The organism is Pseudoxanthomonas sp. YR558 (assembly GCF_900116385.1).
Lineage (GTDB): Bacteria > Pseudomonadota > Gammaproteobacteria > Xanthomonadales > Xanthomonadaceae > Pseudoxanthomonas_A.
Genome location: NZ_FPCI01000001.1, coordinates 682359 through 738976 on the forward strand (window position 1 = coordinate 682359; position 56618 = coordinate 738976).

Genomic DNA, 56618 nt, shown 5'->3' on the forward strand with positions numbered 1-56618 from the left:
GCGCGCTTCTGCCAGCGTGGGCAACGCATCGGCAAGCCGCGCCCAGTCGGCGCGCACCGGTTCGAGGCGACGGCCGAGCGGATGACGCGAGCGTTGCGCGGCCCAACCGCGCAGTTCCTCGCCCCACCAGGCCAGCTTGGCATCCGCCGGCAGCGGATCGCCGGCGATGTTCAGTACGTCTTCGAATTCCTGCAGCAGCGCGAACCATGCCACCACGATGTCGCGCCGCGCAGGCGCAACGAATACTTCGGCGACCGACCATTCCGGCCATCGGGCGCGCCATTTTTCCAGGAAGCTGTCGAGGGCGGCGGAGTCGGACATGCCATCAAACCTTGTAGGAGTAGTACCGGCATGCCGGCACTGGTAAGTCGCGACCGTGATGCTGGCGCGCACGGGCGACTGGACGCAATACGTTCTCTATTCGCGGCTGAAACAATTGAACACTGAAACCGTGCGGTCGCGACTTACGTCGCTCCTACAACGGCCGGATCGAGGGCCAGGCCGACGGTGCGATGAGGGCCGCGGGCAACTCGACCATGACATCCGCCTGCCATTGCGCAGGCTCCTCATGCGCCTGCCGGTATCCCCACAGCGCCGCAATGGACGGCATGCCGGCGGCACGCGCCGACTGGATGTCGCGCTCGTCATCCCCCACGTACACGCAGTCGGCGATGGCGATGCCGATGCGTTCGGCTGCGACCTGCAGCGGCAACGGGTGCGGCTTCTTCTCGGCCAGCGTGTCGCCGCCGATCAGTACGGCGCACCGGGTCTCCCACCCCAGCTGCGGCAGGATGTCGCGCGCGAGGTACTCAGGCTTGTTGGTGACGATGCCCCAGGTGCTGCCCGCGGCTTCCAGCGCCGTCAGCATCTCGGCGATGCCATCGAACAGCACGCTGTGCCGGCCGAGTTCTTCCTGGTAGATCGCCAGGAACTCGGGAACCAACGCCTCGCGGGGGCCCTGCTCCATCTCCGGGAATGCCGCGGTGAGCATCGCGCGCGCGCCCTTGGACACGTGCGGGCGCAGCACGTCGAGTGTCATCGGTCCTGCGCCGCGCGCGGCCAGCATGCGGTTGGCCGTCGCCAGCATGTCCGGCGCGCTGTCGAGCAGGGTGCCGTCCAGGTCGAACAACGCGGCGCGCGGGAACTCCGCGACGGTCATGCCTTCACCGCGCTGGCGAGGTAGTTCACGTCGGTGCGCGACGACAGCCGTGCGCGGTGGCGCCACGGTTCGTAAGCCAGTCCGGTCACGTCCTCGACCTGGAAGCCCGCCTCGCGCAGCCAGCCGGCCAGCTCGGAAGGACGGATGAACTCCTGGTAGTGGTGCGTACCCTTGGGCAGCAGGCGCGCGATGTACTCCGCGCCGACGATCGCCAACGCGAACGCCGCAGGCGTGCGGTTGAGCGTGGACAGGAACAACCGTCCACCCGGCCTCAACAGCGTGTGGCAGGCACGGATGATCGAAGCCGGATCGGGCACGTGCTCCAGCATCTCCATGCACGTCACCACGTCGAAGCTGCCGGGACGCTCCTCGGCCAGCGATTCAACCGAACGCAGTTGGTAGTCCACCTGCACGCCGGATTCCAGCTTGTGCAAGCGCCCCACTTTCACCAGTTCCGGCGCCAGGTCGATCGCAGTGACCTGCGCACCCTCGCGCGCCAGCGCTTCGCTCAGCAGGCCGCCGCCACAGCCGACGTCCAGGGCGGCCGCACCGGCAAGACGCACCCGCTCGCGCACGTACTGCACGCGGACCGGGTTGAGCGCATGCAGCGCCTTCTGGGGACCGTCCGGGTCCCACCAGCGGTTGGCCAGCGCGCCGAACTTGTCGAGTTCGGCCTGGCTGAAGTTATCGTCGCGGGGCGCAGTCGAGGTCGTCATGGCGCCATTGTAAGACGACGCCGGCCATGACGCCGTCACACATCGCTCAGGAAAGACGGATCCCGGCGATCCGCTCGCGCCATTGGCGCGCATTCGCGATGACGCCGTCGATGTCGATATCGACCAGCGTGCGCTGCAGCAGCTTCGGCCGGCCCGCGATCCAGACGTCGCTGACCTGCTGGCGGCCCGTCGCGTAGATCAGTTGGGACACCACATGGTGCAGCGGCTGGGTCTCCAGCGCAGACAGGTCGACGCAGACCAGGTCGGCCTCCTTGCCCGGCTCGATGGAGCCGACACGATCATCGAACCCGATCGCCTTAGCGCCACCCAGCGTGGCCGCGCGCAGCGCGCTGAACGCATCCAGCGCGGCCGCATCCTGGGCCACCGCCTTGGCCAGCAGCGCAGCGGTGCGCGTTTCGCTGAACATGTCCAGGTCGTTGTTGCTGGCGCAGCCATCGGTGCCGACTGCCAGGTTCACGCCCGCCCGCTCCAGCGCGCACGCCGGGCAGAAGCCCGAGGCGAGCTTGAGGTTGGATTCCGGGCAATGCACCACGCTGACGCCGCGTTCGGCACAGAGATGGATCTCGGCGTCCGTCAGCTGGGTCATGTGGATGGCGATCAGGCGGTCGTTGACCAAGCCCAGCCGGTCCAGGCGCGCGATCGGGCGTTGGCCGTGCTTCTCGATCGACTGTTCCACTTCCTGCGCCGTCTCATGCAGGTGCAGGTGTACCGGCACGTCGAGCTGGTCGGACAGCATGCGGACGCGTTCGAAGTTGGCGTCGTTGACCGTGTACGGCGCATGCGGGGCGAACGCGGTCGCGATCAGCGCATCGTCGCGCCACTGGTCGTGGACCTCGCCGGCCTTTTCGAAGTATTCATCGTCCGATGTCGCCCACGCGGTCGGGAAATCGATCACCGGCAGGCCCACGCGCGCACGGAACCCGTATCGCTTGTAGGTGGCCGCCTGCACGTCCGGGAAGAAATAGTTCTCGTTGACGCAGGTGGTGCCGCCGCGAAGCATTTCGGCGATGGCCAGGGTGATGCCGTCGGCCACGAAGTCCGGACCGATCACCGCACCCTCGATCGGCCAGATGTGCTCCTGCAGCCAGACCTTCAGCGGCAGGTCGTCGGCGACGCCGCGCAGCAGCGTCATCGGGTTGTGCGTGTGCGCATTCACCAGGCCGGGGATCAGTGCCGCGTCCGGGCGCGACACCGTCTCCCGCGGCGCGAAACGCGTCCGCGCCTCGCGCACCGGCAGGATCGCCACGATGCGGCCGCCGGTGACGGCGACCGCGTGGTCTTCCAGCACGACCCCGTGCGGGACGACCGGCACCACGAAACCGGCTTCGATCAACAGGTCGCAGGCTTCTGGGGTGCGGTCGCTCATGGGGCCTCGGCTCAGAATCCCAGCGTGTAGCTCAGGCCGATGGCGCCGGCGCCGAACAGCAGCCAGCACAGCAGCATCAAGGCCAGGGCACGTCCATAGCCCAGCCGCGGCACGCTGGGGAACAGCCGCGGCAGGGTTGCGTTCCAGCACAGCATCACGCCCAGTCCGGCGATCAATACGCCGACGGCCCAGACGCCGAGGTAGAGCGCGAGCTGTTCCATCACTTCACGCGGCTGACGTATTCGCCGGTGCGGGTGTCGACCTTGATGATCTCTTCCTGGCCGACGAACAGCGGCACGCGCACGACGGCGCCGGTTTCCAGCGTGGCCGGCTTGCCGCCTGTACCGGCGGTATCGCCCTTCACGCCCGGGTCGGTCTCGGTGATCTGCAGCTCGACGAAGTTCGGCGGGGTCACCTGGATCGGGTTGCCGTTCCACAGGGTCACCACGCAGTCTTCCTCGCCCTTCAGCCACTTCTCGGCGCCCGCCATGCCGGCCTTGTCGGCCTGCACCTGCTCGAAGGTCTCCTGCTGCATGAAGTGCCAGTACTCGCCGTCGGAATACAGGTACTGCATGTCGGTATCCACCACGTCCGCCGCCTCGACCGAGTCGGTGCTCTTCATGGTGATTTCCTGCACGCGACCGCTCTTGATCAGGCGGTATTTCACGCGGGTGAACGCCTGGCCCTTGCCCGGCTTCACGTACTCGGTATCGCTGATGATCGCCGGCTCGTTGTTGATCAGGATCTTCATCCCGTTCTTGACATCGTTCATGCCGTAACTGGCCATGGATAAACTCCTTGGGTAAGACAAACCCGCCGCGGGACACGGCCGGCCGGATAGAATGGGGAGCCCGCCGGACCCGGCGGGCGCTTGTTTTCAGACCCGACATGATAACCGCAGCCCCCGACCCCCGACAGCCTGCCGCGCTGCAGCCCGCCCGCTGGCAGCAGGCCATGCGGGATGCCGTGCGCGACCCGCGCGAGCTGCTGGACCTGCTCGGACTCGCGTCCCTGGTCCCACGTCTGTCGGATGAAGCCGCGGCGCAGTTCCCGTTGCGCGTGCCGCGAGGCTTCGTGGCCCGCATGCGCCATGGCGACCCGCATGACCCCCTGCTGCGCCAGGTGCTGCCGCTCGACGACGAGATGAAGCCGACCCCCGGCTACGGCCTGGATGCCGTGGGCGACGCTGCGGCCCGCACCGGCACCGGCGTCCTCCAGAAATACCGCGGCCGGGCCCTGCTGGTGGCCACCGGCAGTTGCGCGATCAACTGCCGCTACTGCTTCCGCCGCCACTTCCCGTATGCCGAGGAAACCGCCGCGCGTGAAGGCTGGCGCGAGGCGGTGGACCTGATCCGGGGTGACGCGTCCGTCGAGGAAGTCCTGCTGTCCGGGGGCGATCCGCTGTCGCTGTCCAACGGCAAGCTGGCCGAACTGACGAATGCGCTGGCCGACATCCCGCACCTGCGCCGCCTGCGCATCCATAGCCGCCTGCCCATCGTGCTGCCCGAGCGCGTCGACGACGGCCTGCTGGCTTGGCTCGCGGCCCTGCCCTGGCCGGTCGTCCTGGTGGTGCATGCCAACCATGCCAACGAATTCGACCCTGCCGTGGACGCCGCGCTCGGCCGCCTGCGCGCCGCCGGCGTACAGTTGCTCAATCAAGCCGTGCTGCTCAAGGGCGTGAACGACAGCGTGGACGCCTTGGCGGCACTGAGTGAGCGCGGGTTCGCGGCGGGCGTGCTGCCGTATTACCTCCACCAGCTCGACCGCGTCGCCGGCGTCGCCCATTTCGAAGTGGATGACGAACAAGCGTGCTCACTGCATGCCACGCTTGCTTCGCGACTGTCCGGCTACCTGGTGCCGCGCCTGGTGCGCGAGGTCCCCGGCGACACCGGCAAGCGGCCGCTGTAAGCACGGAAACCTGCGACGGCGCGCCGCATCTGCGACGCCCGCATTGGACGCTCCGCGCCCCTTCGTGTATTAAACCCGCACCCCTGGCGGACCCGCTGCATGCAGATCGGCAAAGACACCACCCTTCGATTGACCCTCGTGGACGACAGCGCCGAGGACGCCGAGGCGATCGTCTCCGCGCTGCGCAATGGCGGTATCGCCGTCCGCCCGCTCCGTCCGGTGGACCCGGCAGAACTAGCGCAGATGGTCGCCTCGCAACCGATGGACCTGCTGCTGGCCTCGCGGTCGGCCAAGGGCATCCCGCTCGCCACTGTGCTGTCCCAGGTGGATGCCAGCGGCAAGGACATCCCGGTGATCGTGCTGGCCGACGGCCTGAGCGAAGCCGACCTGCTGGCCGACCAGGCCGCCGGCGCCCGCGCCAGTGCGCTGCGCGGCCGCTTCGATCATGTCCTCACCGTGCTGCGCCGCGAATGGGGCGACCTGGATGCTCGTCGTTCCCAGCGCCGACTGGAAGGCCAGCTGCGCGAAACCGAGCGTCGCTGCGATGCGCTGATCTCGTCTTCGCGCGACCCGATCGCCTACATCCACGAAGGCATGCATATCCGGGCGAACGACGCCTACCTGGAGATGTTCGGCTTCGAATCCTTCGAGGACGTCGAAGGCCTGTCGCTGCTCGACCTGGTGGGTCCGCAATACGTCAACGACTTCAAGGCCCTGCTGAAGAAGCTGAGCAAGGGCGAACCGCCGCCGCCGCGCTTCGAGCTGGAAGCCCGCAGCATCGACGGCGACAGCTTTCCAGCCACCCTGGAGTTCGCCACCGCCACTTACGAGGGCGAGCCCTGCGTGCAGGTGGTGTTCCGCCGCCGCGAGGAATTCGATCCGGAACTGGCGCGCGAGGTCGAGGATCTCCGCCAGCGCGACATGGTCACCGGCCTGATGAACCGCGCCACCTTCCTGCGCGAGCTGGAAACCGCGGTGGCCCAGGTCGCCCGTGGCGAGGACCAGTACGCCTTGCTGTTGCTGGAACCGGACCACTACCAGCGCCTGCTGCAGGACATGGGCATCGACTCCGCCGACGCGCTGGCGGCCGCCCTCGCCGCGCGCCTGTCTGAAAAACTCGACGATGCCTGCACCGCCGCCCGCTTCGGCGAACGCACGTTCGCCGTCCTGCTGCGCGGCAACCATGCGCACACGGCAGCGCTGGCCGACAAGCTGCGCGCGGCGTACGCCTCGCATGTGTTCAACGTGGGCGACCGTTCGGCTTCGGTGACGACCAGCATTGGCGGCGTGCAGATCGGCGAGAAGATCGCCAGCGTCGGCCAGGTACTCACGCGCGCCACCGATTGCCTGCAGGCCGCCACCAACCTCGGCGGCAACCGCATCGAGATCTTCGACCCCGGCGCGGTGGACCGTGCCGAGGAAGAACGTGTGCAGAACTGGGTCAAGCGCATCCAGGAAGCGCTGCAGGACGGGAGTTTCCGCCTCTACTTCCAGCCCATGGTCAGCCTGCAGGGTGAACCGGGCGAGGTCTACGAAGCACTTCTCCGGATGGAGACGAACGGCGAAGTAGTGCCGCCGCAATCCTTCATCGGCATCGCCGAAGACAACGGACTGCTGGACGATATCGATCGCTGGGTCGTGAACCGCGCCATCGAGGTCCTGGCCGAACGCAAGCGCGCGGGCCACGATACCCGCATGGTGGTCAAGGTCAGTCCGGCGTCGTTCGCCGACAACCGCCTGCTCGACATGATCGCCCGCCAGCTCGCGGCCCTCGACGTGCCCGGCGATCGCCTGTGGCTGCAGACGCCGGAGGCCAAGGTGTTCACCCATCTGCGCCAGGCGCAAGCCTTCCAGGCCGCCGCCGCGAAACTCGGCTGCCAGGTGGGCCTGGAGCACTTCGGCGCGGGCCTGGATTCGTTCCAGCTGCTTTCGCACTTCCAACCGACCTTCCTCAAGATCGACCGCGTCTTCAGCGAGGACCTGGGCAAGACAGTGGAGCACCAGCAGAAGATCCGCGAGATCGCCGAGCGCGCACAGGCGCTGGGTATCCTCACGGTTGCCGAGCACGTGCAGGACGCCGCCACGATGGCGTTCCTGTTCACCACGGGCGTCGATTACGTGGAGGGCAACTTCCTCGCCACGCCAGGCCCGGTGATGAACTACGACTTCGGCTGAAGCCGTTGCGGCTCCGGGTCGAAGAAAAAAAAACCCGCCGGAAGGCGGGTTTCTCGTTCACGACATCGGGGCAGCGGTTCAGGCGAAGGTGCCCTGCTGCGCACGCAACGCGGCGATGCGCTCTTCCAGCGGCGGATGGCTCAAGAACAGCTTCTTCATGCCCTGGCCGATGCCACCGGCGATGCCGAACGCCTCGACTTGCGCCGGCAAGGTGCTGGGACGCTGCTGCTGCGACAGGCGCTCCAGCGCGGAGATCATCTTCTGGCGGCCCGCCAGCGATGCGCCACCGTGGTCGGCGCGGAACTCGCGGCGGCGCGAGAACCACATGGCGATCATCGTCGCGAACAGGCCGAACACCACTTCCAGCACCATCACGATGATGTAGTAGCCGAAGCCGCGACCGCCGCCTTCGCGGTTACCGGACAGGAAGCTGTCGACGATGCCGCCCACTAGGCGGGCCAGCACGATGACGAAGGTGTTCAGCACGCCCTGCAGCAGCGCCATGGTGACCATGTCGCCGTTGGCGACGTGGCTGACCTCATGGCCCAACACGGCTTCGGCCTCGTCTCGACTCATCGAGCGCAGCAGGCCCGTGGACACGGCCACCAGCGCATTGTTGCGATTGGCGCCAGTGGCGAAGGCATTGATCTCGGGCGCGTCGTAGATCGCGACCTCCGGCATGCCGATGCCGGCCGCCTGCGCCTGGCGTTGCACAGTGGACACCAGCCAGCGTTCGGCATCGTTGCGCGGCTGTTCGATCACCTGCGCGCCGGTGGCACGTTTGGCCATCCACTTCGACGTCAGCAGCGAAATCAACGAGCCACCGAAACCGAACACCGCCGCCATCACCAGCAGGCCCCCCATTTGGTTGGGGTTGACGCCCAGCAGGGACATGACGACACCCGCCAGGACCAGGACAGCGAGATTGGTGGCGAGGAACAGCGCGACACGCGTGAACACGACAGGAGCTCCGGGAGAATATGCGAAGGTATACGGACGCAGAACTGCGGTTGCGGACACGTGAATTCAAGCAACTGCCTGACTACGTGGTTCAGCTTTCCTTTCTTTCCGACGAATGACCGAGACCGATCCCCACCTCACGTATCGCGGACGCTTCGCGCCCTCGCCTACCGGCCGACTGCATTTCGGCTCATTGGTGGCCGCACTGGGCAGCTGGCTGTTGGCGCGCCATCACCGTGGGGAGTGGCTCATTCGCGTGGAAGACCTCGATCCACCACGCGAGGTCCCCGGTGCTGCTCAGGCGCAGCTCGCGACGCTGGCCGCGTTCGGCATGACCTCCGACTTGCCCGTCGTCTGGCAGAACCGGCGCCATGACCGTTACGCCGACGCGCTAGGACAGCTCCTGGCTGAAGGTGCCGCCTTCGAATGCCGTTGCAGCCGCACCGACCTGGCGGCCGTCGGCGGCATCCATCGCGCCTGCGTCGCCCACGACCCGGCGCGCCCGCCCGCCATTCGCATGCGGGTAGCCGACGACAGTCGCGTGGCTTTCGTGGATGGCCTGCAGGGCTTCGTCGAACAGACCGTGGACCGGGAGGTGGGCGATGTCGTCCTGCGGCGCGCGGATGGCTTCTGGGCCTATCAGCTGGCCGTCGTGGTCGACGACGCCGACCAGACCATCACCGACGTGGTGCGCGGCGCGGACCTGCTCGATTCCACGCCCCGGCAGATCCTGCTGCAGCGCGCCCTGGGCTTGCCCACGCCGCGTTACCTGCACCTGCCGCTGATCGTCGATGTGGACGGACAAAAGCTGTCCAAGTCCATGGCTGCGCTACCGATAGACGATGACGCCCCCTTACCCGCGCTGCGGGCGGCGTGGACGGCACTGGGCCAGCCCGCCGGCGCACTAGCCGGTGCTCCGTCGGTCGCGGCGGCACTCGCGTCCGCGCAGCGGCATTTCCAAGCGGATGCGCTGCCGAAAGTGACACATATGACGTTCGCTGCAGCGCACAACAAACCTGTCGCAGGCGCTGTCTAGAATCGAAGGGCCGTCGGCTTGCGACGGTCCAAGGAGATCTCCCATATGACAGCGCGCGTCGCCCTGGTCACCGGCGGCACCGGAGGTATCGGTACCGCCATCTGCAAGAAGCTGGCCGACATGGGCCACAAGGTCGCCACCAATTACCGCAACGAAGAGAAGGCGCGTGCGTGGCAGGCGCAGATGAAGGCCGATGGCTACGACATCGCGCTGGTCAAGGGCGATGTGACGTCGCCCGACGAAGCGCAGGCGATGGTGAAGGAAGTCGAGCAGACGCTCGGCCCGGTCGAAGTGCTGGTCAACAACGCCGGCATCACCCGCGACGGCACCTTCCACAAGATGTCGGCCACGCAGTGGGGCGACGTCATCAACACCAATCTCAACTCGGTGTTCAACGTCACTCGTCCGGTGATCGATGGCATGCGTGACCGCAAGTGGGGCCGCATCATCCAGATCAGCTCGATCAACGGCCTGAAGGGCCAGTATGGGCAGGCCAACTACGCCGCGGCGAAGGCCGGCATGCACGGCTTCACCATTTCGCTGGCACGCGAGAACGCCAAGCTCGGCATCACGGTCAACACCGTCTCGCCCGGCTATGTCGCCACCGACATGGTGATGGCGGTGCCGGAGGAAGTACGCGCCAAGATTGCGGCTGACATTCCCACCGGCCGCCTGGGCAAGCCGGAGGAAATCGCCTACGCCGTGGCCTTCCTGGTGGACGAACAGGCCAGCTGGATCACCGGCTCCAACCTCGATATCAACGGTGGCCACCACATGGGCTGGTAAGCCCATCCGCCGAGCCTAGACCGTTTCCCACGACGCCCCGCTAGGGGCGTCGTCCGTTTCGATGCTGCGCAGCATTTTTCCTTTGCCTGAACAGGGAGTCCCTGCCTTGTGGCCTGTTGCAAGGGCTGTTGCGCTGCGTCATGCTGCCGCCATACGCGTTTAGAGCGAAGACTCAATGGCTGCGATCCGCATCATCAAGAAGTACCCCAACCGTCGTCTGTACGACACCGAGATCTCCAGCTACATCACCATCGAGGACGTGCGCCAGCTGATCGTCGACGGCGAGGATTTCGAAGTCCGCGACGCCAAGACCGGCAACGACCTGACCCGCACCGTGCTGCTGCAGATCATCAGCGAGCAGGAGCAGGATGGCGAGCCCGTCCTGTCCACCCAGTTGCTGAGCCAGATCATCCGTTTCTACGGCGACTCCCTGCAGGGCTTCATGGGCAACTACCTGGAGCGCAGCATGCAGCTGTTCATGGAGCAGCAGCAGCAGTTCCGCAGCCAGATGGGCAACCTGCTGGGCCAGACCCCGTGGACCATGATGAACCAGCTGACCGAGCGCAACCTCGAGCTGTGGCAGGAATTCCAGCGCAACCTTAGCGGCGGCCTGGGCCGCCCGACGACGGTCAAGCCGAAGGAACAACCGCAGCGCGAGACGCCTAAGACGCGCGCACGCTGAGACACCCTGTAGTGAAACCCGGCCCGCGCACCTTGCGCGGGCCTTTTTTTAGTCCGCGACACAGGAATTCTTCATGACACAACGCATCGCGGTAGTCACCGGTGGCTTGGGCGGCCTGGGCCTGGCCATCAGCCAGGCACTGGCACGTGCAGGACGCAAAGTGGTGGCCGCCGACCTTCCTGCCGCCCCGGAGCGCCTTGAGCGCTTCCGCGCCGAAACTGCCGGCCTCGACATCGAACACGCCGCCGTTGACGTAGCCGACTTCGACGCTTGCGCTGCTTTCGTCCAAGGCGTCGAAGCGCAGCATGGCGCGCTCGACATCCTGGTCAACAATGCCGGCATCACCCGCGACGCCACCCTGCGTAAGATGGACAGGGCGCAATGGGATGCCGTGATAGGCGTGAATCTGGACAGCGTGTTCAATCTCTGTCGCCACGTCGTGGACGGCATGCAGGCGCGCAGCTTCGGTCGCATCGTCAACATCAGTTCGGTGAGCGGCCAGACCGGCAACTTCGGCCAGGTGAACTACGCCGCGGCCAAGGCCGGCCTGCACGGTTTCTCGATGTCGCTCGCACGTGAAGTCGCACGCAAGGGCGTCACCGTCAACAGCGTCTCGCCCGGCTACGTGGAAACCCCGATGACGGCCGCCATGCCGGGCGAAGTGCGCGAGCGTACCGTCGCCGCCGTCCCGGTGGGTCGCATCGGACAGCCGGACGACATCGCGCGCGCGGTCGCCTTCCTCACCGCCGACGACGCCGGCTACATCACGGGCGCGAACCTGCCGGTCAACGGCGGCCTGTTCATGAGTTTCTGACCGGAATCCCGGTCCCACGCCGACACACTCACCGAATCCACACGAGGCTCCCGCATGAAACTCACCCCTCCCACCTTCGGCGTCTGGCTGATCGCGCTGCTGCTCGGCGGCGGCGGCATCGCTGCCAAGTTCGGCTACGTGCCGGTACTGGCGCCGCACGCGTTCTGGCTGGTGGTCGCCGGCTTCGGCTTGCTGGTCGCGGCGACGGTCTTCAGCAAGCTCTGAACACACCGGCTATGCTTCCGGCGTCGATCGTCGGGAGTTCTGCATGAACCCGTTCGCGTGGTTTCTGGGCGATGTGCTGACCAGGCCGCGCCTCGTCGTCCCGATCTTGCTGGGAATCGCGGCAGGCGCAGCCCTGTTCCACCTGACGGGCAAGGAACCTTCGTCCGCCGCCATGGCGCTCGGTTGCGCGGCGTTCGGCCTGGTTATCGGATTCGTCCTGGAGTACCTGCGCGACGCGCCGCGCGAGCCGCTGGACTGACTCCTACTCCATTTCGAAGCGCTCGAACGCGATCTCCAGCGTTTCGAACAGCGTGTCGCCCAGCGCCGCGTCCATCGGTGAAGGCGTGTACGCCGCCGGTCGCGCGCGCAGGAAGCGCCAGCGCATCACCGGGTTGCCTTGCTCGTCCAGCAGCGTGATGGCGACCGTACGCCGAGCATCGCCGCCGTTGCGGGCCTCGTCCCACCACTGGTACCACGCCAGCGAACCGATCACGCCCCGGCGCAGCACCAGGTTGTCGTAGTGGGTCAGCGTGGACAGCTTGATGGCTTCCGGCGTCTTGTCGTTGCCGTTGCGGTATTCGTTGACCTGCAGCCGCGCTTCGGGGAACAGCACCTCGGCCACACCCCCGTCGGGCCCATCCCCCAGGCCGAGGTCGACGTGGAAGTTCATTCCGGCATACGGACGATCACGCTGTACGGGCATGGCAGGGGTTCCATGTGGGAAGGGAGGTGTACCCATGTTGGGAACACTCTCTTCCAACGCGATCCTTCGCGCTGAGAGGTCAGGCCGTGTTCGCCTGCCCGATCCACAACCGATTGCCGTCCGGATCGTCGATCCGGAACTCGCGCATGCCGTAGAACGTGGTATCCAGCGCGGGCACCTCCAGGCCGTTCGCACGCGCCTGCGCGTGGAAGGCCTCGAGATCATCGGGATACAGGTACAGCACGGCCCCGCGCGGCGCGTCCGGGTTCACGTTGATCGACTGGTCCAGCATCACGCGGCACTCGCCCCAACGCAGCTTCGCCCAGCCCCAATCGTCGCGTCGGTCCTCGACCGTGAAGCCCAACTGTTCGTAGAACGCGATCGCCCGCGGCAGGTGGCGGACGGGTTGCATGGGGATGATGTGGGACATGGACGTCGCTCCTTATGGCTCGCCCTACTCCGCCGCCCACACCACGTCGACACCTTCGGACTCGCCCACCGCCGTGCGCAGCAGCGCCACGAAATCGGTGCTGGCACCCAGGCTTTCCAGCGCATCGATGGCCGTGTGTTCGACGTAGTAGTCCTGGTCCTTGGAGGATTCCTCTTCCATGTAGTCCACCAGCATCTGGAAGTCCGCTTCCGAGATGTTGCCCAGCGTGCGGCCACTGTCCTTTTCCGACAAACGAATGCTCATGCGGTCTTCCCTTCCTCGAACGTTGGAGTGATTGTCAGCGTGGGGCGCTATCGGCGCCCTTGCGCAGAAAGGCGGCCAGCCCGCCCAGTTGCAGGCCCTGCACCTTGTCCACGACGGGCGCGAACGTGCTCATGTCGTCCGGCGTGTAGCCGCCGGCGCGGTACCACAGGGTGATGCGGGTGCCGCCTTTCTCTTCGACGAAGCGCCATTCCAGCGCGCCGTCCAGGCCCATGCCCTGCAACGGGCCGAGGCCGCCGGTCATGCGCATCAGCTTGCCCGGATCGGTAAAGGTCACCGTCATGTGCCAAGCCTGCTGCGCGCCATTGATCTCACAGAAGCAGCCGCCCACTTTGTCGCTGATGGACAGCTTCGATGCATCGCCCCACCAGGTGTGATCGGCTGGCCACCAGCGGCCGACATCGTTCACCAGCGCCGCATAGGCCACCTGCGGACTGACAGGCACCCATTCGGAGTTCTCGACGGTAAACCCATTCGGCTTCGCGTCCTTGATCGCCGCCTGCGCCGGTGCGCCGACCGTCGCGACGGCCAGCAGGAATGCGCCGGCCAGCGCCTTCACTTCGCCGCTCCCTGCGGGCAGAACTTGGCGCGGTACGCCATCGCCTTGGGCATCAGCTCGGTGAGGTTCTGGATACGCGTGCCGGGATTCGGGTGGGTGGACGAGAATTCCGGCGGGGCCTGGCCGCCGCTGGCTTCGCTCATGCGCTGCCACAGCGGCACGGCTTCCTCGGGGTTGAAGCAGGCGGCCGCGGCCAGCATCAGGCCCACTTCGTCGGCCTGTGTCTCGTGCTCGCGTGCATACGGCAGCAGGTAGCCGTAGCCCATCGCCGCCATGACCATCTGCTGCTGTTGCGGATCCATGCCGCTCATCGCCCCGGCCATCTGGCCGATCTGCGTCAGCTTCTGCTGCGACATGCGCTGGGCGCCGTGACGCAGCAGCGCGTGGGCGATCTCGTGGCCCATCACCACCGCCACGGCGTCGGCATTCTTCGCCACCGGGATCAGGCCCGTATAGACGGCCATCTTGCCGCCGGGCAGGCAGAACGCGTTGGCCTGGTCGGACTGGATGACGTTGACGTCCCATTCGAAGGACTTCCAGTTGCCGCTGGGCTGGGTGCCCTTCTCCGCCGCGATGGCGGCCTCGACCTCGGGGATTTTCGCGATCAGCCGCTGGGCGATGGTGCGCACCTGCTGGGCGATCTGCGAATTGGGATCGACCGGCTGCTCCTGCTGCAGGATTTCCTCATAGGCCTGCAGGCCCAGCGCCTTCTCTTCTTCCACGCCGATCGAGTTGTCGATCAGCACCTTCTCGCCGGTGTAGGGATCGACGACGCGGTTGTTCAGGTAATAGCAGCCGCCGTAGACCAGGAACCCCAGCAGGATGATCCAGCGGAGGTTGCCCAGTCCTCCGCCCCGCCGCCCGCCGCCCTGCCCGTACTGCGAGCGCCCGTAAGGATCTTGCCTCATCACCCTCTCCCTGGCGGCTAGATGCCGCGAACGACGCGGAAGCCCACCCGCGCATTAGTCATATCCGAATCCGATGACGAACGCCATGCGGCGCGCACCTGCGCCGGTGAACTGGCCCAGGAACCGCCACGCACCACCCGCGACCGGCAGCCGGGATTGAACCACGCCGCACCGTCCGCCGGCGCGCGGCGGTAACTGGCGTGCCAGCAGTCGCCGACCCATTCGCTGGTGTTGCCTTCGAGGTCCTTCAGCCCGAAGGCATTGGCGCGGAACCGGCCCACCCGTGCCGGCCCCCAGTAGCCGTCGCCATAGGCGACGAAGGCGTTGTTCCAGTTGCGACCGCTGGGGGAGCGATCGTTGCCCCCGGTCAGGTTTGCGACGCCGCGCGGGGGCTGGCCGTTGCCCCACGGATAACGGCCTTGCTGGCCGCCGCGCAGGGCGTATTCGTACTCGGCCTCGCTCGGCAGGCGGTAGCCGTGGCCGGTCTGGCCGGCCAACCACTCGGCGTAGGCTTCGGCGTCGTACACGCTGACGTGCAGCACCGGCATGTCGTCGCTGGCGGGGTCGCCGGCATAGTCGGATTGCCAGTCCACGCCGCTGCGCCGCACGAAGTTGCCGCTGCGCTCGTCGTAGACGACGGAATGACCGCGTCGGGTGGCGCGTGGTCGGTACTGGGTGGCTTGGACGAACCGGCGGAATTCGCCGACCGTCACCGCATGCCGCGCCATCGCGAACCCGCGATCGAACCGCACGTAATGCGCAGGCTTCTCTGCGTCGGCAGCGTCTGCCTCCTCCTCGGCGGCCCCCATCAGGAAGCCCCCATGCGGCACCACCACCATCTCCGGCCCGCGGCCACCATGGTGAAGCGCGTCGGTGAAAGCCTGACCCGGACGGAACAGCCCGTAGTACGTGGCCAGGTCGATGCGCTGGCGCAGATCGGCGGCAACGCGATTGCCGGGCTCCGCAATGCGCAGCACTTCGGCGAGCTTCACACGCGCCGCCTTGATCCCCTGCGGGGTGGCGATGTCGCGCACGCCGGCATCGCGCAGCTCGATGATGCGGGCGATACGGATGGCCTCCACGCGCACGCGGGCGTCAGCCACGGTCTGCGCGTCCTCGCGTATGCGGGCGGCGGCGTCGAGCCAACGCGCGGCGTTCACGAAGTCGCTGGCCTGGGCGGCGTCCTCGGCGCGGCGGATCAGCGCACTCTCCACCGCGGCCACGCCCTGCATCGCGCGAGGTTGGCCGGGCTTCCACTTCAATACTTCGCGGAAACCCGCCAGTGCGCCACCGCCCTCCTCGCCCAAGCGCTCTTCGCGCAAGGCGCGTTCAGCCGCCACGTTCAGGCGTGTGAGCTGATCGACATCGTCCACGCGCGCCAGGTAGGCGGTGACGGCCGGGTCGGCGGGCGCCAAAGTGCGCGCTACCGCGGCGATCTGGCGGGCGCGCCGCAAGGATTCGGTGCGATCTTCCGCGTGGCGCAGCGCCTGTGCACCCTGCTCCAGCAATGCGTCCAGGCAGCGCTCCAGGCCCGCCTTGGCACGCGCACCGGTCGGCTCAAGACGCTGCAGCGCAAGGTAGAGCGGGATCGCGTCATCGGGACCGTCAAACAGACGCCCCTCCGCCAGTGCGGCCGCGGCGCGCTGGCGCGCGTCGGTCGCGTGTTCGGCTGTCAGCGCGACGGCGGGCGCTCGCCACGTCAGTTCGTCCATGCCGCTGTCATCGCCGCTGACGGTGACGCGCGGCATGCGCACGCTGTCGCCGGCAGCCTGGCCCCCTTGCGGCGCGTCGTCGTCGCGCGAGCATGCGGCCAACCACGGCAACGAAATCAACAAGGCGAGAAGGAGCGCGCGCAAACATCCTCCGTGAAGGGAGCGACCGGCTCCCGTGAGAGAATGCCGGCCAACAGACCGGCACACGATACTGTCAGAGCCGGGACCTTGGGTTATTTTCACCCGACTGAGCAGACGACGCATCACGCGGAGATTACGTTGCCCCACTGGATAGACACCCCCGCTGCGCTGGATGCGCACCTGCAGCGCCGCCCTGCACGGATCGGCCTGGATACCGAGTTCGTCCGCGAACGCACCTTCTGGCCCCAACTCGCGCTGGTGCAGATCGCCCTCGACGATGACGTGCTGCTCGTCGACCCCTTGGCGCGGGGCATGACCGAAGCCTTGCGCCCATGGCTTGCAGACCCGTCGATCACCAAGGTGATGCACAGCGCCAGCGAGGACCTCGTGGCCTTCAAAGTGGCCTGCGGTGTGCTGCCCGCACCCCTCTTCGACACCCAGATCGCCGCCGCGCTGGCGGGCGTGGCGGCCGGCATCGGTTACCAGAAGCTGGTCGAGCGCGTGACCGGCGTGGTGCTGCCGAAGGGAGAAACGCGCTCGGACTGGTTGCGCCGGCCACTCAGCGAGTCGCAGCTGCACTATGCCGCCGACGATGTGCGCTACCTCTTCGCGGTGCACGACGCGCTGCGGACCGAACTGGTGTCCGCCGACCGCCTGGGCTGGCTGGAAGAAGACTGCGCGCGCTTCGTCGAGAACGCGGCACACGATGAGGGCGAACGCTGGCCGCACCTGTCGATGCGCAGCGCGCAGTTCTTGGATGCCCACGCACAGCGCCGACTGGTGCGTCTGCTGCGCTGGCGCGAGGTGCAAGCACGCGCCAGCGACAAGCCACGCAGTTGGATCCTCGACAACGAACTGGCAGTAGGCTTGGCGCGGACGCCGCCGATCGACAAGCCGGCGTTGTTGCGCTTCTTCGACACCCAGCCCAAGGCTCCGCGCAAGCTGGCGGACGCGATCTGGCAGGCCCTGGATACCCCGTTGGACGACGAAGCCGACATGCCAGTGGCCCGCAATGCGACTGACGGCGACAAGGCGCGCCTCAAGCGGCTGCAGGACGCCGTGGCTCAGCGCAGCAGCGAACTCGGGCTGCCCGACGGCGTGCTGGCATCGCGTCGCTACCTGGAAAGCCTGCTGGACTCGGGCCAGTGGCCGTCCGCGCTGAGCGGCTGGCGCCGGCGCGAACTGGAGCCGGTCCTGGCCCCCGTGCTAGACGGCACAGACTTGGCACAGCCAACGGCTGCGGGCTAGAATGGCGCCGCTCTTGTGGGGCCATAGCTCAGCTGGGAGAGCGCGTCGTTCGCAATGACGAGGTCGGGAGTTCGATCCTCCCTGGCTCCACCAAATACAAAAAGCCCCGCTCGCGCGGGGCTTTTTTTGTTTCCAAACGTCCAACGATCTGCAATGGACGCCCTTGCAACAGAACCCACACGACGGTCGTGCCGCCCCTTACGCAAGAAATGGGTTCGGCCTGAATGACCTCACCGCGCGCCTTTCTTCTCCTGCTTGTCTGCCCGCTTTTCCTTCAGCGTCTTGGCGGGCTTCTTCTTCTGCTCTTTCTTCTTGTCCAGGCCCTTGGCCATCTCAGTATCCTTTGGTGGGTGTCGACGACGGGATGATGGCATCTGGGTCGCACCGATGCGAGCGCCGGACGCAGCGGGGCCGGCATCCGGCGCAACGACGAGGTCAGGAGTTCGATCCTCCCTGGCCCACCCCCTACTAGGAAAGGTCGGGCGAATGCTCGCCTTTTCCTTTGCGCCACCTACCTCCGTCCAAAGAAAAAGCCCGCCGGCAGGACGCCGACGGGCTGGGAGAGCAAGGTATCGCGTGGATCAGAACTTGTAGTTGACGCCCAGCAGGTAGGTACGGCCCCACTCGACGTATTCCAGCGGACGGTCCTTGGTGCCGGCGTAGGTCTGGTAGGCCTCGTCGGTCAGGTTGCTGACCTGGAACAGGAAGCTCAGACCGCCCAGGGCATGGCCCTCAGGGAAGGAGTAACTGACCTGCGCATCGGTGAGGTCTTCGCCGACCACGTAACGCAGCGTGCGGTCGCCGTCGAAGTTGCCGATCTCGCCGATGAAGTCCGAACGCTTGCGCTGGCTGACGCGGGCTTCGAAACCGTTGCGCTCGTAGTAGACGGTCAGGTTGTAGGTACGCTCGGACAGGCCAGGCAGCATGATGTTCTGGCTGCCCACGCTGTTCGTCGAACCCGGCGGCGGCGGAATGGTGATGTCGCTGTCGTTGAAGCCGGCGCTGGCGACCACGCCGAAACCTTCCAGCGTATCGGTGAACAGATCCAGCGGTAGCGATGCGGTGAGCTCCAAACCCTTCAGCGTGCCACCCTTGCCGTTGTACGGTGCCGTGAAGCGGCCGGTGCTCTGCGTCGGCGGCTCACCCGGGCCCGGCACGTAGTCCACGAGGAAATCGCTGAAGTCGAACCCGTCGCGCGATTCGGTGTAGATGTAGGTACGCAGGTCCTTGTAGAAGAACGAGGCCGCCACGTAGGCCTTGGTGCCGAAATACTTCTCATAGGACAGATCGAACGCATAGGCACGCCACGGTTCCAGCTCCGGGTTGCCGCCGCTGCCGCCGGGCTCGCCGGTGGCGGTGTTCACGCCGAACTCCAGCGAGGCGCGGAGCTCGTCCACGCGCGGACGTGCGACCTGCTCGGCCAGGCCGACGCGGATCGTCTGTTCCGCCGGCAGCGAGAACGCCAGGTTCAGGCTGGGCAACACCTCGGTGTAGGTCTTGCCGCGCTCGACGGGCTGGACGTTGCTGCCGGCCGGCTGGGTGCTGTCCCAGTAGCGCGACTTCGACGACTGGTCCACGTGCTGGACCTGCACGCCGATGTTGCCGCGTACCGGCACCGAACCCCACTCGGTATCGATGTTGGCGCGGGCGAAACCGGTGGAGATCTTTTCGTTGACATCCCACGCCTTCGGGATCAGGTAGGACAGGTTGTCCACCGGATTGAAGGTCATGTAGCGCGCGACCGCGGCCGGCACGTTCCAGGACGGGATGTAGCCGATGCCGGCGAAGCGGAGGTCGACCAGGCCGTACTGCAGGTCGGATGCGATCAAGGTGATGCCCTGCGCACCGAGGTTGATGTTGCCCTCGGGCTGGCGCTTGGTCTTCTCGCGGTCGGCGTAGTTCAGGCCCACGTCGAGGTCGGAGAACCAGCCCAGCGCTTCCGGCAGCGGGAACGACGCCATCAGCTTGACGCCCTTCAACTCGTCTTCGACCTTCGGCGTCTTGCCATAACCCGAACCGTAGATCGTGTTGGCGAGGAAGAGCTGCGAAGGATCGGAGTAGTCGAAGCCCGGATTGATCTGAGAGAAGCCGCCCGAACGGAACGTCAAGCCCACCGAGTCCAGCTGCGGCGCAGGCAGGCGCTGGGTGTTGTTCTCGAGGCTGATCTCGTCGCGCTTGGTCTTCGACCAGCTGACGTCGGCGACCACGCGGACCGAACCGGCATTGAACTCGTTGTTCCAGCCGAACGCGTTGATCTCGTCTTCGCGGTAGTTGTACATGCCGCGCACCAGCGGGTACACGTTGTTGGCGGTGCCGCCGGTGAACGTGTTGTTGCCGTTGATGATGGGGTTGTCGACGTCCAGGCGACCGTAGTTGCCGTTGTAGTCGCCGATATGCACTTCGAACTGGTTCGCGGTGCTGACCTGCTCGGCTTCCGAATGGAACACGTCGAGGGTGCTGGTCCAGGCGTTGGACGGACGGAACTGGAACGTAGCCATCACGCCGTCGCGCTTGGTCTCGCCCGTGCGACGCAGCGCCTTGATGCCGTCGGAGTAGTACGTGCCTGCCGGCACACCCGGGCGCCAGTTGTCGCCGATCGCCTGCCACGGCTCGTACAGGCCTACCTGATTCTCCTGAATCGGCGTGGTCGCATGCGAGTAGCCGATCGAGAAGCCGAACGTGCGCGCTTCGTTCTGGGTGATGTAGCTCGCGTTGATACGCTCGCCGTAGGCGGACGCATCCGCCGCGTTGCCCAGCGAATTGCGCTGGCCACGGATGCCGACGGCGCCGACCGGCGCATCGAAACTCAGCGGGCGCACGGTCTGCATGTCGACGGTGCCGGACAGGCCCTGGCCGACGAGGCCGGCGTCGGGCGTCTTGTACACGGTCACGCCGCTGACGAGTTCGGACGGATACTGGTCAAACTCAACGCTGCGGTTGTCGCCGGTGCTGACCATCTCGCGGCCATTCAGCAGCGTGGTGGAGAAGTCGGGCGACAAGCCACGCACGCTGATCACCTGCGCGCGGCCGGCGACGCGCTGCGCCGCCAGGCCCGGCAGGCGCGCGAGCGATTCGGCGATGCTGACGTCGGGCAACTTGCCGATGTCTTCGGCGGAGATCGCCTCGACGATGGAGGTGGAATCGCGCTTGACCGAGATCGCGCTTTCGATGCCGCGGCGGATACCGGTCACCACCACCGTGTCCAGCTCGGTGGCTTCGGCCTGTTCATTCGTTTGTTCGGCGGGCTGTGCCGTCTGGGCGTTGACGCCGGCAGCGGTGAGCGCGATGGCAGACGCCAACGCCGCGCTCAGCAGGTTGCGCTTGAGTTGCATGTTCCCCTCTCCAAGGACGTTGTATGCGACGAACCGGGTACGTCACGCAATGCGATCGCCCGGGTCTTACACGTTGGGGCACGGGGCCCCGTAACGTGCGGCCATGGTAGTGGCGCGTGCAGCTGCACAAACCGGTCTGCATACGTATTCATGCATATTCCGCGCAGTGGCGTAACACGCGTTCCGTACGCACGGACAGGCGCGCGTATGCATGCCGCGAGAGACCGCAGCATCGTTCAGAAAGGCGCCGGGATGAGCGGCCGCGCTGTGCGGATCAGGGCCGCAGCAGGAACATCAGCGGCACTTCGATGCGGTCGCGCCAGGCAGCTTCGTTGTGGGTCGCACCGAGGTAGCGATGGCTCAGCAGATCCACGCCGGGACGGTAGCCGCGTGCGCGCATCATGCTGTCGATACGCTGCTGGTAAGGCTCGTACTGAGCGTCGATGGCTTCGGTGCCGTAGTCGAAGTAGAAGCGGTTACCGCCGGGCGCAGGCAGGTGTTGCGCCAGGTAGCCCTCGACGATGCCGCCGGCGATCGGCCAGTGCGTCGACACGCACCCGGCGCCGCCGAACACGTCCGGATACTCCAGCACCGCATACGCGGAGATCAGCCCTCCCATGCTGGAGCCCATCACCGACGTGTCTGCCGGACCGGTCAGCGTGCGGTACTGCGCATCGATGAAAGGCTTCAGTTCGGTGACGAGGAACGCGAGGTAATCGTCAGCGATGATCTCGGCCGTCGGGAACGGCGGATCACCCGGCGTGGGGATGAATGTGTCGCCGCTGATGGCCTTGCGCGGCATGTATTCCTGCAGGCGCTTGGGCGTGTTCCATACCGCCACGACGATGGCGGCACGTGCATGCCCGTCGGCGATCAGGCGCGTCATCGCTTCATCCACGCCCCAATCCACATGGGTATAGGACGTGGAAGGGTCGAACACGTTCTGCCCGTCGTGCATGTAGAGCACCGGATACCGTGTAGCGGTCGCTTCGTCGTAGCCGGGCGGCAACCAGACATCGACGTTCCTCGCGGCCACGTGACGCGAGGGGAACTGCGCATGGCGAAACAGCGTGCCGGTGACGCCCTCTCCGGTCACCGCCTGCGCGGCAGGGACGGACGGCCGCTTCTGCTGTGCGTGCGCAGTTGAGACTGAGGCGAGCAGCAGCAACGCTACGCCAAACGTTCCCAGCCGCATGTCCATCGTCGTGCCTCGTCGTTCAGTCGATGAGCGCGTAGTACACGCCCCGGGCCGGCAGCGCGAGCGTGCCATCCTGCACGATGCCGGATGGCAGGCCATGGCTGTCCACTGCACGCAGCGACATGCTTTCCGGCAGCGACCACGCGACGCGCTCTGACGACAGGTTGAACACCACCAGCATCATGCTGCCCTCCACCTCGCGCCGGAATGCGAGCACCGGCTCCGGTGCGTCCAGGAAACGGATGCTACCCACGCGCAACGCGGGCTGGCCGCGACGCCACGTGAGGAATCGTCGCACCTGATTGAGCACCGAGCCGGCATCCGCTTCCTGCGTGGCGACGCTGATCGCACGGTGTTCGGCGGGAATCGGCAACCACGGATCTCCACTGCTGAATCCCGCCTGCCCGTCGTCCTGCCACGGCATCGGCGTACGGCACCCGTCGCGGCCCTTGAAGTTCGGCCAGAACGTCTTGCCGTAAGGGTCCTGCAGCGCTTCGTAGGGCACGTCGGCCTCGGGCAGGCCCAGCTCCTCGCCTTGGTACAGGCAGACCGATCCGCGCAGCGAGCACACCAGCGCCACTAGCTGTGCCGCCAGGGCCGGCGATGCATCGCCGCGACCCCAACGTGTCACGGCGCGCTGCACGTCGTGGTTCGAGATCGCCCAGCAGGGCCAACCTTCTACCATCGCCGCTTCCAGGCGCTCCACGGTGTCGCGGATATAGGTCGCCGTGCCGTCATCGGTCAGCAGCTCGAAGCTGTAGCCCATGTGCAGGCGCTGGTCGGTGACGTACTCGGCGGTGGTCGCGAGCGAATCCTCGGAAGAGATTTCGCCCAGAGCGCCGGCGTCCGGATACTGATCCAGCAGTTCGCGCAAACGCTCGAGGAACCCGATGTTCTCCGGCTGCGTGTTGTTGTGGTAGTGGTACTGGTATGCATACGGATTGTCGGGGCTGAAGCCGCGCCCCACCCGCTTTTCCTTAGGCTTGGGCGGGTTGTCGCGCAGCTGCGCATCGTGGAAGCAGAAGTTGATCGCATCCAGCCGCAGGCCATCGACGCCCTTGTCCAACCAGAACTTCACGTTGTCCAGCGTGGCGTCCTGCACGGCCGGGTTGTGGAAGTTGAGGTCCGGCTGGCTGGCCAGGAAGTTGTGCAGGTAGTACTGCTCGCGACGCGGCTCCCAACGCCAGGCCACGCCACCGAACAGCGACATCCAGTTGTTGGGCGGCGTGCCGTCTTCCTTCGGATCCGCCCAGACGTACCAGTCGGCCTTCGGATTGTCGCGGCTCTCGCGGCTCTCCTTGAACCAGGCATGGTCCACCGAGCAATGGCTCAGCACCTGGTCGATCATGACCTTGATGCCCAGCGAATGCGCTTTGGCCAGCAGGCGGTCGAAGTCGGACAGCGTGCCGAACAGCGGGTCCACGTCGCGATAGTCGGCGATGTCGTAACCGAAGTCGGCCATCGGCGACTTGAAGAAGGGCGAGATCCAAATGGCGTCCACGCCCAGGCCCGCGATGTAATCCAGCTTCTCGACGATGCCCGGCAAGTCGCCGACGCCATCGCCGTTGGTGTCGAGGAAGCTGCGGGGGTAGATCTGGTAGATCACCGCGCCGCGCCACCAGTTGTTCTTCGTCATTGCAGCACCAGCTCGCATGCATGGCGCACCCCTCCGGTGCGCTCGGCGGGCGCCACTATTCCACGAGCCACGGATGCGCGTGGGCGCAAGGTGTCGTGGGCGTGCATGAATACGTATGCATGCACTGCTCGCTTCCGGGGTTGCCTCGCTCTTCCGTCGCGCCGTTCGCGGATGAACGACATCGCCGAAACCCAAGTGCCGCAAGGCTCTCCGCCCTTCGCGACAATGCGATGACGAGAAAGTACCGCGCCTGGCGCGAGCCCCACGTTGTTTGCGGTGCAGCATGGAAACGCCTGCGCTTGCCTGCAAGATGCCGCCACGCCGCGTTCGCGTGCGCCTTCCGTCCACGTGCCACCAGGAACTTCTGCATGACCGCCAAGCCGCGCCTGTCCTTCTGGCAGATCTGGAACATGTCGTTCGGCTTCCTCGGCATCCAGTTCGGCTTCGCGCTGCAGGGCGGCTTCATGTCCCGCATCTTCCAGACGCTGGGCGCGGAGAAGGACGCGTTGCCGCTGCTGTGGATCGCCGCACCCCTGACCGGCCTGCTGGTTCAGCCGATCATCGGCTATCTCAGCGACCGCACGTGGCACCCACGCCTCGGGCGCCGCCGGCCCTTCTTCCTGATCGGCGCCATCCTCAGCTCCATCGCGCTGGTGTTCATGCCGCACTCGCCCACGCTGTGGATCGCGGCCGGCCTGCTGTGGGTGCTGGACGCCAGCATCAACATCAGCATGGAACCCTTCCGCGCGCTGGTGGCCGACAAGCTGCCCGAGGAGCAGCGCTCGTTCGGTTTCGTGCTGCAGACGCTGATCATCGGCGTGGGCACCTGGGTGGCCAGCAACCTGCCCTGGTTCATCACCCAGCTCGGCGTGCCGAACGAAGCCGGTCCTGGTGTGGTGCCGCCCTCGGTGAAAGTGGCGTTCGCCATCGGTGCGTTCGTGTTCATGGCCAGCATCCTGGTGACCATCCTCACCACGCCCGAGTACCCACCGGACGATCTGGAACGGTTCCGTGACGCCCAGAAGCGCCGTGGCAACTTCGCCGGCGAGATCGTCCACCACGTCGTCCACATGCCCGCGCAGATGCTCCGCCTGGGCTTGGTGCAGTTCTTCAGCTGGCTCGCGTTTTTCGCGATGTGGAGCATGGCTACGCCGGGCCTGACCGAGCATGTGTTCAAGGCGCCCGCTCCCGACCCCGCCGCCTTCGACATGGCGGTGCCCGCGCAGGCCAACGCCTTCCAGTCGGCCAACGCGGCGTTCCAGAACGCGGCGGACCTGGTGGGGTCGTACATGGGCTACTACGGGTTGTCGTCGATGCTGGTCGCTCTCCTGTTGAGCTTTTATGCGGCGCGTTTCCCGCTCAACCGCAAGGCGGTGCACGCCGCTTCGCTGATCCTCGGCGGCATCGGCTTCCTGTCGATGTGGTTCGTGCCCAGCCCGGCGTGGTTGATCGGCTCGTTCGCGCTCGTTGGCGTTGCCTGGGCCAGCATCCTGTCGATGCCGTACGCGCTGCTGTCCAGCCACGTGCCGGCGGAGAAGATGGGCATCTACATGGGCATCTTCAACATGTTCATCGTGATTCCGCAGATCGTGGCCGCCACGCTGCTCGGCCCGTCGCTGCGCACGTTCTTCGCCAACGAGTCCATCTTCGCCCTGGTCATCAGCGGCACCAGCCTGCTGCTCGCCGCCGCGGCGCTGGTCTTCGTACGCGAACCCTCGCATGCCTCCACCCCCCTTTCCTCGCAGGCGCATTGATGAAGCACGCCCACCGCTCTCTCGCTCTGACGCTCGCTGCGCTTGTGGCGCCCGCATCGGCGCTGGCCGTCGTCCCGGTGGACGAGGTCTACGGGACCGCCGAGCCATTCGCGAAGGAAGCGGTCTACTTCGTGCTGACCGACCGCTTCGTCAACGGCGATACGTCGAACGATCACCGCGACCAGGGTGGCAAGAACGCCACCTTCGACCGTCCCACGCCGGGCGCACCGGAAGGCCAGACCGACAACGTCGGCTACCTCGGCGGTGACTTCAAGGGCGTGCTGGACAACGCCGGCTACATCCGCGACCTCGGTTTCACCTCCGTGTGGATCACGCCGATCATCGACAACCCGGACGAAGCCTTCACCGGCGGCGAAGAAGTGAAATGGGCCGGGATGTTCACCGACCGCGGCAAGACCGGCTACCACGGCTACTGGGGCATCAACTTCTACAGGCTGGACGAACACCTGCCCAGCGACGGACTGGATTTCGCCGGCTTCACCCGCGCCATGAAGGATCAGAAGCTCGACGTGGTGCTGGACATCGTCGGCAACCACGGCTCGCCCGCGTACTCGATGCCGAAGATGCAGCCGCAGTACGGCAAGGTGTGGGACAAGGACGGCAAGCTGATAGCCGACCATCAGAACCTCGACCCGGACAAGCTGGACCCGCGTCGCAAGCCGATGCACGCCTTCTACAACACAGGCGGTGGCCTGGCACAGCTGTCCGACTTCAACGAGAACAACCCGGCGGTGATGGAGTACCTGGTCGGCGCGTACGAGCAGTGGATCGACCAGGGCGCGGCCGCGTTCCGCGTGGATACCATCGCCTGGATGCCGCACGCGTTCTGGAAGGAATTCGCCGACCGCATCCGCGCGAAGAAGCCGGGCTTCTTCATGTTCGGCGAGAACTTCAACTACGACGCCGCCAGCATCGCCGGCCATACCTGGGCCCGCAACGGCAGCTACAGCGTGCTGGACTTCCCGCTGAAGGGGAAGCTGACCGAGGTGTTCGAGAAGGCCGGCACCAGTTACGAGGAGATCGGCAAGGCGCTGTACCTGGAGGATGGCCCGTACGCGAATCCGTACGAGCTGATGACCTTCTACGACAATCACGACATGGCGCGCATGAACGCCAGCGACGCGGGCTTCATCGACGCGCACAACTGGTTGTTCACCGCACGCGGCATCCCGGTGGTCTATTACGGATCGGAGATCGGTTTCGAACGTGGCCGCGCCGAGCATGCGGGCAACCGCAACTACTTCGGCCAGGAGCGCATCGACGCGGCGCCGAAGAGCCCGATCTTCGCGCCGCTCAAGCGCATCGCGCAGCTGCGACGCGACACGCCGGCCCTGCAGCGCGGCCTGCAGCTCAACGTGCGCCTGAAGGGCGACCAGGCGATCTTCTACCGCGTGCTCCAGCATGGAGGAACCACCCAGACCGCACTGGTGCTGCTCAACAAGGCGGACACCCCCGCGAAGCTGTCGGTCTCCGACCACCTGGAACCGGGCCAATGGCGCGATGCGTTCACCGGCAAGAAACAACGGGTTCGCAACCGCCTCCAGGCCGAGGTGCCGGCGCACGGCGTGCGGGTGTTCCTGCTGGACGCACCGATCACCCGCGCCGACACCCGCGCGCGCTTGGCGGAGCTGATGGCGCGCAAGGCGCCGAAGGCGGATTGAACGGGGCTTACTTCGCCGCCGTCGATCCGCGTAGTGCCAGCCTGACCGGGATCGTCTGACTCTCGGCAGGCTCGCCGTTGATCAGGGCCAGCAGGGTCTCGACCAGCAAGGCGCCCGCCAGCTTGGTGTCCTGCTGCACGGTGGAAAGACCGGGATTGACGAAGCTGGCCAGCGGGATGTCGTCGAAGCCGGCGACCGCGACATCCTCGGGGACACGCAGGCCGCGCTCGAGCAAGGCTTTCATGGCACCGACGGCGATCAGGTCGCTGGCCGCGAAGATCGCATCGAACGGTACGCCGCGCGCCAGCAGTTCGATCGCCGCTTCGTGGCCGGACTGTTCGGTGGTGATCGCGTCCACCTGCAGCGCGGGGTCCGTTACCAAGCCTGCGGTTTCGAGCGCCTGACGATGGCCGAGGTAGCGCTCGAAGAACTCCGGATAGTGGTTGGATGCATGGCCGAGGAAGGCGATGCGGCGACGGCCTTGTGCGACCAGGTGCGCGGTGATGTCGTGGCCGCCCTGCGTGTTGTCGCAGCCGATCGACACGCCCGGCGTATCCGGCTGCACGGCCCCCCAGCGCACGAAATGCGTGCCCTGCTCCACCAGGCGCTCCAGCCGGCTGCGCGATTCCAGATAGTCGCCATAACCGAGCAGGATGATGCCGTCGGCCTTCTTGCTGTCCTCGTAATCCGCCTGCCAGTCGTTGGACAGCTGCTGGAACGAGATCAGCAGGTCGTAGCCGCGCAGCGCGCAGGCGCGGGTGATGCTGCCCAGCATCGACAGAAAGAACGGGTTGATCGCCGATTCGTCCGGCGTCGGGTCTTCGAAGAACAGCAGCGCGAGCGTGCCGGAGTGTTGGCGACGCAGGTTGGAGGCGTTCTTGTCGACCTTGTAGTTCAGCTGCTCGGCGATCGCCAGGATGCGCTTGCGCGTTTCCTCGTTGACCATCGGGCTGCCGCGCAGCGCGCGAGAGACGGTGGGCTGGGACACGCCCGCCAGGTGGGCGATGTCCAGCGAAGTGGCCTTCCCCTTGATGGGCGCGATCACGGACGGGTTCGTATACGGACGGAACGGAACCCGATAATGACACGCCCCCGGCGGGGCTTCACCCCGCAGCGGCGACGGAAGCGGTTACAGCGACTCAGGCACCGGGCGTCCGGGCCGTGCCGTGCAGTTGCACGCCGTCGGCGTCGGTGATGCTCACGGAGACGTCGATGCCGTGGCGCACACTTTCGGTGACCACGCAGAAATTCTCGAACTGGGCCAGGATGCGTTCCAGCGACGCATGCGCCGCGCCCGCTTCCGCAAGCCGGATATCGGCGTGGATATGGCCCACCCGCAACCTGCCCTGTTCGTTGCGCGCCAGCTCCGCGGTGGCATGCGTCACCAGCTTGCCCGGGGTGTTCTTGAACTTGCGCAATGCGAACAGCAGGCTCGCCGACAGGCAATTCGCCACGGCGGACAACAGCAGGCGTGTCGGATTCGGCCCTTCGCCCTTGCCCAGCGGCGCCGACTCGTCGGTCATCAGGTCGGCGATGGTGGTCTCGTCGAAGCGGATGCGGAAGGCGTAGTCCTCCTCCTGCTCCAGGGTGAGGCTGATGCGCTGGGTGTCACTCATGACGGGCTCCATTCGACAGAGAGGGGGCGAGGGAGAAGATCATGGCACTGCGCGGCGGTTCCAGGGCATCCCGGCCAGCAGCCGCGCCAGGCCGCAGAAGCCACTGATCCCGGCAAACACCAGGCCTGCGCCGACGAATCCGGACAGCAGCAATCCCCACGGCGACACCACGACCGCCAGCAACACACCCGCCAGCACCAGAGCGCCCGCCGCGATCTGCACCTGGCGCATCAGCTCGATAGGTTGTCGGCGATCCACCTGCACGGGCAGGCCCGCGCGACGCCAGGCGTCGAGGCCCCCTTCCAGCAGATAGGCCTGGCAACCCGCTGTGCCCGCCAGTTCGGCGGCGTGCGCCTGCGTGCGTGCACCGGAACGGCAATGGAACACCAGCGCCGTCGCGCCATCCGGCAGGTGTTCCGGCGGCTGCGTGATCGGCCACGGCACCGCGCCGGGAATATGCTCGCGGGCGTATTCATCCGGACTGCGGATGTCGACCAGCACGGCACCCTGCGCGCGCAGCGCCTGGGCTTGTTGCGGAGAAAGAGTGGGAAGCGTCATTGGGTCCTCAGGGGCAGTAGAGATCCTTCAGCAGCGCGACGATCCGCTCCACGCGGGGATCGGCGATGCGGTAGTACACCGTCTGTGCTTCGCGCCGGTTGTCCACCAGCCCGTCCTCGCGCAAGCGCGCCAAGTGCTGGGACAGCGCGGACGGACTCAGCCCCGCCGCCTGCGACAGGGCGCCCGCACTACACTCCCCTTCGGCGACCAGCGTGCACAGCACCAGCAGGCGGCCGTCATGCCCGAGCGCACGCATGAGCGCGGCCGCTTCGGCAGCGCTGGCTTGCAACTGTTGCAGTTCGCGTTGTTTCAGGGGCATGGACCGCGCTTCACTTCAGGCTTTACTTAATTTAGTATTTGCTAAATTTAAAAGCAACCCATGGAAACCGCCATGAACCCACTCCGCGTGCACGCCCAGTTCGACGAAGCCACCAACACCGTCAGCTACGTGGTCTGGGACCCCGCGACGCGCCAGGCGGCGATCATCGACCCGGTGCTCGACTACGACCATCGCGCCGGCCGCGCGTCGTACCGCTCGGCGGATGCCCTGCTCGATTTCATCGCAGACCAAGGGCTATCCGTGGCCTGGATACTGGAAACGCACGCGCATGCCGACCATCTCAGTGCCGCGCCCTACCTGAAGGAGAAGACCGGCGCCCCCATCAGCATCGGCGAGCACATCATCGACGTGCAGCGCACCTTCGCGCCGGTGTTCGGCATGGATGACGTGAGCGGCGAAGGCCGTGAGTTCGACCGGCTGTTCCGCGACGGCGATACCTTCCCGCTGGGCGAACTGCAGGTGGACGTGCTGCATACGCCCGGCCATACCCCGGCCTGCGTGTCCTACCGCATCGGTGACGCCGTGTTCATCGGCGACACCATGTTCATGCCCGACTACGGCACCGCGCGCGCGGACTTCCCCGGGGGTGATGCGCGCACGCTCTACCGGTCGATCCAGAAGTTGCTCGCGCTGCCTGACGACACCCGCGTATACCTCTGCCACGACTACAAAGCGCCCGGCCGCGACCATTTCGCGTGGGAAACCACGGTGGGCGACGAGAAGGCGCGCAACGTGCACGTCGGTGGCGGCGTGGACGAAGCCAGCTTCGTCGCCATGCGCGAAGCACGCGACGCCACCCTGTCGGCCCCCGTCCTGCTGCTGCCCTCGTTGCAGGTCAACATTCGTGCGGGCCGCCTGCCCGAACCGGAAGACAACGGCCGCCGTTACCTGAAGATCCCGCTGAAAATCTGAGCGCGGCGCTCAGCCGCCTGCATCGACGGCTGCAGTCGGATGCGTCGCGACACCTTCCCCGCAGTCGGCACTCAGCAGCGAAGAGTGCTTCAGCCAATCGGCATCCGGGTAGTAGGCGAACACGAAGGAGCCGCCACGGATCGTGTCGATCAGCGGACGCGCCACGGCCGCGCGTACGGCCGGGCATCCCAGGCTGCGACCGAGGCGGCCCTGCGCGCGGATCAGCGCGTCGCTGACATAGGGCGCACCGTGGATGACGATCGCGCGCTCGCGTGCGTTGTCGTTGAAGCCGGGCTCCAGGCCTTGCAGGCGCAGCGAATACCCGTTCGACCCGCTGTAAGACTCCTGCGTCACGAACGCACCCAGGCTCGACATGTAGCTGCCATTGGCGTTGGAGAACTTCTTCGCGAGGTTCTCGCCGGTATTGCGTCCGTGCGCCACCCACTCCTCGAACAACAGGCGCTGGCGCTCCAGGTCGAACACCCACAGCCGCGGCTGTGTGGACGGGCGCGAATAGTCGATCACGCTCAGGCGCTGCGAAGGCACCGGGCCACCGCGTTTGATCGAACAGGCCATGGCTTTCGCCGCCATCGACAGGACCTTGCGATCGAGGGCGGGCGCGGCGCGATGGAGCACGTCGACCAGGCGTTCGGTGTTGTCGCCAGGCGGTGCGGCCATGGCAGGCACGGCGAGCGCCATCGCGCACAGGGCAGCGAAAGACAGGCGACGCGAGGAGGTGATCGGGCGGAGATTCATGGCGGACAGACCTGGGGGAACAACGCCGATCTCCCGATTCCGTCCGCGACTCAGCGTACGGCCGTGGTGGGGCCGGCTTCGTCCGATTCCAAGACCGGGACCGGCGCCTGTTCGGCCGGCGTTGCATGAACCCCCGGCAGGTCCGACAGCAGCACCGTCGTGCCCGGCGTCAGGATGCCGTACAGCCGACGCGAAAAATCCTGCGGAATCCAGAATGCTTCGCCCAACCGGCGCAGCGGCGGCATCGGGGCATTCGCTTCACCCAACACACGGTGGGCGACCCAGCGGTACTCCTTCTGGCGCGGGTCCAGCAGGCTGGGGATGTCTTCCTTCTCCGTCGTCATCACCAACAGCACGGTACCGTTGAGGGCGAAGTCCTGGACCATCTGCAACGGCGCCGAACCGGTCAGCACGCCATTGCGCAGCACCGAGACACGCTGGTCGTAGAGGCTGACGAGGATGCTGACCGGTCCTTCCGGCGAAGCGGCTTCGTTCCAGTACACCTCGTAGGCCGACAGCGATGGATGCGCCGACTGCCCGCCCGAGGTGACGGGCGCGAGCACGGCGGGATGCACGATGCTCGCCGGCGACGCCTTCGCGTTGGCGACCACGACCGAATCGCCGAAGCGGGTGATGCCGAACAACTTCTCCGCGAACGCCTGCGGCAGACGCACGCAGCCATGCGAGGCCGGATAGCCGGGCAGGTTGCCGCCGTGCAGCGCGATGCCATCCCAGGTCAAGCGCTGCATGTAGGGCATGGGCGCGTTGTTGTAGAGGTTGGAACGGTGATCCTTGTTCTTCTGCAGGATGGTGAACACCCCGGTCGGGGTTTCCTTGCCTTCCTTGCCCGAACTGATCGTCGACACGCCGATCGCGATGCCGTTGCGGTACACGTACGCACGCTGCTCGTCCAGGCTGACCACCAGGACCACGGGACCCTCGGGCGCGATCTGCGGATACCACAGGAACTCGCCTGGCTTGAGCGCGCGGACGTCCGGCGTGGAGACGGCGGTGGCGGTGGGCGCGGCCTGCGTCTGTGCCCATCCGGGCACGGTGAAGGCCAGCAGGCAGGCCAGGGCGAGCGGAGTCAGGGCACGGGGCATGCGGCCAGCTTACACGCCGGCCAGCACGGCTTGGCGCAATGCGGCGTAGTCGTTGGGGACGGCGGCGGCGTGGGCAGGACGCGCCAGCAGGTCCGCCAACGCGGGTGGCACCTCGACGGGACGACCGATCAACGGCTCCACCACGCTCTCGAACTTGGCCGGGTGCGCGGTCGCCGCCACCGCCCAATCACCGCCCTCGCCCTGGGCGCGCAGGTTTTCCAGCACCTTCACCGCGGTGGCGGTATGCGGACAATGCACTTCGCCATGGTCACGGTAACGCCGCGCGATCACCTCACGGATGGCGGCATCGTCGACCTCCGTGGCGGAGAACGCCGCGCGCAACGCGACATCGTCGGCGTCGAACAGCCAGCGCAGGCGTTCGAAATTGCTCGGCGCTCCCACGTCCATGGCATTGGCGAGGGTCGCGACGCTGGCGGCAGGCGCGTACTCGGCGCCGGCGAAGAAGTCAGGCAGCACGCGATTGGCATTCGTCGCCAGCGCGATGCGGCCCAACGGCACGCCCAGCGCGCGCGCCAGGATCGCCGCCAATGCATTGCCGAGGTTGCCCGTGGGCACGACAAGATTCAGCGCCCGGCCGCTGATCGCGCGATGGGTCAGCGCCGCGTGCGCGTAGTAGCTCATCTGCGGCAGCAGCCGGCCCAGGCTGATGCTGTTGGCGGAACTCAGCGGCGCCTGCGCCTGCAGCTCGGCGTCGTTGAGCGCTCGCTTCACCAGGGCCTGGCAATCGTCGAACGAACCCGCGACGCGCAGCGCCGTGATGTTGTCGCCGAAGCAGCCCAACTGGTGCGCCTGCCGCGGCGAGACGCGGCCGTCGGGATACAGCACGATCACGCGCAGTCCGGGTTGGCGATGGAACGCCGCCGCGACCGCTGCGCCCGTATCGCCGGATGTGGCCACCAGGATCGTCAGCGGCTTGGCTTCGCCGCGTCGCACTCGCGCCATGCTGGCCGCCAGGAAACGCGCGCCGAAGTCCTTGAAGGCCGCGGTCGGCCCATGGAACAACTCCAGCACATGGTCGGCAGGGGTGCCGAGTGCGCGCAGCGGCGCAGGGAAGTCGAACGCTTCGCGGCAGATCGACGCCAGTTCGCCCTCGAGGGCATCGCCGGCGAAGAACGGCGCCAGCAGCGTGGCCGCGGTATCGGCGATGTCGCGTCCCGGCGCGAGGTCACGCGAAGGGGGCAGCGCGTCGGGCACGTACAGGCCACCATCCGGCGCGAGGCCGGCGGCGATGGCCTGGCTCAGCGTGGCGGCAGGTGCGGCATGGCGGGTGGAAATGAAATTCATGGATCGAGACCGTGGATGAAGAGGTGCGATGAAGCGCGTCAGGAAACGGGCAGCAGGCGCGCGGCAGGCGCGTTGATCGGCGACACCCAGGCCTGGCTGTCGAAACCAGCGGCCGCGAACGCGGCCTGCACGGCGGGCGCAGCGGCTTCGGCCTCGACGCGTGACTCGAACCAGGCGAACACGCTGGGACCCGCGCCGGAGATGCTGGCGCCCATCGCACCCGCTGACAGGGCTGCCTGTTTCGCCGCGTCGAAGCCGACGATCAACGGTGCGCGACGCGGCTCCACCAGGATGTCGCGCAGCCCCGCGCGGACCAGCGATGCATCGCCGGCATGGCAACCCGCCAGCACCAAGGCGAGGTTGGCGCTCTGGGCGACGAATTCCTTCAGCTCGTAGGCCCCCTGCAAGGCGGCGCGCGCGCGGCGCGTCTCCAGGATCGCATCGGGGTGCACCAGCACGCTGTGCCAGGCGTCCGGCACCGGGACGCGTACCAGATGCTCTGCCGTGGCGAGCACCAACCCGCCCAGCAGCATCGGGCCGAGGTTGTCGCCATGCTGGCCGCCGCTGGCGACCGCCTCGCCGACCAGGGCGTGCGGATACAGGGCTTCGCGCGAGAGTGGCGCGTCGAGCACCGCGTTGGCCGCGACCAGCGCCGCCACGCAGGACGCCGCGGAGCCGCCCATGCCCGAGCCCAGCGGAATGCCCTTTTCGATCTCGACTTCGAAACCGAACGGCACGCCGAGGGCGTCGCGCAACGAGATCAGCGCCGCGCCCGCGGTATTGTCGGGCGCATCCAGCGGCAGGTCGACCGTGGCGCCGCGGATGGACGCGATGCGCACCTCGGGCGAATCGATGCGACGCACCGTCACCGTATCGCCCGCCCCTTCGATCACGTGACCGAGGATGTCGAACCCCACGCCCACGTTGCCCACCGACGCCGGTGAAAACGCACTTGCCTGCTGCCTCATGCCCACAACGCTCCCGATGGCCCTGTCGATGCGTGCCTCACAGCTTGGCTCCCTGCCCTGCCGCCACGCGCAACACATCGGCGAACACGCCGGCCGCGGTGACTTCCGGCCCCGCACCGGGGCCCTGCACGATCAGCGGATTGTCGCAGTATCGCCGCGTGGTGAACTGCACGATGTTGTCGGTCAGCCGCAGGTTGGCGAACGCGTGCGCGGCGGGCAGCTCCACCAGTCCGACGCTGGCGCGGCCTTCCGCATCGAGCCTGGCCACGTAGCGGAGCACGTTGCCGGCGGCCTTCGCCGTCGCCAGGCGCGCATCGAAATCGGCATCCACTTCACTCAACCGCTGCATGAAATCGCCCACGCTCGCCTGCCGCAGCGACTCGGGCACGAGGCTCTGGACCTGCACGTCTTCCAACGCCAGCTCGCGGCCCGCCTCGCGCGCCAGGATCACCAGCTTGCGCGCCACGTCCGTGCCGGACAGGTCGTCGCGCGGATCGGGCTCGGTATATCCCAGGCCGCGCGCTTCGGTCACCAACTGCGAGAACGGCACGCTGCCGTCGTACTTATTGAACAACCAGGCCAGCGTGCCCGAGAAGATGCCTTCCACCGACACCACGGCATCGCCGGTATCCAGCAGGTCGCGTAGCGTGGAGATCACCGGCAGGCCGGCACCGACGGTCGCTTCATAGCGGAAGCGCGCGCCGCTGGCGGCGGCGGCCTCGCGGATGGCGTGATAGCGCGCCAACGGTCCGGCGCCGGCCTGCTTGTTCGGCGTGATGACATGGATGCCGGCGGCCAGCCACTCGGCATAGCGGTCGGCGACGACCGGGCTGGCGCTGCAGTCCACGATGACTGCATGCGGCATGTGCGCCGACAGCAGGTGCTGGGTGAAACGGTCCAGGTCAGCGGGCTGCGGGCTGGCGTCGAAGCGCTCACGCCAATCCCCACCGAGGCTGCGATCGTCCAACAGCATGCGCTTGCTGGAGGCGATGGCACGCAGGCGCAGGTCGAGATTGGCCTTGGCCAGCAGCGATGGCTGCGCTGCGCGCAGTTGCTCGATCAACGCCGCGCCCACGTTGCCGGGCCCGATCACGCCGATGGCGAAGGTCTGCGGCGACAGCCAGAATCCCGCATGAGCGGCACGCAGCGCCTTGGTCGCGTCTGCGCCGTCGATGGCGACGGAGATGTTCCGTTCGGACGAGCCCTGGGCGATCGCGAGGATGTTCACCTGGGCACGGGCCAGCGCGCCGAACAGGCGTGCCGACACGCCCGGCGTGCCGGCCATGCCGTCGCCGACCGCCGCCAGCACGCTGACGCCGTCGCGGCGCTGGACGCGCTGGATCTGGCGGGTATCCAACTCATGGGCGAAGGCGTCCAACAGGGCGGCTTGGCCCTTTGCGGCCTCGCTGGCCTTGACCACGCAGCAGATCGAATGCTCCGACGAACCCTGCGAGATCATCACCACCGACACATGCGCGTTGCGTAGCGCCGCGAACACGCGCTCCGCCGTACCCGGCACGCCGATCAGGCCGGTGCCCTCCAGGTTCAGCAGTGCCAGGTCGGCGCTCAGCGTCAGGCCCTTCACCGGGCCCACCGCGTCGCGCTCGGCGGTGATGCGGGTACCGGGATGCTCGGGATGGAACGTGTTGCGGATGATGATGGGCAACCCGCGTTCCATCGCCGGCGACATCGTCTGCGGATGCACGACCTTCGCGCCGAAGTACGCCAGCTCACAGGCTTCGTCGTAGCTCAGCGCGCCGAGCTGCACGGCTTCCGGCACCACCCGTGGGTCGGCCGACAACACGCCGTCCACATCCGTCCAGATGTGCAGTTCGGCCGCGTCGTAGAGGGCGGCGAAGATCGCGCCGGAATAATCGCTGCCGTTGCGGCCCAGGGTGGTGAAGCGGCCTTCGCGATCGCGCGCGACGAAGCCGGTGACCACCACCCGTCGCTGCGGATGCGTGGCGCGCCACGCGGCCAGCCGCTGTGCGCTTTCCTCCCAGTCGACCACCACGCCGAGTTCGCCATGGTCGACGCGCAACACGTCGCGTGCATCCAGCACGGCGCAGTCTTCGCCCTGCAGCGTCAGGTATTCGCCCAGCAGCCGCGCCGAACACACTTCGCCCAAGCCCTGCACGCGTTGCAGCACCAGCTCGGGCAGTCCGCCGATGACGATCAGTGCATTGAGGATCTCTTCCAGCCGCTGGAAGCGCTCGTCCACCCATTCGATCACCGGCCCGGCCGCTTCGCCCAACAGCGCCACCGCCGCGCCGCGATGCCGGGCCCGCAGTGCGTGCCAGCTTTCGTGCCACTCGGGACGGTTGGCAGCGGCCAGCTCGCACAACTCGATCAACGCATCGGTGACGCCCTTCATGGCCGACACCACGGTGACCTGCACCTCCTCGTCGCGCGCCAGCAGCAGCTTCGCCACGTGGCGGTAGCGCTCGGCGTCCGCGACGGAGGTGCCGCCGAACTTGTGGACGACGGTGCGGTGTTTCGGTTGTTCGACTTCGGCGCTGCGGGACGACATGGCTCAGGAACCTCGGTTGGGAGGCCCGGCACGCATCAGGAATCGGGGTGGCCCTGCATCCTGATCCGGGTGCGGGGCCGTGGGTTGCGAGTTACGCGAACACGACCAGCCGCACCTGACGAGTCAGGGTGGTAATGGTCGTAATCAGGGTCGTGCGTCCACCGCACGCATGCGCCGACGCCGGCATCGGGGCCGGGATCGTGTCAGCAAGCGCGTGGGCAAGGGATCGCATGACCGGAAGAAAAACACGGCACCCCGGGGGGCTGTCAAGCGTTGCGACGCAACAAAGCCAATGATTTCAGTTGGATGCAACTGAAACCAATCCACCTTGCCTACAGCGCGCGGGTCATGAAGACGCTGTTCGGGTCTTCGGCGTAATCGCCGAAGGGCGCGCATGGAAGGAAACCGGCACGCGCGTACAGGGCGCGTGCGGGTGCGAAGTAGTCCATCGAACCGGTTTCCAGGCTGAGGCGTGTGTACCCGCGCCCGCGCGCCTCGGCCAGGAGGTGTTCGAGCATCGTCGCGGCGACGCCACGTCGCAGGTGCGTCTGCGCGGTGCGCATGGATTTCACTTCGCCGTGGGTCGCGTCCAGCACGCGCAACGCACCGCATCCGGTCAGCGTCTCGCCGTCCCACAGCGTCCAGAAGGCGATGTCGGGTTGCCGCAGCGCGTCCAGGTCGAGCGCATGCACGCTTTCGGGCGGCGAGATGCGGTGCATCCAGTCCAGGTGCTCCTGCAGCAGCGCGATCACGGCAGGATGGCGGAGGTCCATGGCGTCCAGGCTCATTCGGCGCAGTCGTGGTCCACGTTCAAGACGAAGCACTGCCCCTCGCGCATCTGTTCGAGCATCGCCAGGTCCACGCCCCTGACGCCGCCGTGGTCCATCGCCCGCATGGCATCGGAGACCCGCGATCGCGTGTCGGCGCGGCCTTCGAGCGTGCAGCGCCGCGCGGTGCATTGCACGCGGGTGATGTCCAGCGATCCCGCCACCTGCTCGCCGAGCTTCCGGGTCAGGGGTGCACACATCGCCACGCTGGCGTCCGGCGCGGGTGTCGGCACCTCATCCATGGCGCCGCTGAGGTATTTCTTGGCCAGCAGGCGGGCATCCCGCTGCTCCTGGGTCTGGTACGGCATGAAGACACCGTCTTGATACATCTCACGCGCCGCCAGCGGCCGATCGTCGTTGGCCACCCACTTCGCCCAATCGATCGGCGTGATCTCGGCGGCCGGCGCGGGCGCGGCATGCCACCAGTACTCGCGCTCGCCTTCCCCCAGATCGATGTCGGGTTTGCAGCCATCGCCGCACCAGATGGAAAAACTCTGCCGGACCTTGTAGCGCGTCACCGCCACCAAACCACCGTCCTGGGCCCGCGTCATCCTCACTTCGCCGCGGTCCATGTGGTCGACATCCGGCATCTCGTCGCCGCTGAAGACCACCCATCCTTTCTCGCAGGAATAGGCCATGTTGCTGATCGAGGTGGTCAGCTGCTGCGTCAACATCGGCGGCGGGACGCGCACCTTGCGGTGGTCACGCTCCAGGCGCAGCCCACCCACCGCCTGCCGCGCCACCAGCGATCCGGCCCACAGCGCGTACTGGTAGGGCTCTTCGCGACGCCACGCCTTGAAGGCCGCGTGCGTATCTTCCGTACTGCTCCAACTGCTGAAGACGATCTGCTGATCGTCGATGGCATCGATGCTCCACACGCCGTAGTGGTCGGGCACCTTGTCGAGCGCGCGCTCCATGGCCACTCCTAGGAACCGTTGCCGCTTCCCGCCAGCGTGATTGAACGTGTAAGTGCCGCGCAGGTCGGGACAGCCTTGCTTGAAGCCCGCAAACCAGCCGGGAGCCGGCGCGGGGATGCCCTCAGGACGCTGGGAACACCCCACCAGCAGCAGGACCAACAGGACCGCTCCCCATCCCCGCATGCACCGCCCCCGTCTTCATCGTCGGACAAGGTGTAGCGCAGAACGCACCGGATGCGCCACCGCGGAACCCAGCGGCCATCAAACGTTCGCTAGGCGGACGTCTTGGGAGGCGTCACGACCATGCGCTATCCTTCCGACGTCTTGGCCCCGTAGCTCAGCTGGATAGAGCGTCCCCCTCCTAAGGGGAAGGTCGCACGTTCGAATCGTGTCGGGGCCGCCATCTCCTCTCCCTTGCGCACACCTCGTCGAATCGACGAGCGATCCGTTGCCGCATCGGCAATCCGAGCAAACCCGGGCGCTGAATCCTCGGCGTTCCGCGCAAGCGCACATCGCGCCGGAACCTCCGGAAAAACAGGGGCTTACGTACGACCTGCCCCACCCGCTCTGGTAGAATCGCGGACCCCTTTCGATGCCGTGCGTGGTCCGGCGGCATCCCGTGCAATGACCTGGAGCTTCCATGCCTGCTGACCTCCTCAAGGCCCTCGGCCTCGCCACCACCAACTCCGGCACCTATCTCGGCAGCGGTGAGTGGTCCACGACGACCGACGCCGGCCTGCTGCAGTCGATCAACCCGACCACCAACGAGGTGATCGCCGAGGTCCATGCCAGCAGCCAGGCCGACTACGAGAAGGTCGTCGCCCGTGCGCAGGCCGCGTTCAAGATCTGGCGCACCACCCCGGCGCCGCGTCGCGGCGAAGCGATCCGCCTGTGCGGCGAAGCCCTGCGCAAGCACAAGGACGCGCTCGGTTCGCTGGTCGCGCTGGAAATGGGCAAGAGCAAGCCCGAGGGCGATGGCGAAGTGCAGGAGATGATCGACATCGCCGACTTCGCCGTGGGCCAGAGCCGCATGCTCTATGGCTACACCATGCACTCCGAGCGCCCGGGCCACCGGATGTACGAGCAGTACCAGCCGCTGGGCCTGGTCGGCATCATCAGCGCGTTCAACTTCCCGGTCGCGGTGTGGGCATGGAACTCGTTCCTGGCCGGCATCTGCGGCGACATCTGCATCTGGAAGCCGTCCAACAAGACGCCGCTGACCGCGATCGCCAGCATGAAGATCTGCAACGACGCGCTGAAGGCCGGCGGGTTCCCGGACATCTTCTTCCTGATCAACGATGCCGGCGTCGAGCTGGCGCAGCAGTTCGTCGACGACAAGCGCGTCCCGCTGATCAGCTTCACCGGTTCCACCCAGGTCGGCCGCACGGTCGGTGAGCGCGTCGCGCGCCGCATGGGCCGCAGCCTGCTGGAGCTGGGCGGCAACAACGCGATCATCCTGGACGAAACCGCCGACCTGAAGCTGGCCGTGCCGGGCATCGTGTTCGGCGCCGTCGGCACCGCCGGCCAGCGCTGCACCACCACGCGCCGCCTGATCGTGCACGAATCCATCTACGACAACGTGCTCGCCACGCTGATCAAGGCGTACAAGCAGGTGGAAGGCAAGATCGGCGACCCGACCGACCCGGCCAACCTGATGGGCCCGCTCAATAGCCAGGGCGCCGTGCAGCAGTTCCTGGATTCCATCGCCAAGGCCAAGGCCAGCGGCGGCACCGTCGAAACCGGCGGCACCGCGATCGACCGCCCGGGCAACTTCGTGCTGCCGGCGATCGTCACCGGCCTGAAGAATTCCGATGAGGTCGTCCAGCACGAGACGTTCGCGCCGATCCTGTACGTCATGAAGTACAAGACGCTGGACGAAGCCATCGACATGCAGAACGCCGTGCCGCAGGGCCTGTCGTCGTCGATCTTCACCCAGAACCTGAAAGCGGCCGAGCAGTTCCTGTCGGCGGCCGGCAGCGACTGCGGCATCGCCAACGTCAACATCGGCACCAGCGGCGCCGAGATCGGTGGTGCGTTCGGTGGCGAGAAGGAGACCGGTGGCGGCCGCGAGTCCGGCTCGGATGCATGGAAGGTCTACATGCGCCGCCAGACCAACACGATCAACTACTCCGACTCGCTGCCGCTGGCACAGGGCATCAAGTTCGACCTCTGAGTGCGTCGTAGCCGGCGCGCAAGCGTGCCGGCAGCCCCGCGAGGGCTCACGTTCTGGGATAATCGCGCCACCCTCCGGGGTGGCGCGCGTGTTTGCGCCGGCCCGATCCAGCGCCAGCGCACCTCCCTGACCCCTGCACGGAGCTCCTGATGAACCAAGCCCGCACCACCAGTAGCCTCGCCATCGCGAGCCTCGTCTCCGGCATCCTCGGCTGGACGCTGCTGCCCTTCATCGGCACGCTCGTCGCCATCGTCACCGGGCACATGGCGCGCGGCGAAATCCGGCGCAGCGGCGGCACGCTGGACGGCGACGGGCTCGCCATCGGCGGCCTCATCCTGGGCTGGCTGTCGGCACTGCTGTGGGTCGTGGGCATCATCGTGCTCTTCATGTTCCTGGGCGGTCTGGCCTGGCTGGCGACGCTGAACTGAGCCCGCCCGCCTCCATGTATCCCCTCGCCCGACCTTTCCTGTTCGGCCTGGATGCCGAAACCGCCCACGGCCTGGGCCTGAAGGCCCTCGACCTCGCCTACCGCACCGGCACCACGCCGCTGGTGGCGCGGCCGATCACGCCCATGCCCACCAAGGTCATGGGCCTGACCTTCCCCAATCCGGTCGGCCTCGCCGCCGGCATGGACAAGAACGGCGCGCACATCGACGCGCTGTTCGGGCTGGGCTTCGGCTTCGTCGAAATCGGCACGGTCACGCCCAAGCCGCAATCCGGCAACCCGAAGCCGCGCATGTTCCGCCTGCCGCAGCACAAGGCCGTCATCAACCGGCTCGGCTTCAACAACGAAGGCGTCGACGCGCTGGTGCGCAATGTCGAAGCCGCGCGCCGCGACCGCGGCCTGCTCGGCATCAACATCGGCAAGAACAAGGACACCTCCAACGAGCGTGCCGCTTCCGACTACCTGTACTGCCTCGAGCGCGTCTACCGACTAGCCGACTACATCACCGTCAACATCTCCTCGCCCAACACCGCCGGACTGCGAGAGCTGCAGGAAGAACAGGCGCTGCGCCAGCTGATCGGCACGTTGCGCGATGCCCAGGAAGACCTCGCCGCCCAGCATGGCAAGCGCGTGCCGATGCTGGTGAAGATCGCGCCAGATCTGTCCGACAGCGATATCGACGCCGTCGCCCGCGTGCTTGGCGACATGCAGGTGGATGGCGTGATCGCCACCAACACCACCGTTTCGCGCCTGAGCGTGCAGGAGCACCCGCAGGCCCGCGAAACCGGGGGCTTGTCCGGTGCACCGCTGATGGGCCAGGCCACGCTGGTGCTGCGTCGCATGCGTACGCGCCTGCCCGACACCATCCCGTTGATCGGCGTGGGCGGCATCCTGTCCGGCGCCGATGCGGTGGCGAAGATGTCCGCCGGTGCCTCGCTGGTGCAGTGCTACACCGGCCTCGTCTATCGCGGACCGGAACTCGTGCGCGAATGCGTCGAAGCGATCCGCCGCCGCCGCGAAGCCCCCAGCCGTGGCCCGGTAGCCCCCGAATGACCCAGGGGTACCGCCTTACCGCGCACGCGCCGCTGCGTGACCGCACCACCTTCGGGGTACCGGCGACGGCACCGTGGCTGATCGAGGTCGACGACACCGCGGCGCTTCCCGAGGTACTCGCCCTGCCGCAGGTCACCGAGGCGGAAAGCCTGGTGATCGGCGGCGGCAGCAACCTGCTGTTCGCCGGCGATGCCCCGGGCGCGGTCATCGCGATGGTCACGCGCGATCAGCGCGTGCTGTCGGACGATGGCGCGCAGGCGCGCGTGCGCGCCGATGCCGGCGTCGCCTGGCATCCCTTCGTGATGTGGACGCTCGAGCAGGGCCTATGCGGCCTGGAGAATCTGGCGCTGATCCCCGGCACCGTGGGCGCATCGCCGATCCAGAACATCGGCGCCTACGGCACCGAGGTCGGTGAATTCATCGAGGTGGTCGAAGCGCTCGACCGCCACAATGGCGTGATGGTGAGGCTGGACCGCGCGGCGTGCGCCTTCGCCTACCGCGACAGCGTGTTCAAGCACGAGGCCGATCGTTACCTGGTGACGGCGGTGGAGTTCGCGCTGCCGCGCACGCCGCACCTGCGCCTGGACTACGCCGGCATCCGCGAGGAACTGGGCGCGATGGGCATCAGCGCGCCCACGGCGCGCGACGTGGGCGCGGCCGTCGTGAACATCCGCCGCCGCAAGCTGCCGGACCCGGCCGTCGTCGGCAACGCCGGCAGCTTCTTCAAGAACCCCATCATTTCCCAGGCGCAGGCCGACGCGCTGCTGGTCGACTACCCCACCCTGCCCGTGTTCCGCGGCGACGCCACGCACAACCGCAAGGTGTCGGCGGCCTGGATGATCGAAGCGTGCGGCTGGAAGGGCCATCGCGACGGCGATGCCGGCGTATCCGCCGCGCACGCGCTGGTGCTGGTGAACCACGGCCTGGCCACCGGCGCGCAACTGCTGTCGCTCGCGCGGCGCATCGCCGAATCGGTGCATGCGCGCTTCGGCGTCGCCATCGAACCCGAGCCGAAGATCATCGGCGCGCGCTGGTAGGCCGTCGCACCGTCCCATGCCCACCGTTCCCGCCCACTTCCGCGCCGCCGTGCTGATGCTGGGCAGCACGGTGTTGTTCGCGCTGATGGTGGTCTCGATCCGGCTCGCGTCGGCGACGCTGCATACGTTCGAGATCGCGTTCTTCCGCAATTTCTTCGGCCTGCTCGCCGCGGCACCGCTGATCCTGCGGCATGGGCCGGGCATCCTGAAGACCACCCAGTTCCCGCGCTACCTGTTCCGCTGCCTGATCGGCATTTGTTCGATGCTCGCGGGGTTCTGGGCGATCGGCCACCTGCCGCTGGCGCAGGCGGTATCGCTGTCGTATTCCACGCCGCTGTTCGTCACGCTGGCCGCGGCGGCGATGCTCAACGAGCAGGTGCGCGCGCGCCGGTGGACGGCGGTGGGGCTGGGTTTCATCGGCGTACTGGTGATCGTGCGGCCAGGCACCACTGAGTTCACGGTGGACGCGCTGATCGCCGTGCTCGCGGCCGTGATGAGCGCATTGGTCGCCATCCAGATCAAGCAACTCTCGAACACCGAGCCGGCCGACCGCATCGTCATCTACACCACCCTGTTGTGGGTGCCGATGTCGCTGCTGCCTGCGCTGGCGGTGTGGGAATGGCCGCAGGGCATCACCTGGGTGTGGGTGATCGCCGCCGGCGTGCTGGGCACCGGCGGCCACATGTTGTGGACGCGCGCATTGAAGCTGGGCGAAGTGTCGGCGCTGACGCCGATCAGCTTCATGCAGCTGCCAGTGGTCGCGCTGTTCGGCTGGCTGCTGTTCGACGAAACGCTCGACTCCTGGACCCTGGTCGGCGCCGGCATCATCTTCGGCGCCAATGCCTATATCGCCCATCGCGAAGCGGTGCTGGCGCGCCGCGCCGCCTCCGAGGCGCCGAGCGCCGCGGCCAAGCCAGGCGAGTGATGCGTCGTCCCGTCAGCCTCGCTTGAGAGGTTGCTTGCCCGGCCGTTTGCCTTCGCGATAAAGCCGCACGAAATCGGCATCGTCATCGCTCAAGGTCTTGGGATCCGCCGCCAGCAGCGGCGCGACGTACTGCCGGTACAGCGGCTCGGCCTCCGCCTTTCGCCCCAGTTCGCCGTAAGTATCGATCAGGTTCCAGGCGGCGATGCGCGTTTCCAGGTCGGTTTCACCCAGGACCCGCCGGCGCAGCTCGAACAGCCGCTGGTACTCCGGCAGCGCCTCCGGAATACGGCCCAGCACGCGCAGCGCTTCGGCACGGATGACCATCGTGATCTGCGCCTGCGGGTGCTTTTCGCCGAGCGTCTTCAACGCCAGCGGCTGCACGTCGCCCAACAGACGCAGCGCCGCTTCCGGCTGGCCGGCATTGAGCAGCGTGCCGGCATGGTTGACCAGGATCGACAGCGTGTCCGGATGCGCGGCGCCCTGGGTACGGCTGCGCGCGGTGATCACCTGCTCTTCCAGCGGCAGTGCCGCGGCGAAGTCGTCGAGCCTCGCGTACGCCGTCGCCAGGTTCAGGCGGGTGCGCACCGTCTGCGGATGATCGCGACCGAGCACGCGCTCGCGCGCGGCAAGCACGTCCTGCAATGCCGGAACCGCGGCTTTCACCGACGTCTCGTCGCCGCCATCGATCATCATCGTGGCCAGCGTGCTGCGCGCCTGCAGGGTGATGGGATGCTCGCTGCCCAGCTTGGTGGTGTAGCGCGTCGTGAGGTCGCGCTGCATCGCGATCGCCGCTTCCTTCTCGCGATTCATGATGCGCAGGACGGCCAGGTTGCCCATCGCGGACAGGGTTTCGTCGTCGTCCGGCCCCAGCGTCGCGGTCCGCAGCGCCACCACTTTCTCCATGTTGGCGCGCGCCTCGGGTAGTTCGCCCAGGTTGCGCTGGACGGCGGCGAGGTTGTTGGTGGCCTCCAGCGTGGCGGGATCGCGCTCGCCGACGCTGGCGAGCAGGCGCTCCTGCACGGCCTGCACGACGCCCTTGGCACGCGGGCGATCGCCACGTGCAGAGATGACCTGCGCCTGCGCCAGCTCCAGCTTGACCCGCACGCGGTCGTTCACCGGCAGCGCGAACGCGCGAGGCAGCGCCTTCTGCAACACGGTCTCGGCCTGGTCGATGTGCGCCCCCTCCAGCAGCGCCTGCACCTGTTCGTTGCGTGCGCGCAGCGTCTCCGGTGCACCCTCGCCCAACGCAACCGCGCGGTGTTCGGCGACCTGACCGAAATGCTCTGCCGCCTTGTCGTAACGTCCGATGGCGGCATACACGCGCGCGACCGATTCACGCAGGCTGGCGGCCACGTCGGGCTGGTCGGCGAAATCGCGAGCGATGGCCGCTTCTGCATTGGCGAGCAACTGGCGGTCCACCAGGTCGCGCGCCAAGTCGCCGGTACTCGCCTTCGCCAGCGTCGCGCCGAACGCGGACGCGGCGCCCGGGTCCACGCTCGTCACCTGACGGACCAGCCCTTCGGACAAGCCCACGCCCATGGTCTCGATATCGATGCCTTCCAGCATCGACTGCTGGAAGGCCGCGACCTTCTCCAGTTCCGCGCTGCGCGATTCGGCCACCGCACGCTGCGCGCGCGCCTGTTGCAGGCCATACAGCGAAAGCCCCAGGCCACCGAACAGCGCGAGCAACACCACCGCGGCGGCGGCCGCCGCCGTGCGATGGCGGCGCAGGAACTTGCGCGCCGCGTACGCACGGCTAGGCGGTACGGCATGCACCACGCGGCCATCGAGATAGCGCTGGAGGTCGTCCGCCAGCGCGGCCACCGAGCCGTAGCGCGCTTCGCGATCGTGTTGCATCGCCTTGAGCACGATCCAATCGAGATCGCCGCGCAGGCGGTCGCGCATGCCGGCCGGCGAGAGCCGGCGTTCGTCGGCAAACTGGCGTGCCTGCTCCACCGGCAATGCCGCCAATCGCGACGAAGGCGCCACGGCGGTGGGCGTATCCGCCGCCCAGGTCTCGCCGACTGCATCCGGGCGCACGCCGGTAATCAGTTCGTAAAGCACCACGCCCAGCGAATAGACGTCGCTGCGCGTGTCCACCTGGTGCGCGTCGCCATGCGCCTGTTCCGGACTCATGTATTCGGGCGTGCCGGCACGCTCGAGCGCCGCCTCGCCCGCCAGCGAGGCCGCCATCGCGATACCGAAATCGATGATCTTCGGCACGGGCCGGCCATCCAGCGTGTCGACCAACAGGTTGCCTGGCTTCAGGTCGCGGTGGACCACGCCCTTGTGGTGGGCGTGCTGCACGCCTTCGCAGACGCGGATGAACAACCCCACGCGCTCGTCCAGCGACAGACGCTGTTCGCGGCAATAGCGCGTGATCGGGCTACCCTCGATCAGCTCCATCGCGAAGAACGGAAAGCCTTCCTCGGTGGCGCCGGCGTCGTAGATCTGCGCAATGGCGGGGTGGCGCATCTGCGCCAATACCTGCCGTTCGACTTCGAAATGGGCCAGGTGGCGTGCCTGCAGTTTCTGCGCGCGCAGCAGCTTCAACGCTACCTCGCGGCGGACGGGTTCGAGCTGCGCGGCGCGATAGACCTCGCCCATGCCACCGCGGCCGAGCAGGCCTTCGATGCGATAGCGGCCCAGCCGCGCGCCGGGCGCCAGCGTGCCGTCGGGCGCGGTCGGTGCGTCCTGCAGGCGCGTGGCCAGCTGCTCGGTGGGCGCGAGGTCGTCGTACGGTTGCGATGTCATGCCACTATCCCCGGTGGGCGACGCCATGGTACTGGAAGCCTGTCGCCGCCGGCCGATCCGGTACACTCCCGGACGCATCCGCCTTCCGCGCTCGCATGTCCCGGGACCCCCAAGACCCGCATACCACGCTCCGGACCGTCCTCAGCGACGGCCCGCGCCCGCTGTCGCCCCGCTCCGCCTGCGTGGTGGTGATCCAGGGCGAAGGCCTGGGCCGGCGCGCGGACATCGGCGACCAGCGGGTGGTCGTGGGCCGTTCGCAGGAAGCCGACCTGCATATCCCGCACAACAGCGTGTCGCGCCTGCATTGCGAAATCTGGCGCGATGGCGAGACCTACCGCGTCCGCGACCTCGGCGCCACCAACACCACGCGCTTGAACGATGCACCCGTGCAGGAAGCCGCGCTGGCCGACGGCGATCACCTGACGCTGGGCGAAAGCATCCTCAAGTTCATCAGCCACAGCAGCGTGGAAGCGCACTACCACGAAGAGATCTACCAACTGGCCACCCACGATGCGCTGACGGAGATGTACAACCGCCGGCATTTCATCGAGACGGTGGAGAGAGAGATCGCGCGCGCGATGCGCCACCACCGCGCATTGACGATGTGCATCATCGACGTGGACCTGTTCAAGCCGATCAATGACCGCTACGGTCATATTTCCGGCGACCATGTGCTGAAACAGATCGCGGGGCTGGTGCGCCGGCACGTTCGCAACGACGATGCCGCCGCGCGCATCGGCGGCGAGGAGTTCGCGGTACTGCTGCCGGAATGCGGACCCGAAGCCGCCTACGGCTTCGCTGAGCGCCTGCGCGAAGCGGTAGAAGCGGTAGTGTTCCGGCCTGGCGGCGAAGCGCAGCGCATCACCGTGAGTATCGGCATCGCCTCGCTGACACCCGAGCGCGACACCTGCAGCCGGATGATGGCGGCGGCCGATGCCGCGCTGTACCGCGCCAAGAGCGAAGGCCGCAACCGGGTCTGCATCGAACCCTGACGGGCAAACAGGGTCAGCCGCCCAGCCGCTCCACGCCATATCCCGCTGCCCGCCACGCGTCGATGCCACCGCGCAGCGGCAGCACGTCGCGGAAACCCGCCGCACGCAGGCGCCCCGCCATCCAGGCCGCCGACACTTCGTCCGGGCAGGCGCAGTAGATGACGATCTTCCCCTCGCGCGGATAGGTGGCGAGGATGCCGTCGAGCTGGCGCTCGTCGGCGAAGATCGCGCCGGGGATGACGTAGGGATCCACATCGCGGAAGCCGGGCGCGCGGATGTCGAACACGACGGGCGACGCGCCGGCGCGCACCAGCGCGTCGAGCGCCGGCGGATCGATGCGGGCGGACTCCAGCGATTTCAGCAAGGTACGCCGACGCCACCACCGCCAGCCGACGTAAGCGACCAGCGCGGCGATGATCAGGACGACGGCGCCCGTGCCCAGTTGCGACAGCGCATCGATGACGCGCTCCACCTGATCGGCGAACAACACGCCCAGCCCCAGTCCCAATGCGGCCCACAACGCGGCCCCCAGGCCGTCGTAGCGCAGGAAACGCGGCAGGCCCGCCTGCATCGCGCCGGCCAGTGGCACGGAGACCATCGACAGGCCGGGAATGAACTTCGCCACCGACAGGATGCGGATGCCGAAGCGTCCGTAGAATCGTTCGGTGCGCTTCATGCAGGTGTCGCGCGACAGCGACAACCGGCACAGCGACTGCAGCGTGCGGTTGCCGTAGCGGCGACCGGCGTAGAACCACACGCTGTCGCCGATCAGCGAGGCCAGCACCGACACCCCGAGCACGCCGACCAGCGGCAGCCACAGCGGATCGGCGTGCAGCGCCAGGCCGGCGCCGACCAGGATCAGCGTGGGCATCGCAGGCACGGGCAGGCCCAGCGACAACGCCAGCACGTTGGCGAACACCAGCAGCACGCCGTAGCGGTCGATCAGTTCCTGCATTGCGATCCCCGGTGAGTCCACGTCGCTTTCCGCGCCGTGGGTCGGCATGTTCGACCTCGTGCGCGTCATCGGCAAGGCGTGGCCCTGCAACGATCCGTTGCCGGGCAGGATCGCGCACGCCTGTACCACCCGCCCGCGCGCCGGCCCTGCTGCGCTGCATGATCCGGGGCCGCGTCGAGGTGCCGCCGAACGCGCCGGAAGGGGGGCATTCCGGCCAATGCAGGGGGCGTGCGCAGCCAAACCCGCGCCCCTCACGCCGGCTTAATCCCTCCGCCGGCGTACGGGTCGACCATCCGCCGCTGTACGGTCGCCGCCCCCACGCGTGCCGCACGCCAAGGCAGTCCATCCCGTTGAACGTCCACAGACTCTCGCCGGAGGATCCGATCATGGTTGCACCCGTACGACCCGCCCGCCTGCCCCTCATCCTGGCCACCGCCGGGCTCACCCTGATGGTGGCGGCGCCCTTGAAGGCCGAAGAAGGCGATTACAGCTTCTGGCAAACCCTGGTGAACCTGGTGTCGCCGCCCAAGGCCGACAACAAGGTCACCGCCGCGCAGCGCACCGGCAACTATCCGCTGCTGTCGAATCCGTCCGGCTTCAACGACGGCTTCCAGCCCGGCCGCTACGACGCGTGGCAAACCATCCAGTTGGCAGCATCGACCGGTGCGGTATGCGGCGACGGCTCGCCGTTCAAGTTCTTCGTCAACCGCGTGGCCGATACGCGCAACACCATCATCTACATGGAAGGCGGCGGCGCGTGCTGGGACTACGCCAGCTGCACGGGTCAGAGCGGCATCCGCGGCGCGCGCAATCCCAACGGCATTCCCGACGACTACATGAGCCTGCTGAATCCAGGTGCCAGCCTGGTCAGCCCGTTCGTCACCCGCGTCAGCCCGTTCGATGCGGTGAAGACGCAGGGTTGGAACATGGTCTACGTGCCCTACTGCACCGGCGACATCTACAGCGGCGACCGCGTGGCGGTGTACGCCGACCCCAGCGGCCAGGCCGCGCCGCTCGTGTGGCACCACAACGGCGCGCGCAACGTGCGCGCGGTAGCGAGTTGGCTGAAGGACAACCTGCCGCGGCCGACGCAGATGTTGTCCACCGGCTGCAGCGCCGGCGGCGCCGGCAGTCTGACCAGCTACCACCCGCTGCGTCGCGACCTCGCGCCCACGCGCAGCTTCCTGATCGACGATTCCGGCCCGATCTTCCCGACCCTGAAGAACGGCAATCCGGTGGATTACCCGTCGCAACCCTTGATGGCGCTGATCCGCAGCGCCTGGGGCCTGGACCAGCCGAACGGCCCGCTGCCCTACCTCGCCAGCGGCCTGCCGCAGTTCGACCTCAACGAACTCGGCAGCCTGTACCCGGCGCTCTCCAGCAAGTACGCGAACGACCGCCTCGGCCATACGCACTTCTGGAAGGACCTCAACTATTCCTCGTACTCGTACGAGCGCTTCTATCCCGACATCGCCAACGCGCCCGACCAGGCGACCAAGGAAGCGCGCATCCACGCACGCTGGAACACCGACACGGCACGCCTGCGCGACCGCCTGAACACGCTGAACAACTTCGGCGGCTATTTCCCGCAGTACCGCGCGCTCAACGAGAGCCACTGCACCACCATCGTCGACTTCAAGAATGTCGACGTGCAGGCGCAGAACCTGGAGCTGAAGCACTTCATCGACAGCGTGCTCGATGGCCAGGGCAAGGTGATCGATGCCAGCGAGCAGGACGACAAGGCGGACAAGGCCAAGCCGTTCAACCCGCTCTACTGGCTGATCGACCAACTGCTGGGTTAAGGGGACCGTCGTGGGCCGTCGCCCTGCGGCGGCCCACGCGACCCGGAGGAACGCATGAAACATCCGCTCGCTTGGGCCCTGGTTCTCGCCACCGCAGCCGGAGGCGCGCTGTGGTGGCAATCGCACGCCACGCGCTCACCGCCCTCGCCTGCCGTGGCGGATGCGACGCCATCCGCATCGCTGGCCGTAGCCGGCCTGCAGGCGACACCGCAGGCGAAGGAGCATCGGGAACGCGAGCGCTTCGAAGCTGACGCGAAGGATTTCTTCGCCCGCGCATCCTCCCTGCGCCCGGTGGAACGCAACGAACGGGCCGAGGCGTTGTCGCGCCAGATCGATCACTACGAAGGCCATGGAGGGCTATCCGCAGGCGAAGCCGTCCTGCTGCGCACCGCGCTGGTCAAGGCGACGGTGGAGGATCCCGCTCGACAGGTCGAAGAAGTCGCCGCGATCGCCGACCGCTACCGCACGCATGCCGACCAACGCATGGCGGCGTTCGCGGCCCAGCAGCGCAGCGATCCGCGCTTCCAGGCCTACAAGACGCGCGAGGCGCAGGTCGTCGCCGAGGTGATGGCGATGACGTCGGTGCCAGCCGGCCTCACCCGCGACCAGTACCTGCGCCAGCGACTGCAAGAGGAGCGCGAGCGGGCTTACGCGCCGTAGCGACCGCTCCTTTGTAGGAGCGACGTGAGTCGCGACCGCACGTCATCCTTCGCGACATGCCTGCGGCACGCCCAAAGCAACTTCCCCGTGCTGATATCGCGCGATCATGGGGCAATCGGAGAGGTTCGTTCGTGCGGTCGCGACTTACGTCGCTCCTACAGAAGGCGGAGTGCGCCTAGCGAATCTGCCATGGCCGTTCGCGGATGCGGTAGAGCACCAGATAGACGCCAGACACCCATGCGATGCCCGCGGCCCAGCCGCCGAGGATGTCGGATGGATAGTGCACGCCCAGGTAGATGCGCGACGCACCCACCGTCAACGCGAACAGCGCCGCCAGCGCCACGGCCAACCAACGCCAGCGGGTATGCCAGCACAGCAGCACGACCACCATCGCCAGCGTCGCCGACCCCATCGCATGCCCGCTGGGGAAACTGAAGGTGTGCTCGGGCGCGATGGATTCCCACAGGGTGGGCCGGTCGCGCTGGAAGAACTGCTTCGTCGCCAGGTTCAGCAGCGCCGATCCCGCGAACGAGGCACCGGCGAACGTGGCTTCGCGCCAGCGCCGCGCGACCAGCAGGCCGATCGTCAGCGCGATGTCGACCGGCACCACGCCCCACTGGTAGCCGATCGCCGACATGAAGACGAAGAAGCGGTCCAGCGCCGGCCCGGCAAGCGCGTGCGCGCGCCACAGCAGCGGATCGTCGAAATAGAAGACTTCCAGCTCGTGGACTTCGTCGGCGAGTTCGACGAACAGCCACAGCGGCGCCAGCAGGCACAGGAACAGCAGCACCAGGCGGCCGCCATGCTCGCGCAGCAGGCTGGCGATGAAGCGTCCGCCTTGCGCCAGCCTGTCAGCCGGTGACACGCGCGTACTTGGCCTCGACGTAATCGTCGATCAGCGCGACGAACTCGTGGGCGATGTTTTCGCCACGCAGGGTGATCTTCTTCTCGCCGTCGACGAACACCGGCGCAGCCGGCGCCTCGCCCGTGCCCGGCAACGAAATGCCGATGTTGGCGTGGCGCGATTCGCCGGGCCCGTTGACCACGCAGCCCATCACGGCCAGCGTCATGTTCTCGGCGCCCGGATGCGTGACCTTCCACTCCGGCATCTTGCCGCGCACATGCTCCTGCACGACCTTGGCCAGTTCCTGGAAAAACTCGGACGTGGTGCGGCCGCAACCGGGACACGCGGTGACCATGGGCGTGAAGGCACGCAGGCCGGTGGTCTGCAGCAGTTCCTGCGCGACGATCACTTCCTGCGTGCGCGACTGGCCGGGTTCCGGCGTCAGCGAAATGCGGATGGTGTCGCCGATGCCTTCCTGCAGCAGCACGGCCAGCGCGGCGCTCGACGCCACGATACCCTTGCTGCCGATGCCGGCTTCCGTCAGGCCCAGGTGCAGGGCGAAATCGGTGCGGGCCGCCATGTCGCGGTACACCGCGATCAGCTCCTGTACGCCGCTGACCTTGGCCGACAGCACGATGCGATCACGCGGCAGGCCGATCTCGACGGCGCGTTCGGCCGAATCCACCGCCGAGCGGATCAGCGCCTCGCGCAGTACGCGGCCGGCGTCCCACGGGATGTCGCGCGTGTGGTTCTCGTCCATCAGCTGCGCCGCGAGCGCCTGGTCCAGCGAGCCCCAGTTGGCGCCGATGCGGACCGGCTTGCCGTAGCGGATCGCGAATTCGATCAGCTGGGCGAACTGGGTGTCCTTCTTCTTGCCGAAGCCGACATTGCCCGGATTGATGCGGTACTTGGCCAGTGCTTCCGCACAGGCCGGCTCGCCCGCCAGCAGCTGGTGGCCGTTGTAGTGGAAGTCGCCGATCAGGGGCACCGTGATGCCCATCATCTCGAGCTTCTCGCGGATGCGCGGGATGGCGGCGGCGGACTCGGGATTGTTGACGGTCAACCGGACCATCTCCGAGCCGGCGCGCCAGAGTTCGGCGACCTGCTTCACGCTGCCGGCGATGTCGGCCGTGTCGGTGTTGGTCATCGACTGCACCACCACCGGGCGGCCACCGCCGACGACGGCGTTGCCGATCTGGACGGCCTGGGTGATGCGGCGCGGCCAGGGCGCGGCGTCGGTGGGGGGCGTGGGGCGGGTGACGGCGTCGTGCATGCCGCCATTGTAGCGTGGGCACCCCACCGGCCTGCGACGTCATGCCGCAGGCCACGTGCGCGAGCTTGCTCTAGCATGTACCGATGCCGAATACCCTGCTGACCACCACGCCGTCGTTCCTGCGCACCCTGTGCAACCTGCGCTGGGTGGCGATCGTGGGCCAGGCGGTGACGGTGCTCGTGGCATTGGGGCCGTTGGGCATCGCCCTGCCGCGCTGGCCGCTGTGGGGCGGCATCGCAGCCCTGGCGCTGTTCAACGTCTATGCCACCTGGCGCAGCTACCGACCCGGCGAAGAAACGCCCGCCGAGGCCTTCGCCCACATGCTGGTGGACGTCGCGGTGCTGTCCTGGCTGGTGGCCTGGAGCGGTGGCATCGGCAATCCGTTCAGCTCGATGTTCCTGCTGCTGATCGCGGTCTCCGCGCTGGCCCTGCCGCTGCGCTGGGTGTTGGCCACCGGCGTGGCCTGTCTGCTGGGCTACATCCTGACCGCGGTCTTCGGCCGGCCGCTGCCGCACCTGCACGGCAACAACTTCAACGTGCACCTGTGGGGTATGGCGGTGAATTTCGTGCTTTCCGCCGGCGTGGTGTTGTACTTCTCCACGCGCCTGGTCGCCGCGCTGCGCCTGCGCGAACAGGAACTCGCGCGCCTGCGCGAGCGCTTCGCGCGCAACGAGGGCATCGTCGCGCTCGCCACGCACGCCGCCGCCGTCGCGCACGAGCTCAACACGCCGTTGGCGACGATGACGCTGCTGACCGAAGACATCCGCGAACACGCGAGCGAACCCGACATCCGCGAGGACGCCGGCACGATGCGCCAGCTGATCGACCTGTGCCGCGACCGCGTGCGGGCACTCGCCGCCTCGGCCGACATGGGCGTGCACCAGCGCGTGGACCTGGACGACGTGGTGCAGCGTTGGCAACTGATCCGCCCGACGGTGGAACTGCAGCGCACCGGCGCCTTGCCACCCTGGCTGGCGACCGATGCCTCCACCGGCCACCTGCTGCAGGCGCTGTTGAACAATGCCGCCGACGCCAGCCGCCAGGCCGGTTCGCAACGGGTAGACCTGGATCTGCGCTGCGAAGGCGACGAGCTGGTCGGCACCGTGCGCGATTACGGCAATGGCTTCCATGAAGCGCTGCCGTTCCAGGCCGAGCAACTCTTCCGCACCAGCAAGCCCGAAGGCATGGGCGTGGGCCTGGCCCTGTCGCATGCCACGATCGAGCGGCTGGGCGGGCGCATGACCATGCGCGCCGTACCGCCCAAGGGCGTGCAGGTGCAATTCCGCCTGCCGGTGGCAGGCCACGACGAAACACCCTGACGCGAGGTTCCGGATGAAAGGCCTGCTGGTCGACGACGACGAACTCTATGCCCGCACGCTGCAGCGCAGCCTGGCGCGCAAGGGCATCGAGACCCAGATCGCGCTGGATGCGCCGAGCGCGCTGGCGCGGGCGCGCGAATTCCAGCCGGATTTCGCCCTGGTTGACCTGAAGCTCGGCAGCGATTCCGGCCTGGCCCTGATCGAACCGCTGCGCGGCATCCGCGCCGACATGCAGATCCTGCTGGTCACCGGCTACGCCAGCGTGGCCACCGCCGTGGAATCGATCAAGCGCGGTGCCGACGACTATCTGCCCAAGCCTGCCACGGTGCCGACCATCCTGCGTGCGCTGGGACTGGAAGCGCCCACCACATCGCTGGACGATGCCGACGCGGCCGAAGACACGATGACGCCGCTCAGCCGGCTGGAGTGGGAGCACATCCAGCAGGCGCTCGCCGAAACCGAAGGCAACATCTCCGCCGCCGCGCGCCTGCTGGGCATGCACCGCCGCTCACTGCAGCGCAAGCTGGCCAAGCGGCCGGGCCCCGAGCGCCGCTGGATCGACGAGTAACCGTCAGCCGGGCGGATCGCGGTCCGGATCCGAGGCGAGGCCTGCGCCAAGGCCCATGCCGGCGCCGGCACCCATGCCTGCGCCCACGCCGCCCGCACCGCTACCGGCGCGCGTCCCGCCGGCCTGGCGATCCTCGCCTTTGCCGCCCTCGCCCTTGCCCTTGGTGGCCACCGGTCGCGCCGGCCCCTGCCGGGGAATGGCGAGGCCGGTGGGAACGGGCTCAAGGTCGAGCACGCTGCGGATGAAGTCGCGCAGCGAGACCACCAGCGCATGCGTGTGGATGGGCTTTCCGGCGGCAAGGTCGGTGGCGGCCTGCGCCGCCAGACGCACCTGTTCGTCGGTGCCCAACAGGATGATGTCCGACAAGGCCGCTTCGACCGCATCGCGGATGCGACGGCCACGATCGCTCCCGGTGTCGTCCTCACCGCCCTCATCGCGCAGGCGTTGGCGCAGTTCGCGCAGGTGGGTGGGATCGACTTCCAGGTCACCGGTGAACGAGCCGCCCAGCGTCTTGTAGGCGGCGATCAGCGTGCGAAGACGCTCGTTGATCTGG

54 protein-coding genes and 2 tRNA genes (2 of these 56 cut by a window edge) are annotated in these 56618 nt (G+C 67.4%); 24 read left to right on the plus strand and 32 right to left on the minus strand.

Translation table 11 applies throughout. From position 1 onward, the window contains the following. From BM365_RS18295 to efp, 6 genes are all read right to left on the minus strand, one after another. Nucleotides 1-321 carry the 5' end (the start) of an isoprenoid biosynthesis enzyme family protein gene (locus tag BM365_RS18295; protein WP_343124170.1) on the minus strand. Its footprint begins 387 nt before the window's first position, so the window shows 321 of its 708 coding nt (coding positions 1-321); the start codon lies at nucleotides 319-321; its stop codon lies off the left edge, out of view. 154 nt (nucleotides 322-475) lie between these two features. Further along, nucleotides 476-1159 (minus strand): phosphoglycolate phosphatase, encoded by a 684-nt coding sequence (locus BM365_RS03130; protein ID WP_093486513.1) that lies wholly within the window; start codon nucleotides 1157-1159, stop codon nucleotides 476-478. After that, nucleotides 1156-1875, minus strand: a complete 720-nt coding sequence (gene ubiG / locus BM365_RS03135; protein WP_093486515.1) for a bifunctional 2-polyprenyl-6-hydroxyphenol methylase/3-demethylubiquinol 3-O-methyltransferase UbiG — start codon at nucleotides 1873-1875, stop codon at nucleotides 1156-1158. The genes BM365_RS03130 and ubiG overlap by 4 nt, the downstream gene beginning before the upstream one ends. Nucleotides 1876-1921: 46 nt before the next feature. Continuing rightward, entirely contained in the window at nucleotides 1922-3262 is a 1341-nt protein-coding gene (locus BM365_RS03140; protein WP_093486517.1) for a TRZ/ATZ family hydrolase, read from the minus strand. An 11-nt stretch (nucleotides 3263-3273) separates the two neighbouring features. Next, complete coding sequence (locus BM365_RS03145; RefSeq protein ID WP_093486519.1) at nucleotides 3274-3483, minus strand: hypothetical protein; 210 nt, start codon at nucleotides 3481-3483, stop codon at nucleotides 3274-3276. Continuing rightward, nucleotides 3483-4049 (minus strand): elongation factor P, encoded by a 567-nt coding sequence (gene efp / locus BM365_RS03150; protein ID WP_093486521.1) that lies wholly within the window; start codon nucleotides 4047-4049, stop codon nucleotides 3483-3485. Before efp ends, BM365_RS03145 begins: the two co-directional genes overlap by 1 nt. Nucleotides 4050-4150: 101 nt before the next feature. Here efp and epmB point away from each other — a divergent pair, with 101 nt between their 5' ends. Both epmB and BM365_RS03160 read left to right on the plus strand, forming a co-directional pair. After that, complete coding sequence (gene epmB, locus BM365_RS03155; RefSeq protein ID WP_093486523.1) at nucleotides 4151-5170, plus strand: EF-P beta-lysylation protein EpmB; 1020 nt, start codon at nucleotides 4151-4153, stop codon at nucleotides 5168-5170. Between the two features lie 99 nt (nucleotides 5171-5269). Continuing rightward, nucleotides 5270-7345: an EAL domain-containing response regulator gene (locus BM365_RS03160; RefSeq protein WP_093486525.1), complete on the plus strand. Its 2076-nt coding sequence runs from the start codon at nucleotides 5270-5272 to the stop codon at nucleotides 7343-7345. 78 nt (nucleotides 7346-7423) lie between these two features. Here the strand turns inward: BM365_RS03160 and htpX are convergent, their stop codons facing one another. Continuing rightward, on the minus strand, nucleotides 7424-8305 hold the full coding sequence (htpX, locus tag BM365_RS03165) for a protease HtpX (RefSeq protein WP_093486527.1): 882 nt from the start codon (nucleotides 8303-8305) through the stop codon (nucleotides 7424-7426). A gap of 115 nt (nucleotides 8306-8420) precedes the next feature. Between htpX and gluQRS the strand changes: the two genes are divergently transcribed. The 6 genes from gluQRS (at nucleotide 8421) to BM365_RS03190 (ending at nucleotide 12107) form a co-directional block, all read left to right on the plus strand. Further along, nucleotides 8421-9341, plus strand: a complete 921-nt coding sequence (gene gluQRS, locus BM365_RS03170) for a tRNA glutamyl-Q(34) synthetase GluQRS (protein ID WP_093486530.1) — start codon at nucleotides 8421-8423, stop codon at nucleotides 9339-9341. Nucleotides 9342-9386: 45 nt separating this feature from the next. Then, entirely contained in the window at nucleotides 9387-10127 is a 741-nt protein-coding gene (locus tag BM365_RS03175) for a beta-ketoacyl-ACP reductase (protein ID WP_093486532.1), read from the plus strand. Nucleotides 10128-10302: 175 nt separating this feature from the next. Further along, the gene (gene phaR / locus BM365_RS03180; protein ID WP_093486534.1) at nucleotides 10303-10809 is read left to right on the plus strand and encodes a polyhydroxyalkanoate synthesis repressor PhaR; all 507 of its coding nucleotides are present in this window, start codon (nucleotides 10303-10305) and stop codon (nucleotides 10807-10809) included. Between the two features lie 73 nt (nucleotides 10810-10882). Beyond that, complete coding sequence (phbB, locus tag BM365_RS03185; protein ID WP_093486536.1) at nucleotides 10883-11623, plus strand: acetoacetyl-CoA reductase; 741 nt, start codon at nucleotides 10883-10885, stop codon at nucleotides 11621-11623. Between the two features lie 54 nt (nucleotides 11624-11677). After that, a complete protein-coding gene (locus tag BM365_RS17940) occupies nucleotides 11678-11848 on the plus strand; it encodes a hypothetical protein (protein ID WP_155944648.1) in 171 nt (56 codons plus the stop codon). A gap of 43 nt (nucleotides 11849-11891) precedes the next feature. Further along, nucleotides 11892-12107, plus strand: coding sequence for a hypothetical protein (locus tag BM365_RS03190; RefSeq protein WP_093486538.1), 216 nt, complete (start codon nucleotides 11892-11894; stop codon nucleotides 12105-12107). Nucleotides 12108-12110: 3 nt separating this feature from the next. Here the strand turns inward: BM365_RS03190 and BM365_RS03195 are convergent, their stop codons facing one another. From BM365_RS03195 to BM365_RS03220, 6 genes are all read right to left on the minus strand, one after another. Continuing rightward, nucleotides 12111-12551 (minus strand): phage tail protein, encoded by a 441-nt coding sequence (locus tag BM365_RS03195; RefSeq protein WP_158253455.1) that lies wholly within the window; start codon nucleotides 12549-12551, stop codon nucleotides 12111-12113. A gap of 79 nt (nucleotides 12552-12630) precedes the next feature. Then, nucleotides 12631-12981 carry a VOC family protein gene (locus BM365_RS03200; protein WP_093486542.1) on the minus strand — a complete coding sequence of 117 codons (351 nt, stop codon included), beginning with the start codon at nucleotides 12979-12981 and terminating at the stop codon, nucleotides 12631-12633. Nucleotides 12982-13005: 24 nt separating this feature from the next. Next, entirely contained in the window at nucleotides 13006-13245 is a 240-nt protein-coding gene (locus BM365_RS03205; protein WP_093486544.1) for a hypothetical protein, read from the minus strand. Between the two features lie 34 nt (nucleotides 13246-13279). After that, nucleotides 13280-13822: an SRPBCC family protein gene (locus tag BM365_RS03210; RefSeq protein WP_233210772.1), complete on the minus strand. Its 543-nt coding sequence runs from the start codon at nucleotides 13820-13822 to the stop codon at nucleotides 13280-13282. Continuing rightward, nucleotides 13819-14730, minus strand: a complete 912-nt coding sequence (locus tag BM365_RS03215; RefSeq protein ID WP_093486546.1) for a M48 family metallopeptidase — start codon at nucleotides 14728-14730, stop codon at nucleotides 13819-13821. The genes BM365_RS03210 and BM365_RS03215 overlap by 4 nt, the downstream gene beginning before the upstream one ends. A gap of 17 nt (nucleotides 14731-14747) precedes the next feature. Continuing rightward, nucleotides 14748-16442: a formylglycine-generating enzyme family protein gene (locus tag BM365_RS03220; protein ID WP_233210860.1), complete on the minus strand. Its 1695-nt coding sequence runs from the start codon at nucleotides 16440-16442 to the stop codon at nucleotides 14748-14750. Between the two features lie 279 nt (nucleotides 16443-16721). On the opposite strand from BM365_RS03220, the gene rnd reads away from it, so the two are divergent. Together rnd and BM365_RS03230 are read left to right on the plus strand one after the other, a co-directional pair. Further along, a complete protein-coding gene (gene rnd, locus BM365_RS03225) occupies nucleotides 16722-17831 on the plus strand; it encodes a ribonuclease D (RefSeq protein ID WP_093486550.1) in 1110 nt (369 codons plus the stop codon). 17 nt (nucleotides 17832-17848) lie between these two features. Beyond that, nucleotides 17849-17924 (plus strand) — tRNA-Ala (locus tag BM365_RS03230). A gap of 488 nt (nucleotides 17925-18412) precedes the next feature. Here BM365_RS03230 and BM365_RS03240 read toward each other — a convergent pair. The 3 genes from BM365_RS03240 to BM365_RS03250 form a co-directional block, all read right to left on the minus strand. Then, entirely contained in the window at nucleotides 18413-21163 is a 2751-nt protein-coding gene (locus BM365_RS03240) for a TonB-dependent receptor (RefSeq protein WP_093486554.1), read from the minus strand. Nucleotides 21164-21437: 274 nt separating this feature from the next. Next, complete coding sequence (locus BM365_RS03245) at nucleotides 21438-22364, minus strand: alpha/beta hydrolase (protein ID WP_217645167.1); 927 nt, start codon at nucleotides 22362-22364, stop codon at nucleotides 21438-21440. A 16-nt stretch (nucleotides 22365-22380) separates the two neighbouring features. Continuing rightward, a complete protein-coding gene (locus BM365_RS03250) occupies nucleotides 22381-23997 on the minus strand; it encodes an alpha-glucosidase family protein (RefSeq protein ID WP_093486556.1) in 1617 nt (538 codons plus the stop codon). 368 nt (nucleotides 23998-24365) lie between these two features. Between BM365_RS03250 and BM365_RS03255 the strand changes: the two genes are divergently transcribed. Continuing rightward, on the plus strand, nucleotides 24366-25751 hold the full coding sequence (locus BM365_RS03255) for an MFS transporter (RefSeq protein WP_093486558.1): 1386 nt from the start codon (nucleotides 24366-24368) through the stop codon (nucleotides 25749-25751). After that, nucleotides 25751-27433: an alpha-amylase family glycosyl hydrolase gene (locus BM365_RS03260; protein WP_093486560.1), complete on the plus strand. Its 1683-nt coding sequence runs from the start codon at nucleotides 25751-25753 to the stop codon at nucleotides 27431-27433. Before BM365_RS03255 ends, BM365_RS03260 begins: the two co-directional genes overlap by 1 nt. A gap of 7 nt (nucleotides 27434-27440) precedes the next feature. Here BM365_RS03260 and BM365_RS03265 read toward each other — a convergent pair whose 3' ends face one another. The 4 genes from BM365_RS03265 to BM365_RS03280 form a co-directional block, all read right to left on the minus strand. Further along, the gene (locus tag BM365_RS03265) at nucleotides 27441-28475 is read right to left on the minus strand and encodes a LacI family DNA-binding transcriptional regulator (RefSeq protein ID WP_233210859.1); all 1035 of its coding nucleotides are present in this window, start codon (nucleotides 28473-28475) and stop codon (nucleotides 27441-27443) included. Between the two features lie 97 nt (nucleotides 28476-28572). Beyond that, complete coding sequence (locus BM365_RS03270; protein ID WP_093489437.1) at nucleotides 28573-29049, minus strand: OsmC family protein; 477 nt, start codon at nucleotides 29047-29049, stop codon at nucleotides 28573-28575. 39 nt (nucleotides 29050-29088) lie between these two features. After that, nucleotides 29089-29607 (minus strand): rhodanese family protein, encoded by a 519-nt coding sequence (locus tag BM365_RS03275; RefSeq protein WP_093486562.1) that lies wholly within the window; start codon nucleotides 29605-29607, stop codon nucleotides 29089-29091. A 7-nt stretch (nucleotides 29608-29614) separates the two neighbouring features. Beyond that, on the minus strand, nucleotides 29615-29926 hold the full coding sequence (locus BM365_RS03280) for an ArsR/SmtB family transcription factor (RefSeq protein ID WP_056880561.1): 312 nt from the start codon (nucleotides 29924-29926) through the stop codon (nucleotides 29615-29617). A 72-nt stretch (nucleotides 29927-29998) separates the two neighbouring features. Here BM365_RS03280 and BM365_RS03285 point away from each other — a divergent pair, with 72 nt between their 5' ends. After that, nucleotides 29999-30859: an MBL fold metallo-hydrolase gene (locus BM365_RS03285; RefSeq protein WP_199186223.1), complete on the plus strand. Its 861-nt coding sequence runs from the start codon at nucleotides 29999-30001 to the stop codon at nucleotides 30857-30859. A 9-nt stretch (nucleotides 30860-30868) separates the two neighbouring features. Here the strand turns inward: BM365_RS03285 and BM365_RS03290 are convergent, their stop codons facing one another. The 7 genes from BM365_RS03290 to BM365_RS03320 form a co-directional block, all read right to left on the minus strand. Next, complete coding sequence (locus BM365_RS03290; protein WP_233210858.1) at nucleotides 30869-31558, minus strand: murein L,D-transpeptidase catalytic domain family protein; 690 nt, start codon at nucleotides 31556-31558, stop codon at nucleotides 30869-30871. A 107-nt stretch (nucleotides 31559-31665) separates the two neighbouring features. After that, a complete protein-coding gene (locus tag BM365_RS03295; protein ID WP_093486568.1) occupies nucleotides 31666-32718 on the minus strand; it encodes a L,D-transpeptidase in 1053 nt (350 codons plus the stop codon). A gap of 9 nt (nucleotides 32719-32727) precedes the next feature. Beyond that, nucleotides 32728-34023: a threonine synthase gene (thrC, locus tag BM365_RS03300; RefSeq protein WP_093486570.1), complete on the minus strand. Its 1296-nt coding sequence runs from the start codon at nucleotides 34021-34023 to the stop codon at nucleotides 32728-32730. 38 nt (nucleotides 34024-34061) lie between these two features. Continuing rightward, entirely contained in the window at nucleotides 34062-34991 is a 930-nt protein-coding gene (locus BM365_RS03305; RefSeq protein WP_093486572.1) for a homoserine kinase, read from the minus strand. 37 nt (nucleotides 34992-35028) lie between these two features. Then, nucleotides 35029-37521: a bifunctional aspartate kinase/homoserine dehydrogenase I gene (thrA, locus tag BM365_RS03310; protein ID WP_093486574.1), complete on the minus strand. Its 2493-nt coding sequence runs from the start codon at nucleotides 37519-37521 to the stop codon at nucleotides 35029-35031. Nucleotides 37522-37853: 332 nt separating this feature from the next. Continuing rightward, entirely contained in the window at nucleotides 37854-38309 is a 456-nt protein-coding gene (locus BM365_RS03315; protein WP_093486576.1) for a GNAT family N-acetyltransferase, read from the minus strand. Further along, on the minus strand, nucleotides 38306-39265 hold the full coding sequence (locus BM365_RS03320) for a hypothetical protein (RefSeq protein ID WP_093486578.1): 960 nt from the start codon (nucleotides 39263-39265) through the stop codon (nucleotides 38306-38308). Before BM365_RS03320 ends, BM365_RS03315 begins: the two co-directional genes overlap by 4 nt. Before the next feature lie 326 nt (nucleotides 39266-39591). Between BM365_RS03320 and BM365_RS03325 the strand changes: the two genes are divergently transcribed. The 6 genes from BM365_RS03325 (at nucleotide 39592) to BM365_RS03350 (ending at nucleotide 44898) form a co-directional block, all read left to right on the plus strand. Further along, a tRNA-Arg gene (locus BM365_RS03325) sits at nucleotides 39592-39668 on the plus strand. Between the two features lie 237 nt (nucleotides 39669-39905). After that, nucleotides 39906-41438 carry an L-piperidine-6-carboxylate dehydrogenase gene (locus tag BM365_RS03330; RefSeq protein ID WP_093486580.1) on the plus strand — a complete coding sequence of 511 codons (1533 nt, stop codon included), beginning with the start codon at nucleotides 39906-39908 and terminating at the stop codon, nucleotides 41436-41438. 149 nt (nucleotides 41439-41587) lie between these two features. Beyond that, nucleotides 41588-41866, plus strand: coding sequence for a DUF4190 domain-containing protein (locus BM365_RS03335; protein WP_093486582.1), 279 nt, complete (start codon nucleotides 41588-41590; stop codon nucleotides 41864-41866). Between the two features lie 14 nt (nucleotides 41867-41880). Further along, nucleotides 41881-42936, plus strand: coding sequence for a quinone-dependent dihydroorotate dehydrogenase (locus BM365_RS03340; RefSeq protein ID WP_093486584.1), 1056 nt, complete (start codon nucleotides 41881-41883; stop codon nucleotides 42934-42936). Then, nucleotides 42933-43973 (plus strand): UDP-N-acetylmuramate dehydrogenase, encoded by a 1041-nt coding sequence (gene murB / locus BM365_RS03345; protein WP_093486586.1) that lies wholly within the window; start codon nucleotides 42933-42935, stop codon nucleotides 43971-43973. Before BM365_RS03340 ends, murB begins: the two co-directional genes overlap by 4 nt. Before the next feature lie 16 nt (nucleotides 43974-43989). Beyond that, nucleotides 43990-44898, plus strand: coding sequence for a DMT family transporter (locus BM365_RS03350; protein WP_093486588.1), 909 nt, complete (start codon nucleotides 43990-43992; stop codon nucleotides 44896-44898). A 12-nt stretch (nucleotides 44899-44910) separates the two neighbouring features. On the opposite strand, the gene BM365_RS03355 is transcribed toward BM365_RS03350, so the two are convergent. Continuing rightward, nucleotides 44911-47652: a serine/threonine-protein kinase gene (locus BM365_RS03355; RefSeq protein WP_158253454.1), complete on the minus strand. Its 2742-nt coding sequence runs from the start codon at nucleotides 47650-47652 to the stop codon at nucleotides 44911-44913. A gap of 95 nt (nucleotides 47653-47747) precedes the next feature. On the opposite strand from BM365_RS03355, the gene BM365_RS03360 reads away from it, so the two are divergent. Continuing rightward, the gene (locus BM365_RS03360) at nucleotides 47748-48644 is read left to right on the plus strand and encodes a GGDEF domain-containing protein (RefSeq protein ID WP_158253453.1); all 897 of its coding nucleotides are present in this window, start codon (nucleotides 47748-47750) and stop codon (nucleotides 48642-48644) included. Nucleotides 48645-48657: 13 nt separating this feature from the next. Here the strand turns inward: BM365_RS03360 and BM365_RS03365 are convergent, their stop codons facing one another. Further along, entirely contained in the window at nucleotides 48658-49599 is a 942-nt protein-coding gene (locus BM365_RS03365) for a DedA family protein/thiosulfate sulfurtransferase GlpE (protein ID WP_093489439.1), read from the minus strand. A 386-nt stretch (nucleotides 49600-49985) separates the two neighbouring features. Here BM365_RS03365 and BM365_RS03370 point away from each other — a divergent pair, with 386 nt between their 5' ends. Next, a complete protein-coding gene (locus BM365_RS03370; protein ID WP_093486594.1) occupies nucleotides 49986-51401 on the plus strand; it encodes a pectin acetylesterase-family hydrolase in 1416 nt (471 codons plus the stop codon). A 54-nt stretch (nucleotides 51402-51455) separates the two neighbouring features. Continuing rightward, complete coding sequence (locus BM365_RS03375) at nucleotides 51456-52061, plus strand: hypothetical protein (RefSeq protein ID WP_139227299.1); 606 nt, start codon at nucleotides 51456-51458, stop codon at nucleotides 52059-52061. A gap of 175 nt (nucleotides 52062-52236) precedes the next feature. On the opposite strand, the gene BM365_RS03380 is transcribed toward BM365_RS03375, so the two are convergent. Together BM365_RS03380 and ispG are read right to left on the minus strand one after the other, a co-directional pair. Further along, entirely contained in the window at nucleotides 52237-52908 is a 672-nt protein-coding gene (locus BM365_RS03380) for a phosphatase PAP2 family protein (protein WP_093489441.1), read from the minus strand. A 4-nt stretch (nucleotides 52909-52912) separates the two neighbouring features. Further along, nucleotides 52913-54178 (minus strand): flavodoxin-dependent (E)-4-hydroxy-3-methylbut-2-enyl-diphosphate synthase, encoded by a 1266-nt coding sequence (ispG, locus tag BM365_RS03385; protein ID WP_093486598.1) that lies wholly within the window; start codon nucleotides 54176-54178, stop codon nucleotides 52913-52915. 95 nt (nucleotides 54179-54273) lie between these two features. Here ispG and BM365_RS03390 point away from each other — a divergent pair, with 95 nt between their 5' ends. Then, the gene (locus BM365_RS03390; protein WP_175502071.1) at nucleotides 54274-55497 is read left to right on the plus strand and encodes an ATP-binding protein; all 1224 of its coding nucleotides are present in this window, start codon (nucleotides 54274-54276) and stop codon (nucleotides 55495-55497) included. Nucleotides 55498-55510: 13 nt separating this feature from the next. Next, the gene (locus tag BM365_RS03395; protein ID WP_093486602.1) at nucleotides 55511-56065 is read left to right on the plus strand and encodes a response regulator transcription factor; all 555 of its coding nucleotides are present in this window, start codon (nucleotides 55511-55513) and stop codon (nucleotides 56063-56065) included. A gap of 3 nt (nucleotides 56066-56068) precedes the next feature. Here BM365_RS03395 and BM365_RS03400 read toward each other — a convergent pair whose 3' ends face one another. Continuing rightward, a protein-coding gene (locus tag BM365_RS03400; protein WP_093486604.1) for a hypothetical protein crosses the window boundary here: on the minus strand, nucleotides 56069-56618 show its 3' portion. The gene runs 137 nt beyond the window's last position; 550 of the gene's 687 nt are visible here — the last part of the coding sequence; its start codon lies off the right edge, out of view — the gene reads right to left on this strand; its stop codon occupies nucleotides 56069-56071.

Coding starts and splice junctions, on each gene's coding strand:
- BM365_RS03130 (WP_093486513.1), bottom strand. CDS start 1,159: ATGACCGTCGCGGAGTTCCCGCGCGCCGCGTTGTTCGACCTGGACGGC.
- ubiG (WP_093486515.1), bottom strand. CDS start 1,875: ATGACGACCTCGACTGCGCCCCGCGACGATAACTTCAGCCAGGCCGAA.
- BM365_RS03140 (WP_093486517.1), bottom strand. CDS start 3,262: ATGAGCGACCGCACCCCAGAAGCCTGCGACCTGTTGATCGAAGCCGGT.
- BM365_RS03145 (WP_093486519.1), bottom strand. CDS start 3,483: ATGGAACAGCTCGCGCTCTACCTCGGCGTCTGGGCCGTCGGCGTATTG.
- efp (WP_093486521.1), bottom strand. CDS start 4,049: ATGGCCAGTTACGGCATGAACGATGTCAAGAACGGGATGAAGATCCTG.
- epmB (WP_093486523.1), top strand. CDS start 4,151: ATGATAACCGCAGCCCCCGACCCCCGACAGCCTGCCGCGCTGCAGCCC.
- BM365_RS03160 (WP_093486525.1), top strand. CDS start 5,270: ATGCAGATCGGCAAAGACACCACCCTTCGATTGACCCTCGTGGACGAC.
- gluQRS (WP_093486530.1), top strand. CDS start 8,421: ATGACCGAGACCGATCCCCACCTCACGTATCGCGGACGCTTCGCGCCC.
- BM365_RS03175 (WP_093486532.1), top strand. CDS start 9,387: ATGACAGCGCGCGTCGCCCTGGTCACCGGCGGCACCGGAGGTATCGGT.
- phaR (WP_093486534.1), top strand. CDS start 10,303: ATGGCTGCGATCCGCATCATCAAGAAGTACCCCAACCGTCGTCTGTAC.
- phbB (WP_093486536.1), top strand. CDS start 10,883: ATGACACAACGCATCGCGGTAGTCACCGGTGGCTTGGGCGGCCTGGGC.
- BM365_RS17940 (WP_155944648.1), top strand. CDS start 11,678: ATGAAACTCACCCCTCCCACCTTCGGCGTCTGGCTGATCGCGCTGCTG.
- BM365_RS03190 (WP_093486538.1), top strand. CDS start 11,892: ATGAACCCGTTCGCGTGGTTTCTGGGCGATGTGCTGACCAGGCCGCGC.
- BM365_RS03195 (WP_158253455.1), bottom strand. CDS start 12,551: ATGCCCGTACAGCGTGATCGTCCGTATGCCGGAATGAACTTCCACGTC.
- BM365_RS03200 (WP_093486542.1), bottom strand. CDS start 12,981: ATGTCCCACATCATCCCCATGCAACCCGTCCGCCACCTGCCGCGGGCG.
- BM365_RS03205 (WP_093486544.1), bottom strand. CDS start 13,245: ATGAGCATTCGTTTGTCGGAAAAGGACAGTGGCCGCACGCTGGGCAAC.
- BM365_RS03215 (WP_093486546.1), bottom strand. CDS start 14,730: ATGAGGCAAGATCCTTACGGGCGCTCGCAGTACGGGCAGGGCGGCGGG.
- BM365_RS03220 (WP_233210860.1), bottom strand. CDS start 16,442: ATGGACGAACTGACGTGGCGAGCGCCCGCCGTCGCGCTGACAGCCGAA.
- BM365_RS03240 (WP_093486554.1), bottom strand. CDS start 21,163: ATGCAACTCAAGCGCAACCTGCTGAGCGCGGCGTTGGCGTCTGCCATC.
- BM365_RS03245 (WP_217645167.1), bottom strand. CDS start 22,364: ATGGACATGCGGCTGGGAACGTTTGGCGTAGCGTTGCTGCTGCTCGCC.
- BM365_RS03250 (WP_093486556.1), bottom strand. CDS start 23,997: ATGACGAAGAACAACTGGTGGCGCGGCGCGGTGATCTACCAGATCTAC.
- BM365_RS03255 (WP_093486558.1), top strand. CDS start 24,366: ATGACCGCCAAGCCGCGCCTGTCCTTCTGGCAGATCTGGAACATGTCG.
- BM365_RS03260 (WP_093486560.1), top strand. CDS start 25,751: ATGAAGCACGCCCACCGCTCTCTCGCTCTGACGCTCGCTGCGCTTGTG.
- BM365_RS03270 (WP_093489437.1), bottom strand. CDS start 29,049: ATGAGTGACACCCAGCGCATCAGCCTCACCCTGGAGCAGGAGGAGGAC.
- BM365_RS03275 (WP_093486562.1), bottom strand. CDS start 29,607: ATGACGCTTCCCACTCTTTCTCCGCAACAAGCCCAGGCGCTGCGCGCG.
- BM365_RS03280 (WP_056880561.1), bottom strand. CDS start 29,926: ATGCCCCTGAAACAACGCGAACTGCAACAGTTGCAAGCCAGCGCTGCC.
- BM365_RS03285 (WP_199186223.1), top strand. CDS start 29,999: ATGAACCCACTCCGCGTGCACGCCCAGTTCGACGAAGCCACCAACACC.
- BM365_RS03290 (WP_233210858.1), bottom strand. CDS start 31,558: ATGGCGCTCGCCGTGCCTGCCATGGCCGCACCGCCTGGCGACAACACC.
- BM365_RS03295 (WP_093486568.1), bottom strand. CDS start 32,718: ATGCCCCGTGCCCTGACTCCGCTCGCCCTGGCCTGCCTGCTGGCCTTC.
- thrC (WP_093486570.1), bottom strand. CDS start 34,023: ATGAATTTCATTTCCACCCGCCATGCCGCACCTGCCGCCACGCTGAGC.
- BM365_RS03305 (WP_093486572.1), bottom strand. CDS start 34,991: ATGAGGCAGCAGGCAAGTGCGTTTTCACCGGCGTCGGTGGGCAACGTG.
- thrA (WP_093486574.1), bottom strand. CDS start 37,521: ATGTCGTCCCGCAGCGCCGAAGTCGAACAACCGAAACACCGCACCGTC.
- BM365_RS03315 (WP_093486576.1), bottom strand. CDS start 38,309: ATGAGCCTGGACGCCATGGACCTCCGCCATCCTGCCGTGATCGCGCTG.
- BM365_RS03320 (WP_093486578.1), bottom strand. CDS start 39,265: ATGGAGCGCGCGCTCGACAAGGTGCCCGACCACTACGGCGTGTGGAGC.
- BM365_RS03330 (WP_093486580.1), top strand. CDS start 39,906: ATGCCTGCTGACCTCCTCAAGGCCCTCGGCCTCGCCACCACCAACTCC.
- BM365_RS03335 (WP_093486582.1), top strand. CDS start 41,588: ATGAACCAAGCCCGCACCACCAGTAGCCTCGCCATCGCGAGCCTCGTC.
- BM365_RS03340 (WP_093486584.1), top strand. CDS start 41,881: ATGTATCCCCTCGCCCGACCTTTCCTGTTCGGCCTGGATGCCGAAACC.
- murB (WP_093486586.1), top strand. CDS start 42,933: ATGACCCAGGGGTACCGCCTTACCGCGCACGCGCCGCTGCGTGACCGC.
- BM365_RS03350 (WP_093486588.1), top strand. CDS start 43,990: ATGCCCACCGTTCCCGCCCACTTCCGCGCCGCCGTGCTGATGCTGGGC.
- BM365_RS03355 (WP_158253454.1), bottom strand. CDS start 47,652: ATGACATCGCAACCGTACGACGACCTCGCGCCCACCGAGCAGCTGGCC.
- BM365_RS03360 (WP_158253453.1), top strand. CDS start 47,748: ATGTCCCGGGACCCCCAAGACCCGCATACCACGCTCCGGACCGTCCTC.
- BM365_RS03365 (WP_093489439.1), bottom strand. CDS start 49,599: ATGCAGGAACTGATCGACCGCTACGGCGTGCTGCTGGTGTTCGCCAAC.
- BM365_RS03370 (WP_093486594.1), top strand. CDS start 49,986: ATGGTTGCACCCGTACGACCCGCCCGCCTGCCCCTCATCCTGGCCACC.
- BM365_RS03375 (WP_139227299.1), top strand. CDS start 51,456: ATGAAACATCCGCTCGCTTGGGCCCTGGTTCTCGCCACCGCAGCCGGA.
- ispG (WP_093486598.1), bottom strand. CDS start 54,178: ATGCACGACGCCGTCACCCGCCCCACGCCCCCCACCGACGCCGCGCCC.
- BM365_RS03395 (WP_093486602.1), top strand. CDS start 55,511: ATGAAAGGCCTGCTGGTCGACGACGACGAACTCTATGCCCGCACGCTG.